This window comes from Janthinobacterium psychrotolerans (assembly GCF_001677885.1).
GTDB classification, from domain to species: Bacteria; Pseudomonadota; Gammaproteobacteria; order Burkholderiales; family Burkholderiaceae_D; genus Janthinobacterium; species Janthinobacterium psychrotolerans.
Genome location: NZ_LOCQ01000061.1, coordinates 398956 through 448312, shown reverse-complemented (window position 1 = coordinate 448312; position 49357 = coordinate 398956). Strand labels below are relative to the sequence as shown.

The window sequence follows — 49357 nt, the reverse complement described above, 5'->3', positions numbered from 1 at the left end:
AAGCCCCCCCGGCCCACCCTGGCACCTCGGAACTGGTGGCGCGCGCCATCGTCAAGGCGGTGGAAATCGCCAAGCTGCCAGCCGGCGTCTTTTCCTTGCTGACCGGTATCGGCAACGATCTCGGCCAGGATCTGGTGGCCCATCCCGCCATCCAGGCCGTCGGCTTTACCGGCTCGCGCGCCGGCGGCCTGGCGCTGATGAAGGTGGCGGCCAACCGTCCGCAACCGATTCCTGTCTACGCCGAAATGAGCAGCATCAACCCGGTGTTCGTGTTGCCGCAGGCGCTGGCCGCCCGTGGCGCCGCCATTGCCGCCGGCTTTGCCGGTTCGCTGACGATGGGCGTGGGCCAGTTCTGCACCAATCCCGGCCTGGTGCTGGGCCTGGAAGGTCCTGCATTCACGGCCTTTGCCGCCGCCGCCGCCGAAGCGCTGGCGCCAGCGCCGGCCGCCACCATGCTGACGGCCGGCATCGCCAGCAGCTACGTCAAGGGTGTGGCCAACCTGGCCCAGCACGCCGACGTGAAACCGCTGCTGCAGAACACGGGTGAAGAAGGCAAGGGCGCCGCCGCCCTGTTCGTCACCTCGGGCGAGGCCTTCCTGGCCAAGCACGACCTGCGCGACGAAGTGTTCGGCCCGGTTTCCTTGCTGGTGGCCTGCCGCGATATCGCGCAACTGGTGGAAATTACCGAAAGCCTGGAAGGCCAGTTGACGGCCACCCTGCAAATGGACCAGGGCGACCTGGAAGACGCCCGCCGTTTGCTGCCGGCGCTGGAACGCCGCGTCGGCCGCATTTTGGCCAACGGTTTCCCGACCGGCGTCGAGGTGTCGACCGCCATGGTCCACGGCGGCCCGTTCCCGGCCACCTCCGATGGCCGCAGCACCTCGGTCGGCACGGCCGCGATCAACCGCTTCCTGCGTCCGGTGTCGTACCAGAACCTGCTGCAGGACCTGCTGCCGGAATCGCTGCGGGACGGCAATCCGCTGGGCATCTGGCGCCGCAAGGATGGCGTCCTCGGTAAAGAGTAACGGTGTTGTCGGCTTGCGCCCTGCGGGCTGACCCGACCTACGCTGTGTAAACACGTAGGTCGGATTAGCCGAAGGCGTAATCCGACACCACCGAAAAAATGCAACACAGCGTAGGTCGGATTAGCGGAACGCGTAATCCGACATTGCCAGCAATATCCAAACAAGCAGCACAGCGGAGAGCAGATGAAGCAGTTGGCAAGGTATGACAGCCTGCGCGGCAAGCGCGTATTCATTACGGGCGGCGGCAGCGGCATCGGCGAATCAATGGTGGAGGAGTTTGCCGCCCAGGGCGCGCAGGTGGCGTTTGTCGATATCGCCCGTGACGCCAGCGAGGCCCTGTGCCGGCGCCTGGCGCAGGCTGGTTTGCCCGCGCCGCTGTTTCGCTATTGCGACATCACCGATATTGCCGCCCTGCAGGCCGTCATGGCCGGCTTCGTGGCCGAGATCGGCGACTTCGACGTGCTGGTCAACAATGCCGCCAACGACCAGCGCCACCAGGCCGAAGATGTCACCGTGGACTACTGGAACGAGCGCATCGCGATCAACCAGCGTCCCATGTTCTTTACCTGCCAGGCCGTGTTCGAGGGCATGAAGCGCAGGGGCGGCGGCGCCATCATCAATGTCAGCTCGATTTCCTGGCACATGAAGTCGGGCGGCTACCCCGTGTATGCCACCACCAAGGCGGCCGTGGTGGGATTGACGCGGGGCCTGGCGCGCGACTATGGCGCGCACAATATCCGCGTCAATACCGTCACGCCGGGCTGGGTCATGACACAGCGCCAGATCGACCTGTGGGTCGACGACGCGGCCGAGCTGGAGATCAAGAAAAACCAGTGCCTGCCCAGCAAGCTGATGCCGCAGGATATCTCGGCCATGGTGCTGTTCCTCGCCTCGGACGATGGCGCCATGTGCTCGTCACAGGAATTCATCGTCGACGCCGGCTGGGTGTAATTCTTTCAAATCCCCCGCAGCAAACCTCGCTCCTGCCGGCATCTTTGCCGCAGGAGTTTTTTTTCGTTTACCTGTGTCAAGACTTTGCATTTTTGATACCGATATATAAATTGATATCACCTGTGAAAAAGAATTGATTGGATGGCTATGTGGCTTTCTCCTACCATGGGTTCATAAAAAAACGCCCGGCCCGGCATCCCGCCTTGCCGGTATTCCCATAAAAATGGAGACTACAATGAAATTGACACGCCGCACTCTGCTCGCCAGCGCCATGCTGCTCGCCCTGTCCGCCACCACCTCGGCTTTTGCCGCCAAGCCATTGGTGATGGGCTTCTCGCAAGTGGGCGCCGAAAGCGAATGGCGCACCGCCAATACCGTGTCGATCAAGGACGCCGCCAAGAAAGATGGCGTGACCCTGAAATTTGCCGATGCCCAGCAAAAACAGGAAAACCAGGTCAAGGCCCTGCGCTCGTTCATCGCCCAGAAGGTCGACGTGATCGCCTTCTCGCCGGTGGTCGAATCGGGCTGGGACACGGTATTGCGTGAAGCCAAGGCCGCCAAAATTCCCGTCATCCTGACCGACCGCGCCGTCAATGTCACCGACAAGTCGCTGTACGTGACCTTCATCGGTTCGGACTTCGTGGAAGAAGGCCGCCGCGCCGGCCAGTGGCTGATGGAATACGCCAAGAAAAACCCGGACACCCCGCTCAATATCGTCGAGCTGCAAGGCACGGTCGGTTCGGCGCCGGCCATCGACCGCAAGGAAGGCTTCCAGGAAGTCATCGGCAAGAATCCGAAGCTGAAAATCATCCGCTCGCAAACCGGCGACTTTACCCGCGCCAAGGGCAAGGAAGTGATGGAAGCGTTCCTGAAGGCCGAAGGCAAGAAGATCAATGTGCTGTACGCGCACAATGACGACATGGCCATCGGCGCCATCCAGGCCATCGAAGAAGCGGGCATGAAACCGGGCAAGGACATCATTATCATCTCGATCGATGGCGTCAAAGGCGCGTTCGAAGCGATGATCGCTGGCAAGCTGAACGTGACCGTCGAGTGCAGCCCGCTGCTGGGCCCGCAACTGATGTCGATCGCGCGCGATGTGGTGGCCGGCAAACCGGTGCCAAAACGCATCACCACGGAAGAAGGCGTGTTCCCTGCCGAAGTGGCGGCCAAGGAATTTCCTAACCGTAAATACTAAGCTTGCCGATGAATACGCAAGTGAATCATGACGCCGCGCCAGTGCCATTGCTGGAACTGCGCGGCATCAGCAAGTCATTTCCCGGCGTCAAAGCCCTCAGCAATGTCGCACTGCGCCTGTATCCGGGCGAAGTGCATACCTTGATGGGGCAGAACGGCGCCGGGAAGTCGACCCTGATCAAGGTGCTGACGGGCGTGTACACGCCCGACAGCGGCGAGATTATGCTCGATGGCAAGCCCATCGCGCCGGCCTCGACCTCGGATGCCCAGGCCTTGGGCATCAGCACCGTGTATCAGGAAGTCAATCTGTGCCCGAATCTGTCGGTGGCGGAAAACATCTTTATCGGCCGCTATCCGCGCCGCTTCGGCGCCATCGACTGGCGTTCCATGCAGCAGCAGGCGCGCGCCTTGCTGCAGCAGTTGCAGATCGATATCGATGTCACGGCGCAGCTGTCGGCTTTTCCGCTGGCGATCCAGCAGATGGTGGCCATTTCGCGCGCCCTGAATATTTCGGCGCGCGTGCTGATCCTTGACGAGCCGACCTCCAGCCTCGACGAGGCGGAAGTCAATCTGCTATTCTCGGTGCTGCGCCGGCTGCGCGAGCAGGGCATGGCGATTCTGTTCGTGACCCATTTCCTGGACCAGACCTATGCCATTTCCGACCGCATCACGGTGATGCGCAATGGCGAGCGCGAAGGCGAATATCCCTGCAGCGAGCTGTCGCGCCTGGCGCTGGTCAACAAGATGATCGGCGTGGCGGCCGACACGCAGGCGCTGGCCGACGAACCGCTGCACGACGGCGCCGCCAGCTTTGGCCCGAATGTGCTCGAAGCCGAGGGTCTCGGCCGCAAGGGCGCGCTGGCGCCGATGGATTTCCATATCCGCCAGGGCGAACTGCTGGGCCTGGCCGGCTTGCTCGGTTCGGGCCGCACGGAACTGGCGCGCCTGCTGTTTGGCGCCGACAAGGCCGATACGGGCAGCATCCGCATCAATGGCAAGGCAAGGAACTTTGCCGTGCCGCGCGACGCGATTGCCGCCGATATCGGTTTCTGTTCGGAAGACCGCAAGCACGAGGGCGCGATTCTGTCGCTGTCGGTGCGCGAAAACATTATCCTGGCCTTGCAGGCACGCACCGGCTTGCTGCGCGCCATACCGTTCAAGCGCCAGCAGGCGCTGGCCGATGAATATGTGCAAGCGCTGGGCATCAAGACGGCCAGCATCGAAACGCCGATCGGCAGTTTGTCGGGCGGCAACCAGCAGAAAGCCTTGCTGGCGCGCTGGCTGGTGACCAACCCCAAAATGCTGATCCTGGACGAGCCGACGCGCGGCATCGACGTGCGCGCCAAGCAGGAAATCATGACGTATGTGACCAAGCTGTGCCGTAAAGGCATGGCCATCCTGTTCATCTCGTCCGAACTGCCCGAGGTATTGCGCTGCAGCGACCGCATTGTGGTCATGCGCGACCGCAAGGCCTGCGGCGAATATGCGCGCGGCGAACTCGACGACACCACGGTGCTGCAAGTGATCGCCGGCGACGCCCATGCCACGGGAGAAGTTGCAGGGGTTGCGACATGACGATATCCACACCGGCCGGCGCTGCGCGTCCGGCCACCACCTCGGATGGTTCCGTTTTGCATACTATATTGACGCATCCGCTAGGCCGCCCGGTGGGCGCGCTGGTGCTGCTGCTGCTGGTGGCCTTTTTCACCATCCCCGGCTTTTTCCACCTCGAAGTGCGCGACGGCCATTTATATGGCAGCGTGATCGACATCATCAACCGCGCCGCTCCGCTGATGCTGGCGGCGCTGGGCATGACCCTGGTGATCGCCACGCGCGGCATCGACATTTCCGTCGGCGCCGTGGTAGCGCTCTCTGGCACCGTGGCCGCCATGCTGATCGGCGGCACCATGGTGATGGACAACGGCGTGCCCACGTACGTGAGCAATATGCCGATGGGCTGGGCGCTGGCCGCGGCCCTGGGCGCAGCCTTGCTGTGCGGCGCCTGGAACGGCGTGCTGGTGGCCGGCCTGGGCCTGCAGCCGATTGTCGCCACGTTGATCCTGATGGTGGCGGGGCGCGGCCTGGCGCAGTTGCTGACGGACGGCCAGATCGTCACGGTCTACTACAAGCCGTTCTTCTTTATCGGCAGCGGCTACCTGTTCGGCTTGCCGTTCTCGCTGTACCTGGTGGCGGCGGTATTCATCGTCACCGCCTTGCTGATGAAAAAGACGGCGCTGGGCCTGTTTATCCAGGCCGTCGGCATCAACCCGGTGGCGGCGCGCCTGGCCGGCATCAAGACGGCGAGCCTGATCTTTTTCGTCTACGTGTTCTGCGCCGCCTGCGCCGGCCTGTCGGGCCTGATGATCAGCTCGAACATCAAGAGCGCCGACGCCAATAACGCGGGGCTGATGCTGGAACTGGACGCCATCCTGGCCGTCACCCTGGGCGGCACCTCGCTCGCTGGTGGCAAGTTCAGCCTGGTGGGCAGCATGATCGGCGCGCTGATCATCCAGACCCTCACTTACACGATCTACTCGCTGGGCGTGCCGCCGGAAGTGAACATGGTGGTCAAATCGGTCGTCGTGTTCCTCGTCTGCATGTCGCAATCGTCGGAATTCAAGCAATTGCTGCAACGGAGGAAAGCATGAAGGGCTTGCTGCATACCCCTTATTTCACCTCGCTCGTCACCGTGCTGTTGCTGGTGGTGATGCTGGGCCTGGGCGGCGCCATGTATCCTGGCCTGCTGTCGACGCAAGTCATTTTCAACCTGCTGATCGATAACGCCTTTTTGCTGGTGATCGCCGTCGGCATGACCTTTGTGATCGTCTCGGGCGGCATCGACCTGTCGGTCGGCTCGGTGCTGGCCTTGTCGACCATGATCGCCGCCTGGCTGCTGCAGGTGGCGCACTGGCCGCCGCTGCTGGTGATCGCCACCGTGCTGGCGCTGGGCTGCGTGTTTGGCGCCAGCATGGGCGCCTTTATCCACTACTTCAAGCTGCAGCCGTTTATCGTCACCCTGGCCGGCATGTTCCTGGCGCGCGGCCTGTGCTACCTGATCAGCATCAACTCGATCACCATCGACGATCCGCTGTACGTGGCCATGTCGCAGACGCAATTGCAGTTTCTCGGCGGCTTTGTCTCGCCCGGCGTGGTGATCGCGGTGATTACCCTGCTGGCGGCGGTGTGGCTGGCGCACGCCACGCCGTTTGGCCGCGCCGTATATGCGATCGGCGGCAATGAGCAGTCGGCGCTGATGATGGGCTTGCCGGTCGGCCGCACCAAGGTGCTGATCTATGCCTTCAGCGGCTTTTGCGCCTCCTTGGGCGGCGTGCTGTTTTCGTTCTACATGCTGTCCGGCTACGGCCTGCATGCGCAGGGCACGGAACTCGATGCGATCGCCGCTGTCGTCATCGGCGGCACCCTGCTCAGCGGCGGCTACGGCTATGTGGCCGGCGCCTTGTCGGGCGTGCTGGTGCTGGGCACCATCCAGACCCTGATCGCGTTTGACGGCACGCTCAGCTCGTGGTGGACCAAGATCGTCATCGGCGGCCTGCTGTTCGTGTTTTGCGTGGTGCAGCGTCTGATGGCGATGGGGCAGAAGAAAACCGTCTGAGCCGGTAGCAAATGCAATACGGCCATCGGCGTTAGCGCCGGTGGCTTTTTTTTGACCGTACAGGAGACACAGCGATATCTATAATATCGATATCGAATAATTTCCGATATCGATCATGATATGATTTATTCATGGATACTCTCAACCCCAACTGGTTCTTGCGAGCCCGCCTGAAGACGCGGCAACTGCTGCTGCTGATTGCTCTTGACGAGCAGCGCAATATCCACCGCGCGGCCGAAGAATTGCACATGACCCAACCGGCCGCGTCCAAGCAGATCAAGGACCTGGAAGAGATGCTCGACGTGCGCCTGTTCGACCGGCTGCCGCGCGGCATGGAGCCGACCATTTTCGGCGAAACCATGATACGCCACGCGCGCATGGCGCTGACCAGCCTGTCGCTGGCGCACGACGATATCGTCGCCCTGAAGTCGGGCCTGACGGGCCAGGTCGAGGTGGGCATCATCATGACGCCGGCCATGGCCCTGCTGCCGCGCGCCATCGCCCGCATCAAGCAGCAGGCGCCGTTGATGCGCATCGGCGTGCATGTGGAACACAGCAATACGCTGATGGACATGCTGCAGCACGGCAAGCTCGATTTCATGATTGGCCGCATCCTGGAAAAAGAGGGCAGCGCCGGCCTGGTGTATGAGGAATTGACGGAAGAGCCCGCCAGCGTGGTGGCGCGCAATGGCCATCCGCTGATGGCGCGCAAGAACCTGCAGTTGAAGGATATCTCGGCCCACCCGTGGATCTTGCCGCCGCAAGGCAGCATCCTGCGCCACCGCTGCGACATGATGTTCCGCCGCGCCGGCCTGGAGCCGCCCGTCAACACGGTCGACACCACCGCCTTGCTGCTCATTACGTCCTTGCTGCAGCAGACCGACTCGCTGCACGTGATGCCGACCGAAGTGGCGCATTACTACCAGTCGCTGAACGTGCTGAGCATTCTGCCGCTCGACCTGCCGTGCAAGATGGACGCCTTCGGCATCATCCGCCAGCGCGACCATCTGCTGTCGCCGGGGGCGGAGATGCTGTTGAAAGCCGTGCTGGCGGCGGCCAAGGACATGTACTAGTCGGGCACTTCAAAAAAGAACAGCTGCACCAGCCGGCCATTGTCGGGCGCATCGCCAAACACGCTGCTGAGCGAATGGAAATAATGGCCCTTGTACATGATCAGCCGGTTGTGGCGCATCGGTACTTCCAGCAGCGCCTGCCAGCTGTCGCGCCGTTCCTGCAGATCGTTGAATTTCTGCACCGTGCTGTTCGGCAGCCAGCGCTTCTGGAAATCCTTGAAGCTGGCGTAGCCGCCCGCTTTCACGTCCGCCTCCGGCAATCGCCGGTACCAGCCGCTGGGCTGGTGGCGCCAGAAGGTGGTGCCACCCTGGCACTGCTCGGGCGGGTTCAGATACAGCACGCCCGCATAAAAATTGAAATTGCCGCCCGTTTCGTTATCGACATGGATGTCGGTGCGCGCCATCGCGTCGGCGTAGCTGAGGCGATACGAGCCGTTGTCCGGTGAAATAAAGCGGATCTCGCGGCCCAGCGCGGTGGCGATGCGCTCCATGATGGCCTGGCAGGGCTGGCCGTCGGTCTGGCTGCCCGGATAGTTTTGCCCCGCATAGCGCTGCTGTTCGAACGGCAGCGCCAACGCCTGGGCGCGCCAGGCGGCGGGGTCAGGCAGGAAGTCGTCGATGATGTGCAGAGCGGTTTCGCGCACAAAGCCGCGCAGATCTTCCGTGACGTCCAGCTCGCTCAAGCGCTCCGGCTGGTGCGGATGCGGACTGGCAAAGCCGACCTTGCAGTCTTGCGCCAAAGCCGGGTGCAGCGCCAGCGCCTGCTCGTAGCGTGCCAGAGCCAGTGCGCGCTGGCCGCTGCGGTAGTAGAGCTCGGCCAGGCCCTGCAGGGTTTGCCAGCGCTCCGGACGCAGGGCGTGCGCCCGTTCCAGTTCCGCTATCGTTTCCGGCAACCGCTGTTTGGCCAACAGCAGCTCGGCGTGGACTATCGCGTAATCGTGTTCCTGCGGCGCCAGCCGGGCCGCCTGGGCGTAGCTGGCCAGCGCCGCGTCGTTGTCATTGCCGCGCATCACATTGCCGAGGTTGTGGTGGAACAGGGGGTTGTCCGGCTGCTGCCCGAGCGACAGTTTCAGCAGCCCCAGCCCCATCGCCGGCTGGCCCAGTTCCAGCATCGCCAGGCCCTGGAAATGCTGGGCTTCGGCCAGCGCCGGCTGCGCCTTATAGGCCGCCTGGTAAGCGTTGATCGCCTCGATCAGCTTGCCCTGCTGATGCAGTTGACGGCCCTTGGCCAGTTGTTGTTGCGCCAGTGTCTGTTCGCCCATGTCTCGCATTTCAGTTCAGTGTGGCGAACAGTGTAACCGAGCGCGCTTTTACATGGCGGCGCTGACGGGAATTTCTTCGCCATTGAGCTTGATTGCCACCTTGACGATCTGCGCCTTGACCTGGCGCGCCGACATGTCCGCTTCCTGGGCGTAGGCATACACGACGATGGCGAAATTCTTGTAGCTGCTGCGCGCCGCCTCGATCTTGCGCGCCGCTTCCTGGTCCACCTTCAGCAGGCTGTAGCCGTCGCCATTCGTAAAGCCCAGCTTGTAGTCGCCATTGTCATACATATAGTAATAGGTGCCGGCCTCGGCGAACTTGGCGGGGAAGGCGCCCTTGTCCATCGCATACGGCGACAGCGCGCCCTGGCCGTTGATCTGGTAGCGCAGGTAGCGGCGGGTCTTCGCCTCGCTGACCCTGGCGTCGATCTGCGGCTTGATGGCGTCAAGCACTTCCTGCTTGCGGAAGGCGTCGTCGGTGCTCGTATATTCGCGTGAAATACGTTGCGCCACTGCCGCGTAGTCGGGCGGCACGCCGGACAGGGCGATATAGCTGTACATCAGCTGGTTGCCGCTGGTGATGTCGACATAGCTGGCGCTTGGCGTGGCCGGGTCCGCTTGCGGCAGGCTGGCGGCGGCCGCCTTGACTTGCGCCTTGGCGGCCAGGTCGGTGGTGCCGGTGGCGACCGGCGCCGGCGCATCAGGCGTGGCCGTTTCCTTTTTACCGCAGGCGGACAGGATCAGGGCGATGGCGAACAGGGCGGGCAGGGTGCGTTTCATGATAGTGGTCCTTGTAAATGTGGCGTAAGAGAAGAGGGGATCAGACGATGCTTTTGCGTTTGAACTCGCCGTAACCGTAGGCAGCGAGCACGATGCTTGAAGCGAGTACCAGGTAAAAACCGAGGCCAAAGGACATGCCCTGCCACACTTGTCCCAGCATTTCGCTGGCCATCTGCTGCGCCATGCTGGCGGCGCGCGCGCCGGCAATGCCGCTCATGGCCGAACCCGCGTCGCTGATGGCGCTTTTGATATTCATGTACAAGATGCCGGTGTGCAGCACGATGAACAGCAGCGGCGCGCACTTGCCCAGCGCCGCTTTCGGCTTGCTGCTGGCCATGGTGGCAAAGCAGGCGGCAATCGCCAGCAAAAAGAAGAACTGGCCTGAGGTAAAACCGCCGCCACCGCCGCGGGCAAAGCCTTCCAGGCTGTCGGCGGACAGGCCCAGCAGTTGCCAGTAGGAGCGCGACACGGCGGCGAACAGGCGGATATGGATGGTGTTGAAGACAAAGGCGCCGGCCACCAGCACGCCGATCACGCCCAGCGCTTTTACGCCCAGGGTGGAAACGGCGCTGCCCCACACCTGCTGGCCTTTTTCACGCGCCAGCCTGGCTGCGCCGGCCATTTCTTCCTGGGTGATCTGCTGCGCCGTGACCATGGTCACACTGTCGACGGCGCCGGCGCTGCTCAGGCGCACATCGACGGCGGCATTGATGGCGGGTGCGGTGTCCGAGCGCCAGTGGCTGGCGACATCAAACGGGTATTGCACGCCAGCGACGCTGACGGTGCCCTGGCCGCTGGGCTGGTAGGCGAGGATGCGGCCGCGTACGGCGGTGATTGAAGTTGCTTGCATGGTGTACTCCCTGGTCACTGTCATGCTCTATTGCATGTACCCTCCCTTAACGAGGGCAGTGCCAGGAAATACAAAAATTATTTGAAGCTATTTTTTGGGCGGCTGCAGCAGGTCCTTGGCGGCGCCCTGGTAATCCTTCATCAGGCCCATGAACGCATCCTGCAGATGGCGCACCGTTTCCTGCGGCGGCGCGCCGGTGCGCCGCGCCAGGTCGAATTTATAAGCATGGGCCGGGCTGTAGCCGGCCTGCGAGGCGGCGTCGAGCAGCACGCCGGCGCGCTTCAACGAGGTCGGATCGCCTTTTACCATCAGCAGTTCGGCCAGGTAGGTCTGCGCCACCGGAAAGTCTTTCGCCGCCGCTTTTTCCAGCCACTGCATGCCGGCCTTGGGCTGCTTGACGCCGGCGTCGCCGCCGCCGATGCCGTAGCCCAGCGCCGTCAGCGCCACCAGGTCACCGGCGCGCGCGCGCTTTTCCAGCTGCTGGCGCGGAAACGGTCGCGCCGCGATCTGCATGCGGATTTCGTAGTTGATGTCCTGCAGCACGTTGCCGGGCCAGACCCTGGCGCCGCCGGCGGGCACTGGCCTGGCCGCCGGGGCTGTCGGTGCAGGCGAGGGCGGCGGCGCGCGCATGCCGCCATTGCCATGGTTGGCCAGCACGCCAGGCAAGGGCTCGGGCGTCAGCTTGCCGCTGCCCATGTTCAGCACCAGCCGCGCCGAGGTTTCGCCAAACGACACGCGCGGCTTTTGCACGTCGTGCGTCATGGCGGCCACGCGCGAGGCGACCTGCGAAAACAGTTCGCCCATCGGCAGGCCGGGCGCGTCGAGCGCGTCGAGCAGGGCGCTGGTATAGGGGCTGTTGCGCGAATCGGGTGACCAGAAGTCGCGTGCCAGCGCGCCCGGACCGGCCGAATAGGCGATCGCCACGCCGCGTGGCGCGGCCGCATCCGAAAAGCCGTGGCTGGCCGCGCCGCTGGCGTTGAGCGGCACCTGGGCGCCGCCGCGCGTGTATTCCTGGCGGCAAGCGTCGAGAATCAGCAGGGCGCCGCGCGCGCCGCTGCGCTGCAAATCGCCGGCCAGGCTGGCCACCGACACGCCCTGCGCCTGGATCGCCGCGCTGCTGAGCGCATTCATGTTGGCGCCGATCGGCAGCACATAATTGGCTTCACCCGCCTGCGCGCCGTGGCCGGCATAGAACACCAGCGCGATATCGGCGCCGCGCGCCTTGGTGGAAAACTCGGCCGAGGCCTGTTGCAGCTGTGCGCTGTTGATATCGGTACGCAGCAGCACCTCGAAGCCGAGCCGGCGCAAGCGTTCGGCCATGGCGCGCGCGTCGTTCACGGGATTGAGCAGGGGCTGCGGATAGGCCGCATTGCCGATCACCAGCGCAATGCGCTTGCCCGGGGTTGCGGTGGAGGTGCCGGTCGCCACGGCCACGGCCGCGTTCGCATGGCCCGCATGCAGGAAAACCAGCGTCAGCAGCAGCAGGATCAGACGGCGCATCGCTCTCTCGGAGGTTGTTGTGTGTGTAACAAAAAGTTCGCGATTTTCACATTGATATGAGAAAATTACTCCTATGCATTTTACCTTACAGACAAGTTTTGCTTGTTTATAAGCGTATTCTTCCCGGCCGCAGGTACGACCAGCGCATACCGCGCGCGCCCCACACACGATCGGACCGGCTTTGCAATCGGAACAATTTGAACGCATCCAGGATTTCTGGAGCCGCCGCCAGCAGCTGACCCAGCACGAACTGGCGGAATTTTATCAACGCACCATCGCCGCCCTGGCGCCTTGCCGTCCGCGCGAAGCGGCGTCGCTGGGCGACACCCTGGCCGACCTGCGCCACCATTTCTTTATTGAAAAAGTGCTGGGCAGCGACAGCACCTCGGTGCCCCTCCACATCGGCGCGCTGTTTTTGTATTTCAAGCGCTTTATCATCGACCAGCTGCGCAAGCTGCCCGATGGCGGTGGCGAGGACGAGACCGCTTGCGAGCTGCACGCGCTCGACGATTATGCGCAGCCGCTGCGCGACTATCAGCTCACGCCGCAACAGGTGCGCGCCGCCGCCGAGGTGTTTATCACCACCTTGTCCGGCGATTTGATCCTGCTGCTGCGCCATTGCGGCTGCGGCGGCATGCCGGTCAGGGAGCTGGCCGAGCAGATCGCGTCGGCCCATTACCACGGCGGCAAGCTGGGCCTGGTGCACAAGCAACAGGGCGACGCCGACAGCGCCGGCCGCCAGGTCGTCCAGCCTGCCCATCGCACCACCTTGCTGGGCGCCTGGGTCTTGAACCTGCTGAAACTGCGCGTCGGCGACAGCTTGAGCGCGCAAGACATCGATGCGGCGCAAATAGTTTTGGATATCTTGTGCCTGGCTGCGTTAGACCAGCATGTGGATCCCGCGTCCACCCAACCGAACCCGAATGAAAGGCCACCGGCATGACCGCGCTGACGCCCTCGCTGGCCATTATTGCCGCCCGTCTGGAAACGGCCCCCGCCAGCAGCGAGTTGCTGGCCGACGAGCTGGTCCAGGGCGACACCCCCGACTGGCGCGGCATTGCCGTGCCACCCCATCTGCTGGAACGCTTTGCGCGCCGCAGCGATGCGGCGCCACTGGCGAACCGCCCCATCGGCGGTGGCCAGATCCATTTATTGGCGCGCCGCCCCGGCTTTGGCGCGCTGCTGCTCGATGCGTGGCAGCCGGCGCTGGGCCAGTGGCGCGGCTGGCTGGTGACGCCCGACGCGGCCTATGCCGACGCCTGCGGCCTGGTGCTCGAAGAGCGCGACGCGCCGGCCGATCCGCGCGCCAGCCTGGTGCTGTGCGACCTGGCCGTCACCGTCGGCGTGGCCGAACTGGGCGCCTGCCTGGGCGTATTGAGCCAGGACCGCCTGCAGGCGGCGCGCTGGCTGGAACTGCACGGCCGCGACAATGCGGCCGCGCCCGCACCCGGCGTGATCGCCCGCGTGGCCGCGCCTGGCGGCTATGCCCTGACCGGTACGCCGCTTGGCGCAGCAGGCCAGGACGCCAGGCAGGCCTACCGCCAGTTGCTGGAGCAGGGCTTGCAGCAATTGCGGATCGCGCCGGCGCCAGCCACATCGGTCACGCCGATAGCGCCGATAGCACCGATCAAAGCCGCCAACGCCTCGCGCTGGCTGAAAATGATCACCGCCGTGGCCGCCACCGTGATGGTGGCGCAATCGGTGTGGATCTTCCTGCCGGCCGAATTCACCCAGGTCGGCAACGCCGAATACCGTGGCGGCGGCAGCGGCGTCGAGACCGGCAAGCGCATCCGCGTGCTGTTCCGCGCCGACGCCACCGAAGCGGAAATCCGGATCTGGCTGCAGCGCCAGCAGCTGGAGATCGTCAGCGGCCCGGACACCATGGGCGCATTTACCCTGCTCACGCGCGACCAGCAGAAAGTATTGCCGCCGCCAGGCCCGGGCAATCCGCTGGCCGTGATCAACCCCTGATATTGCACAAGACAACAGAAAGCCATTTCGCATGATGAACACGACTGAAAAATTTGCCTGCGCGCACTGGCGCAAACTGGCCGCCGGTGTCGCCGCCGGCCTGCTGCTGACGGGCTGCGCCATGCAGCCCAATGGCCGCGGCGGCGTCCTGATGGGTCTCGATACGGCCGAGCTGTTCGGTACGCCCCTGTCCACCTTCCGCCTGCGCGACGGCACCGAAGGTACTTTGCGCAAGGATACGCAGGGCAAGTTCTCGATCAAGCTGTCGCAGGCGTTTCGTGTGGTGCCGCTGGCCAATGCGATTACGGCCCGCGTGGCGCGCGTGGAAAACGTGGGCGAGCGCACGGTGGTGATCGTCGAAACCCAGGAGCGCGGCTGCGCCTACCGCTACGAGGTGCTGGCCTTCCAGGGCACCGACGTGCTGCAGTGGACCATCGGCAATTGCAAGGACCGCCCGCGCGTGGAACTGGCGCCCGACGCCAAATCGCTCAATATCGATTTTCCGAACTATAACCGCCTGTCGCGCCAGATCTATACCGATAATCGCCTGCTCAATACCAGCGTGCCGGTGCCGCCCGGCGTCGATACGCGCCTGGTGCCGTTCGCCGACGACGCCTTGCGCGGCACGGCGCCGGCGATCGTCAACACGCCGCCCGGCGATGCCGCCGGACGCGTGATCCCGGCGCCGCCGGCGCCTGCCGCCGCCCCGGCCGCGGCGCCAAAAACATCCCCCCGCGGCACGGCAAAAACGCGGCGCCAGGATGCGCCGGCCAAGACCGCCGTTCCCGCCATCAGCCTGCCGGCGCCGCGCGCGTCGTCCTCCGCACCGGCGGCGGCACCGATGATCTTCCAGGCCGAAGAGATCAAGCCGGTCGTGATCGACCTGAGGAAATAAGATGGTGGCGAGCTTGCGCAGTCTGCAGATCCGGCAGACCTTGATCCTGATCGTCCTGACCATCGTCTACCTGTGCTTCGAGCTGGGCTTCAACGCCCGTTTGCTCGACGTGGTGGGCGGCGACGTCAATCACCAGGCGGTGGAGGACGTGGAGTTTTACGGCCGCAGCCTGTCGGGCATCGCCGCCGCGCTGGTGGTGCTGCAACTGATGTGGCGCCGCCGCCTGCGCCGCGACACCACGGGGCCCAGCTGGAAGAAGATCGTGCTGTGCTCGGTGGCGACGGCCCTGATCGTGTTCATGGTGCTGAAAACCTTTGTGACCGTGCTGGTCAACACGCGCGACGCCGAATTTCGCCGCCTGGCCTTCAACACCACCCTGATGCAGCGCTCGCTGGTCGGCGGTAGCCTGCAGCTGCAGGGCCTGGTCGACGATCCGACCCTGTTTGCCCAGCCCGAAGGCAAGGCCTTCCTGGCGCTGTTTCCCTTCCTGGCCGTATCGGTGGGCCATCTCGACGAGCGCATGGAGCCGGCCAAGGAGCAACTGATCAATTTCAACGTGCGCAAGGTCGCCGGTGGCGCTGCCGGCTACTATGAAAAGTACCAGGAAGCGATCAAGGAGGTGCACGAGCGCTGGAAGCTGTATTCGGGCATCATTCCCGACAGCGATCCGGGCCTGCAGGCCAAGCAGCAGTCGTCGTGGAGTGACTACCAGCAAAGCCTGTCGCGCCACGGCTGGCGGCCCGAATCGGTGCCGGCGCGCCGGCGCGCGGCGGTGGTCAACAATGTGCGCAAAAAAGTGCCGGTGCCGGCCAACTGGCATCCGGCCGACCAGCTCTCGTTCCGCCTGGCCGTCAAGCGCCGCTATGCTTCGGAAGCGGCCAGCAAAGGCGTGACCGTCAAGGGCGACCGGATTGCGCCCGGCCTGTCCTTCCCGGCCTTCGTGGCGCGCCCCGGCATCCAGGCCGTGCTGCGCGACGGGCCCGACGGTGGCGATGGCGGCGAAGCGAGCCGTGGCCTGCGTTTGCCGAAGAGCGCCGTGGTGCAGGATGCCTACGCCAGCCCGGCCGAATTTGGCCGCCTGTTCGACCAGTTCGCCGCGCGCCAGACGCAGGAAAAACTGCTGGAGTACCGCGCCAGCCCGGTCGACTTCGCAGGTGGCGGCAAGTATTTCGCCGAAGGCAAGGAAGCTTCGCGCGCCGCCATCGTGCCGCCGGTGGCGCTGTTTTTCTCCTTGCTCGGCGCGATCGGCCACTTCTCGAAGCTGCTGTACCTGATCGCCACCGTGGGCCTCCTGGTGCTGGCCGCGCGCCGTGGCGAAGAGGCGGGCAAGGATGGCCAGCTGAGCCGCCGCTCGGCCTGGATCGCCACCGGGGTACTGGCAACCGCTTTCCTGGGAACATGGGGCATCTTTACCCTGTCGGACAATAACGTCACGCGCAGCGAGCTGTTTCGCCAGATGCTGGACTGGAATCGCCAGGCCGAGGACGGCAGCACGCGCTGGACGATCGCCGGCAAGGCCTTGCTGGCCAATTTCACGCATGTGGTGGCGGTGGGGCAGGGCTACAGCTACCCCGTCAACGAAGCGATCCGACTCAATATTTTGCAGGGAATGGAATATGGTTATCACCCGAAAGAAAAATAAGGCCGTCGCGCTGGCGCTGCTGCTGTCGCTGTGCGCCAGCCTGGCGCAGGCCGAGTGCCTGGGCATGAAGGTGCAGGCCCACCGCGGCGCCGGCGATGCCCCCGAGAATTCATTGAGCGCCTTGCGCAATGCCTATTTCGGCAACTGGGACGGCGTCGAGACGGACCTGCAATTGCTCGGTGACGGCAACTGGGTGGTGCACCACGATGTGATGACGGGGCGGGTGGTCGATACGGGCCAGCCCGTGTCCGTGCGGCAGATGAACGCCGAGCAGTGGCGCGCGGCCAGCATGAAAAACCGTGGCGCCACCACCGCCGAAACGCCGCCCTTCGTGGCCGACCTGGCCGACCTGGCCACGCCGTTCCCGGCGAAAACCCTGAACGCGGAAATCAAGGACCTGGCGCCGTCGTGCGCGCCGGTCGAGGCGCTGGTGCGGCAGCTGCGCGGCGGCATCGCGCACGGCAACTGGTTTTTGACCTCGGGCGTGCCGAACAACCTGGTGTGCGCGCGCCGCGCCGACCCGCAGGGTTATCTGGGTCTGATCGTGTTCGACGCGCGCAACGCGCAGGCGTTTGGTGCCAACCGCGTCAGCCGCTTTATCGCCAGGAATGCGCGCGCGCCCAAGCTCGACAAGCCCTGGCTGCAGCGGGTACAGCAGCAGATCGGCATGCCGGTCGGCGTGCATGTGGACGCGCGCAGCCTGGACGCCAATCCGAACCTGCTGGCGGACGCCGCCGGCCTGAACATGCCGGTATTCGTGTACGCGGTCGATGGCGATTCGGCCCTGGCGGCATCCTTGCTGCGCGCGCAAAAGCGCAGCCACCGCTGGCCCAGCGGAGTGATCCTCGACGGCAGCGGCGAGGCGTTTTGCGGCATGCTCGATTAGCTTGCCCGCCGGGCGTCCTGATACAAAATAAAGTCACACCGGCGGCGCTTATTGTCGTGATGTTCATGGCATCATGACGGGATTGCGGCGCCCCTGCCGTGCCTCCTTTGCCCGCCACCTTCGCCATGACCATCGCAGCTCCAGCCAACTGCGCCGCGCTTGCCGGCAGCGCCATCGGCGCCATGTTCTTTTCCCTGTTCGGCGGCGCCTGGGTGGCCGCCTGGTGCGTGCAGCGCTATGGCGCACAGCCGCTGCGGCTGCTGCCGATCGCCGCCATCGCCGCCTTTTTGTGCATGCTGGCCTGGCGCCAGTTTCGCCGCCATCGCGCGGCCCATGCGGCGCAGGCGGGCACGCGCGAGGACAAGCGCAACAGCCGCTGGTTCAACCTGATCAATGCAGGCCAGTGGGTCGGCATTTTTATCGCTGGCAATGTGCTGAAGAACCTCGGCCTGCAGGCGTGGTTTATTCCGGCCATTATCCTCATTGTCGGCCTGCATTTCTTTCCGCTGGCCTGGGTGTTCAAGGCACGCCGCCATGTGGCGATCGGCATGGCGCTGACGGTGTGGGCCATCGGCTACCCGCTCAGCGTGCCGTTGGGACCGCTCGACCCCGTCGGTTGCCTCGGCGCTGGCCTGATCCTGTGGGTGGCGGCGCTGTCGGCCGTGCGCAGCGGTTTTGCCGTGCAGCAGAGCCCTTTGCAGTCCTAGCAAACGGGGCCTGTCACGGTAATGCCGTTCAGTTAAGCTGTCTGATGCATTGAATGCGTAAGGCCTGAAAACGTAGAAACGGCGGGCCGGAGACGCGAGTCCGAGAAAATGCCGATGGCGGCGTTGCAGCTCCTGGCCGACCATGCGTACTGTCTTCGTCGCTGCGCCTTGCCCTCGACATTTTTCGGACCCGCTTGGCCCGGTGGGCCTGTGCTGGAGACCGAGGCCTCAATCCGTTTTGCGAGTTTCCTGACAGCGTAGGCGAGCTAACTGAACGGCATTCGGCCTGTCACGGCCCTTTCTGCGGCGCCGCAACATCGAAATTGTTTGCATCCTGACCTTTGCTGGCATATAAATGTAATCGATTACATTTTTTGAAGAACGCCATGCCGCCAGTTGTTCCCGCCATCGTGCCTGCCGAATCCGCCGTGTCGATCAGCGCCGTCGCCGCCCATGCGGGGGTGTCGGTGGCCACCGTCTCGCGCGTGATGAACGAGCAAAGCGGGGTGCGCGCGCCGACCCGCGACAAGGTGCTCGCCTCCGTCGCCGCCCTGGGCTACCGCATGAACCACCTGGCGCGCAGCCTGCGCACGGCCGAAAGCCGCATGCTCTTGACCATGGTGCCCGACGTTGGCAACCCCTTCTATGCGCAGATCGTGCGCGGCATCGATACGGTGGCGCGCGAGCATGGCTATTTCGTGCTGCTGTGCGACACGGGCGCCGACGAAGGGCGCGAGCGTTCGTATTTCGACTTGCTGCGCATGCACCGCGCCGACGGCGCCATCTGCCTCGATCCCGACACCGTCCAGCATGCGCTGTCGCATGAATCGATCAGCCTGCCATGGGTGGCCTGCTGCGAATTCGATCCCGGCGTGGCCGTGCCCTATGTCGGCATCGACAACCACCGCGCCGCCTCCGACGCCGTGGCGCACCTGCTGGCGCAGGGGCACCGGCGTATCGCCCTGATCAATTCCGACGAGCGCTATCTGTATGCGCGGCAGCGCCGGCAGGGCTACCTGGACACCCTGGCCGCCGCCGGGGTGCAGGTGCGGCCGCAATGGATGGTCACCGTGCAAAGCCTGGACTACGAAGCCGGCACGCAGGCGGCGCTGGAGCTGATGGCGCAGGCCGATGCGCCAACGGCCATCTTCGCCGTCTCCGATACGCTGGCCATTGGCGTCTTGAGCGCGCTGCGCCAGCTGCAAAAACGGGTGCCGCAGGACGTGGCCGTGATCGGCTTTGACGATATCGCGATTGCCGCGCAGATCGACCCGGGTCTCACCACCATCGCGCAGCCGATGCGCGAACTGGGCGAGACGGCCGCGCGCCTGCTGCTGCAGCGCCTGGCGGATCCGGCAGCGCAAGTGCCGGGCGTGTTGCTGCAACATCAACTGGTATTACGGGGGAGTGCATAGTGAGCGTTGCCGTCCGATTTGAAGCGATCTGCAAGGACTACGGTCCGGTACGGGTCTTGCATGGCGTCAGTTTCGACTTGTCGCCGGGGAGGGTGTATGGTTTGCTGGGCGAAAACGGCGCCGGCAAGTCGACCCTGATGAAAATCCTGGCCGGCTACGAAGCCATCAGCGAAGGCCGCCTGCTGATCGATGGCCAGCCGCAGCGTTTCACCAGTTCGCGCGCGGCGGAGGCCGCCGGCATCGTGCTGATCCACCAGGAATTCAACCTGGCCGAACACCTGACCGTGGCGCAGAACATGTTCCTGGGCCACGAGAAAACCCGTGGCTGGCTGCTCGACGAAAAAGCCATGAACGCGGAAGCGGCGCGCTACCTGAAACAGGTGGGGCTGGACGTGCCGCCGGCCACCAGGGTCCGCGACCTGATCGTGGCCGAGAAACAACTGGTGGAAATCGCCAAGGCACTGTCGCGCCGCGCCCGCTTCCTGATCATGGACGAGCCGACCGCCACCCTGACCTCGTCGGAAACCCGGCGACTGTTCGCCGTGATGGCGCAGCTGAAAGCCGACGGCGTCACCATCCTGTATATCTCGCACAAGCTCGATGAAGTCGAGCGCAATACGGACGAAGTCATTGTCATGCGCGACGGCCTGTTCGTCACGCGCGAACTGACGGCCAGCCTGACGCGCCAGCAGATGGCCAACCTGATGGTGGGGCGCGAATTGTCGGACATGTTCCCGGCCAAGGTGCCGCTGGCGCCCGACGCCCCGGTACTGCTGAAAGTGGAAGGCTTGAGCGTGGCCGGCTGGTCGACCGACCTGTCGTTCGAGGTGCGCGCCGGCGAAGTGCTGGGCTTTGCCGGCCTGGTCGGCGCCGGGCGCACGGAGTCGTTCGAAGCCTTGCTGGGACTGCGCGCACGCAGCGCCGGCAGCCTCCACCTGAACGGCAAGCGGGTCGATATCCGCACGCCGCGCGAGGCGATGATCAACGGCATGACTTACCTCAGCGAAGACCGCAAGGGCAAGGGCCTGCATGTGAACCTGGGCCTGCGCGAAAACCTGACCATGATGACGATGGAGCGCTATGCGCGGCCCTGGCTCGATGTGAAACAGGAAAAGGCGGCGCTGGCGAGCGCCGTGGAAGACTTCAATATCCGCACCGGCGACCTGGACAGCCGCGCGCGCATGCTGTCGGGCGGCAACCAGCAAAAGCTGGCGTTGGCCAAATACCTGCATTCCGATCCGCGCGTGATCGTGCTCGACGAACCGAGCCGTGGCGTCGACGTGGGCGCCAAGCGCGACATTTACTTTCTGATCCATCGCCTGGCCGCCGAAGGGCGCGCCGTGATCGTGATCTCGTCCGAATTGATCGAACTGATCGGCTTGTGCCACCGCGTGGCGGTGATGCGTGCCGGTACTTTGCAAACCACGCTCGGCGCCGAGCACCTGACCGAAGAGGAGTTGATTGCTCATGCAACCGGCACGCACTGACACCACCAGCAGTTCATTGACGCAACTGGGCGCGCGCATCAAGGGCTACGGCCCCGTGCTGGGCCTGATCGCCCTGTGCATCGCGGGCACCTTGCTCAATGGCGACTTTGCCACCTTGGATAACCTGATGAACGTGCTTACGCGCACGGCGTTTATCGGCATTATCGCCGTCGGCATGACTTTCGTGATTATCTCCGGCGGCATCGATCTGTCGGTCGGCTCGATGGCGGCCCTGATCGCCGGCTGCATGATTTATTTCATGAACCAGTTGGCCATGGGCGTGGGCGGCGACCTGGCGCCGCTCACCATGCTGGTGCTCGGCATCGCCATGGCGCTGATCCTCGGCGCCGGTTTTGGCCTGATGCATGGCTTGTTGATCAGCAAGGGCAATATCGAACCATTCATCGTGACCCTGGGCACGCTCGGCATCTTCCGTGCTGTATTGACTTACCTGGCCGACGGCGGCGCGCTGACGCTCGATTCCACCCTGGCCGACCTGTACAGCCCGGTGTATTACACCAGTGTGCTGGGCGCGCCGATACCGATCTGGATCTTCCTGATCGTGGCGGCGGCCGGCGCCATTATCCTCAACCGCACCACCTTTGGCCGCCATGTGCAGGCGATCGGTTCGAACGAACAGGTGGCGCGCTATGCGGCCATCCATGTCGACCGCGTGAAAATCGCCACCTACATGTTGCTGGGCGTGTGCGTCGGCATCGCCACCGTGCTGTATGTGCCGCGCCTGGGTTCGGCCACGCCGACCACTGGCCTCTTGTGGGAGCTCGAAGCGATCGCCGCCGTCGTGGTCGGCGGCACGGCCCTGAAGGGTGGCGAGGGCCGCATCGTCGGCACCGTGATCGGCGCCATCTTGTTGTCGGTGATCAGCAATATCCTGAATTTGACCAGCATTATCAGTGTCTACCTGAATGCCGCAGTGCAAGGCGTGGTGATTATCGCCGTCGCCTTCCTGCAGCGAGGCCGCAAATAAAAACACCGCGGCGTTCTGAAAGGGCGGCCCGCAGGCCGTCCATAACCTTGGAGGAGAGCAGCATGAAAAGCTTTATTCGTGTAGCAGGGATGGCGGTACTGGTGATGCAGGCATGGGCCGTGCCGATGGCCGTGCAGGCCGCCGACAAGCTGGTGGTGGGCGTGGCGATTCCGACCGCCACCCACAGCTTTACGTCGGGCATCGTGTGGTGGGCCAACCAGGCCAAGATGGAATTGGAAAAAGCCCATCCCGGCGTCAAAATCATCGTCAAGACGGCCGCCACCGCACCGGAGCAGGCAAACCAGTTGCAGGACATGTTGACGGTCAACAAGATCAACACCCTGGTGATCTTCCCGATCGAATCGGCGTCGCTGACGCAGCCGGTGGCGCAGGTGAAAAACAAGGGCGTCTACGTGACCGTGGTCGACCGTGGCCTGACCAATACCGAGGCGCAGGACGCGTACATCGCCGGCGACAATACGGCGTTCGGCAAGCTGCCGGCCGAATACCTGGCGAAAAGCCTGAACGGCAAGGGCAATATCGTGGTGCTGCGCGGCATGCCGACCACGCTCGACAACGAGCGCTTCGACGCCTTCAACGCGGTCATGAAGGGCCACCCCGAGATCAAGATTCTCGACGCCAAATATGGCAACTGGAACCGCGACGACGCCTTCAAGGTCATGCAGGATTACCTGACCCGCTTCAAGCAGATCGACGCCGTCTGGGCGGCCGACGATGACATGGCCATCGGCGTGCAGAAAGCCATCGCCCAGGCCAGGCGCACCGACATCAAGCAGGTGTTCGGCGGCGCCGGCGCCAAGGGGGCGGTGAAGAAGATCATGGACGGCTCCGACCCGCAAATCGTCGCCAATGTATCGTACTCGCCGAAGTTCATGTACGACGCCATCAAGCTGACCACGGAAGCGCGGTTGAAAGGCGAAAAACTGCCGGCCAACACGATCATCCCGTCGGTCTTGATTACGCGCGACAATGCCAAGCAGTTTTACTTTCCAAAGTCGCCGTTTTAATTTTTACGCCCCGGAAGTCGCATTCCGGGGCTAAAGGATACCCATGAAAACCATCCACGGCCCGGCCATTTTCCTGGCCCAGTTTCTCGGCGACGAGCCGCCGTTCGATACGCTCGAACACCTGGCGCAGTGGGCGGCCGGCCTTGGCTACAAGGGCTTGCAGCTGCCGACGGCGCCGCGTCTGTTCGACCTGGAGCAGGCGGCCGCCAGCGACCAGTATTGCGACGACGTCATCGCGCTGCTGGCGCGTTACGGCTTGCAGGTAACGGAACTGTCGACCCATCTGCAGGGCCAGCTGATCGCCGTCCATCCTGCCTACGACGCGCTGTTCGATGGCTTTGCGCCCGAACATGTGAAGGGCGACCCGGCCGCGCGCACGGCCTGGGCCACGCAGCAGCTGCTGTGGGCCGCCACCGCCTCGCAGCGCCTGGGCCTGAAGGCCCATGTGACGTTTTCCGGCGCGCTGGCCTGGCCCTATCTGTACCCGTGGCCGCAGCGCCCCGCCGGCCTGGTGGAAACGGCGTTTGCCGAGCTGGCCAGGCGCTGGCTGCCCATCCTCGATGCGTTCGACGCGGCCGGCGTGGACGTTTGCTATGAACTGCATCCGGGCGAAGACCTGCACGACGGCGTGACGTTCGAGCGCTTTCTCGATGCCGTGAACCAGCATCCGCGCGCGGCTATCCTGTACGACCCCAGCCACTTCGTGCTGCAGCAGCTCGATTACCTGGCCTTTATCGATATCTATCACGAGCGCATCAAGGCGTTTCATGTAAAAGATGCCGAGTTCCGTCCCAACGGACGCCAGGGCGTGTATGGCGGCTACAGCGACTGGCAGGACCGGGCCGGGCGCTTCCGCTCGCTGGGCGACGGCCAGATCGATTTCAAGGCGATTTTTTCGAAGATGGCGCAGTACGATTTTCCGGGCTGGGCCGTGCTGGAATGGGAGTGCTGTCTGAAGCACCCGGAAGACGGCGCGGCCGAAGGCGCACGGTTTATCCGCGAGCACATCATCCGCGTGGCGGAGCACGCGTTCGATGACTTTGCCGGCAGCGCCGTCAACCCGCGACAGATCAAGCAGTTGCTGGGACTGAAGCAAGGAGACTGAGATGCAGCGCAGAATACGGCTGGGCATGGTAGGGGGCGGGCAGGGCGCGTTTATTGGCGCCGTGCACCGCATCGCGGCGCGCATCGACGACCAGTATGAACTGGTGGCGGGCGCCCTGTCGTCCGACGCCGCGCGCGCCCTGGACAGCGGCCAGGCGCTGCATCTGGCGCCCGAGCGCTGCTATAGCGACTACCGCGCGATGGCACAGGCGGAGGCCGCGCGCGCCGACGGCATCGAGGCGGTGGCCATCGTCACGCCCAACCATCTGCATGCGCCGGTGGCCACCGCCTTCCTGGAAGCGGGCATCCACGTGATCTGCGACAAGCCGCTGGCCATTTCGCTGGACGAAGGCAAGGCGCTGGCGGCGCTGGCGCAGCGGAAAAACCTGCTGTTTGCCCTGACCCATACCTACAGCGGCTATCCGCTGCTGCGCCACGCGAAAGCCATGGTCGAGGCCGGTGAAATCGGCGAGCTGCGCCTGGTGCAGGTGGAATATTCGCAGGACTGGCTGGCCGGGGCGATTGCCGCCGGCGGCATGGCAGAGGGCAACTGGCATAACGACCCGGCCAAAGCCGGTCCGGGCGGCACCCTGCTCGACGTCGGCGTGCATGCCTATCACCTGGCGCAGTTTGTCAGCGGACAAACGCCCGAGCAGCTGCTGGCCGAACTGTCGACCTTTGTGCCGAACCGCACCTTGGACGACCATGTGCAGGTGATGCTGCGCTACGCCAATGGCGCCAAAGGAACCTTGTGGGCCAGCCAGGTGGCGACCGGCTGCGAAAACACGGTGCGCTTGCGCCTGTTCGGCAGCAAGGCCCAGCTCGATTTCGACCAGGAACAGCCCAATGCGCTGTGGTTTACGCCGCAGGGCGGCAACCGCCAGCTGCTGCGCCCCGGCCGGGTCGACAGCGCCGCCGCGCGGCACGCCACGCGCGTGCCGGCCGGCCATCCGGAAGGGTATCTGGAAGCGTTTGCCCAGCTGTACCTGGATGCGGCGCTCAGCATCCGCGCGCTGCAAGCGGGCGAGGCGATTCCCGACGCGGCGCGGTCGCTGCCGACCGTGACCGATGGCGTGGCCGGGCTGGCGTTTGCCGAGGCCGTGCTGCGCAGCCACGCGGCGGGCGCGCAGTGGACCACCCTGGACGTCCGAGGCTGCTAGACTGGGCACATGCCTACTGTCACCATCCTGCCGCAGGGCTGGCAATTTTCCGCCAGCCCTGACACCACCTTGCTGGCCGCCGCCGAACTGGCCGGCATCCGCCTGCTCAGTTCCTGCCGCAACGGCACTTGCCGTACCTGCCTCTGTCATATGCCCCAGGGCAAGGTGCGCTATACGGTGGACTGGCCCGGCGTCAGCCTCGACGAGCGACTGGACGGCTATATCCTGCCGTGCGTGGCGGTGGCGGAAACGGACCTTGCCCTGCAGGCGCGGGCGGTGCGGACAGCTTAGGCCTGGCCACCCTTGAGTCGCTGCAGCAGCGCCTCCACGCTGTCGCCCACCGGCAGGCCGTGGCGGCGCAGCAGCTGCACATGCAGCACCAGGTTTTCCAGCACCAGCTTGGCCGCCACGGCCAGCAGCGCCAGGTTGCGGTCTTCCGGCGTGAAGCTTTCCATGGCGTCGGCCATCTCGCACAGGTGGTTGGCGATCAGGCCGCGCAACTCCTGCTCGTTGAAGGGCAGGTCGGCAAAGTCGATCGGGTCGGCCACTTCCACTTCCTGCATCAGCAGCGCTAATTGTTCCGGGGTAATTGTCATGCCTGCCTCCTGATGTGCTTGCGGGTATTTTAGGCCATGGCCATTGTATCGGCCGCAAAGCGCACTAGAATGGATGCAGGTCATCTTCGGCGGACACGGCATGGCGCAACTGCATTTCACGCGGCAACTGGCGCGCTTCCTGGCGGCGCCGTCGATGACGGTGGACGCCGCCGACTTGCGCAGTGCGCTGGAAGCCGCCTTTGCGCAGCAGCCACAGCTGCGCGGCTATGTGCTCGACTAGCAGGGCCGGCTGCGCCAGCATGTGGCGGTGTTTATCGACGGCCTGCGCTGCCGCGACCGGCTGCTGCTCGGCGACGCCTTGCGCCCGGACAGCGAAGTCCATGTATTGCAGGCACTCTCGGGAGGTTGACATGGGGCAGCGCGCTTATCTGGGCACCCGCAAGGGACTGTTCCAGTGCGATCTTGACGAGCACGGTGGCAATACCCTGGCGCTGGTGCGGTTTGCCGGCGACCCCGTCTCGATGCTGCTGCACGACAGCCGCGACGGCGCCCTGTATGCGGCCCTGCACCTGGGGCATTTCGGCGCCAAATTGCACCGGCGCGAGGTCGATGGCGAGCTCTGGCAGGAGATCGCCATGCCGGCCTTTCCCGCCAGGCCGCCGGACAGCAGCGATACGTTCGACTGGACCGTGCAGCAGATCTGGTCGCTGGCCGCCGGCGGCGCGGACCAGCCCGGCATGCTGTGGGCCGGCACCTTGCCCGGCGGCCTGTTCCGTTCGAATGACCGTGGCGACAGCTGGCAACTGGTCGAGTCCTTGTGGAACGTGCCGCAGCGGGCGCAGTGGTTTGGCGGCGGCTACGATGTGCCCGGCATTCACAGTATCTGCGTCGATCCGCGCGACAGCGACAAGGTGCTGGTCGGTGTATCGTGCGGCGGCGTGTGGCAAACCGCCGACGGCGGCGCCAGCTGGGTATTGAGTTCAACCGGCATGCGCGCCGACTATATGCCGCCCGAGCTCGATGAAAACGAAGCGGTGCAGGACCCGCACCGCATCGTGCGCAGCCAGGCCATGCCCGATATGTTGTGGTGCCAGCATCACAACGGCATCTGGCGCTCGCAAGATGGCGGCCACCACTGGCAGGAAATTGGCGGCGCGCCGCTGTCGCATTTTGGTTTTGCCGTCGCCGTGCACCCGCGCGATGGTGGCACGGCCTGGTTCGTGCCGGCGCAGGCCGATGTGCTGCGCATCGCGCACGACGGCGCGCTGGCCGTCACCCGCACGCGTGACGGCGGACAAACGTTCGAGGTGTTGCGCAATGGCTTGCCGCAGCGGCATTGCTACGACCTGGTGTACCGCCATGGGCTGGCGCTGGCTGACGACGGGCGCAGCCTGCTGATGGCGTCGACCACCGGTGGCGCCTGGTACTCGATCGATGGCGGCGAGCAATGGCAGACCTTGTCCGCCCACTTGCCGCCGGTTTATGCCGTGTGTTTTGCCACGCTGTAGTAGCACAGGAAAATATCGACGGCCAGTTGCGTCACTTCGCGCCGGCGCGCCGGGCTCAATAGCGGTTCACCAAGCGTGATCTGTGGCCAGAAGGCAAAAGTTTTTAGTGGCGACATCAGCAGGTGCGCCACATCCAGCGTTTCGCCGGCCTTGATGCGGCCGTCCTGCTGGGCCGCGCGGATCCAGATATTGAGGCCGGTTTCCTTTTCGTTCAGGCGCGCCACCATGGCCTGGGCGCGCTCGGGCGAATGGATGGTTTCGCCAAACACCACGCGCGCCAGGTCGATAAAAGCTGGGTCGCACAGCAACATCATTTTCTGCTCGACCAGGGCCAGCACTTGCGGACGCAGCGGCTGCCCGGCCACATAGGGCACGGCCGGCTGGGCCACGCTGCTTTCCCACATGCGCTGCAGGATTTCCGCAAACAGTTCGTCCTTGCTGGGGAAATGGTTGTACACGGTGCGCTTGGATACGGCGGCCGTGGCGGCAATCTTGTCCATGCTGGTCGCATCGAAACCGTGCTCGCGAAACTCGGCGATGGCGGCATCGACGATGGCGACGCGCTTGCGGTCGGTCAGGCGTTGCGGTGAGGCCATGACATCAAATCTCCTTTGAAAACAATATTTTACACCTCCTGGTTTACTTTGCTTGCAATCAGAACTACACTGTGTAGTGTAAATTTTCCTTGTGTTTTATTCGATCGGCCGCACATGTCCTTGCATCACCTTATCTTTCTGGGAGTCTTGATGAGCATCAGTTCCTGCACCCTGCGCGCGCAGCCTGCCAACACCGCCGCACCTGCTGCGGCGACCGTTTTGCAACGGGTCGACGGCAAGTTCCGCAATCCGGTCGCCATGCACAAGCTGGGCGGCGTTGAGACCATGAAGCTGATGTGGGCCTTTGCCGTCGGTAAGCCGCCGGGCACGGTGCCGACCAAAGCGGTGCCGGTGCAAGCCCTGAGCCAGGCACAACTGCTGGCCGCACCGGACAATACCCTGTTTCGCCTCGGCCACTCGACCTTGCTGCTGAAACTGAACGGGCATTTTTTCCTGACCGATCCGGTGTTTTCCGAGCGGGCCTCGCCGGTGCAATGGGCCGGGCCGAAGCGCTTTCACCAGCCGCCGATCAGCATTGAAGAATTGCCGCCGATCAAGGCCGTGATCCTGTCGCACGATCATTACGATCACCTCGACCATGCGGCCGTGCTGGCGCTGGCGGCCAAGACCGAGCATTTCGTCACGCCCCTGGGCGTCGGTGACACCCTGGTGGCGTGGGGCATCCCCAAGGCCAAGGTGCGGCAGTTCGACTGGTGGCAGGGCGTGACGTTCGAGGGCGTGCGCCTGGTGGCGACGCCGTCGCAGCATTTCTCGGGGCGCGGCCTGTTCGATGGCAACAAGACCCTGTGGGCCTCGTGGGTGATCGAGGCGCCGGAACTGCGCGTGTTTTTCAGCGGCGACACTGGCTATTTCGACGGCTTCAAGCAGATCGGCGAGCAATACGGGCCGTTCGACGTGACCATGATCGAGACCGGCGCCTATGACAAGCTGTGGCCGGACGTGCACATGCAGCCCGAACAGACCTTGCAGGCGCACCTGGATTTGAAGGGAAAATGGCTGATGCCGGTGCACAACGGCACCTTTGACCTGGGGCTGCACGCCTGGCATGAGCCGTTCGACCGCATCGCGGCGCTGGCCGCCAAACGTGGCGTCAAGCTGGCCACGCCGCAGATGGGCGAGGCCGTCGACTTGCGCCAGCCCAAGACGGGCGAAAAATGGTGGCTGACGGTGGTGGCGCAGGAAATGGCCGAGTAATCAGCCCAGGACCTCCCGCCGTGGTGTTGATCAGGCGGCGCCAGGCTGTTCGCCAGCTGCTTACTGTCGCGCTCTGATCAAGGCTTGAGGTGAGTGCCTGCTATCGATACGTATCTTGGCTGGCATGGCGATAGTGATCTGGCGCCGCCACGCAGCGCGGGCCGGCGCCCGCGTTGCGGGATATCTTTTTGATATTGATGGCGATGTTGTTCTTGTACCATTTCTGCTTGTGCATGACAGCGGCATGCAAGCTTGTCTCGGCTATAATCGATGGCTACGACAGCTAGCCCTTGCCCTGCAGACAGGTAGTCAACATGAATCTCAAGAGCCTCGCCATCGCCCTGGGCATGTCGAAAACGACAGTCAGCAGGGCCTTGAATGGCTATCCGGAAGTCAATTCCCGCACCCGTGAAATCGTCCTGGCGGCCGCCAAGAAAGTCGGCTACAAGCCCAATCCGCTGGCGCGCAGCCTGGCGGTCGGCCGCAGCAATGTGCTGGGCATGATCTTTCCGCTGCTGCCCAACGACCTGGGCGACAGCGTGTTCCTGTCGGTGGTCAACGGCATGTCCGATGCCGTGGAAGCGGCGAAAATGAGCCTGATCATCTCGCCCGTCTCGCCGCAAAACGAACTGCCCTCGTACGACACCATGATGCGCAGCCATCAGGTCGACGGCCTGGTGGTCGGGCGCACCAAGGTAAAGGACGAGCGCATCGCCTGCCTGATGCAGGCCGGCTTCCCGTTTGTCGCCCATGGCCGCACCTGCATCGACGCACCCTACGCGTATTTTGACTATGACCACGACACCGGCATCGATCTTGCCGTCTCTTTCCTGCTGGCCCATGGCCACCAGCGCATTGCCCTGCTGAGCGCCCCGCTGGACCTGCATTTCGCCTACGAGCGCAAGCAGAGCTTTTTGCGCTGCATGGCACAAGCGGGCTTGCAGGCCGACCCGCGCCATCAGCTGGACCAGGCGCTGGACCGCCGCAGCGGCTACCAGGCCATGCAGCAACTGCTGGCCTGCTCGCCACGCCCCACCGCCGTCATCGTCGACAACCATCTGTCCGGCGTCGGCGTGGTGCGCGCGCTGATGGACGCCGGCATTGGCATCGGCAAGGAGATCTCGGTGATCGTCTGGGGCAGTGTCGAAGACAGCCTGATCGGCCTCGACGTCACCACCATCGACCAGCCGGACCTGCGCCGCGCCGGCGCCAGGATGGTCGAAATGCTGCAAGCCTTGTTGGCCGGCACGCCGCCGGAAAAACTGCAGGAAATCTGGCAACCGGTGCTGCTGCCGGGAGCGACGGTGGGGCGTTGCATGGAGTAAAAAAAACGCAGCGCCGTAGCGCTGCGTTGTCACTGGCCGCGCCGCTGCGTTGGTTTATGCCGCGTGCTTGTTGCCTGTCGCCAGTACCGCCAGCAGCCGTGCCTGCTCCTGGCGATATGTCACCACCGCCTGTTCCTTCACATGGCCAAAGCCGCGGATATTGTCGGGCAGGGCCGCCAGTGCCACGCAGGTGGAATAGTTGTCCGCCGTCAGGTTGACCAGCAGATTGGCCAGCAGCTCGCGGTATTCGACGATCAGGGCGCGTTCCATCTTGCGCTCGGCCGTATAGCCGAACACATCAAAAGTGCCGCCGCGCAAGCCCCTGGCCTTGGCCAGCCATCTGAAGGCATGCCACATCCAGGAGCCGAACTCGGCTTTGACCAGGTGCCCTTTGGCGTCTTTCCTGGAAAACAGCGGTGGCGCCAGGTTGAACTTGACCGAGAAATTGCCGTCGAATTGCTGCTGCAGTTGCTCCACGAAACGGCCATCGGTGTACAGGCGCGCCACCTCATATTCATCCTTGTAGGCCAGCAGCTTGAAGTAGCTTTTGGCGACCGCCAGCGCCAGTTTCTGGCCCAGGCCCAGCACGTTTTCACGGTCGCGCACCTGGTTGACCAGGGTCAGGTAGCCTTGCGCATAGGCCGCGTCCTGGTAGGCCGTGAGAAACTCCACGCGCTGCTTGAGCACCGCGTCCGGGCTTTGCGGCATCTGCATGACGATGGCCTGCGATGGCGTGGCGATCTGCGTGACCTTGCGCACGTCGACGGCGGCGCGCCGGCCCCACAGGAAACTTTTCTTGTTCGACTCGATGCCCACGCCATTCAATTCAATCGCACGCAGCAGCGCCGCTTCGGTCAGCGGAATGCGGCCCTTCTGCCAGGCGTAGCCGAGCATGAACAGGTTGGCGGCGATCGAGTCGCCCATCAGCGCGGTGGCCAGTTTGGTCGCGTCGATAAAGTCGGCCGCATCCGCGCCGCCCACCGATTCCTCGATCAGCTGGCGCACCTGCGCCGCCGGATATTGCCAGTCGGCGTTTTGCGCGAAGGTGCCCGGCGGCTGTTCGTGCAGGTTGATCACGGCCAGGCTGCGGCCCGGGCGCATTTTCGAGATCGCGTCCTGGGCGCCGGCCGTCAGCATGTCGCAGCCCAATATCAGGTCGGCTTCGCCGGTGGCGATGCGCTGGGCGCGGATCTGCGCGGGCGTGGCGGCGATTTTTACGTGCGAGGTGACGGAGCCGTTCTTTTGCGACATGCCCGTCATGTCCAGCACCGACGCGCCCTTGCCTTCGAGGTGGGCGGCCATGCCCATCAGCGCGCCGACGGTGATCACGCCGGTGCCGCCGATGCCGTTGATCAGGATGTTGTACGGTGCGTCGCAGGCCGGCAGCACGGGTTCCGGCAGGGGGCCGAAATTGTCCTCTTTATTCGTGCCGGTTTTGGTTTTTTTCAGGCTGCCGCCCTCGACCGTGACAAAGCTGGGGCAGAAGCCCTTGGCGCACGAGTAATCCTTGTTGCACGACGATTGATCGATGGTGCGCTTGCGGCCAAACGGCGTTTCCTTCGGCAAGATGGACACACAGTTCGACTGCACGCCGCAGTCGCCGCAGCCTTCGCAGACGGCGTCGTTGATGACCATGCGCTTGGCCACGTCCGGGTATTCGCCTTTTTTGCGGCGCCGGCGTTTTTCGGCGGCGCAGGTCTGGTCGTAGATCAAGACTGACACGCCCGGGATTTCCCGCAGTTCGCGCTGCACCGCATCCATGTCCTTGCGGTCATGCAAGGTCAGGTGGGCCGGCAGATTGGAACGGTCGGCATAGCGCGACAGGTCTTCGGTCACCAGCGCGATGCGCGCCACGCCTTCGGCCGCCACCTGCTGCGCCATCATCGGCACGGTGATCAGGCCGTCCACCGGCTGGCCGCCGGTCATCGCCACCGCATCGTTGTAGAGAATCTTGTAGGTGATGTTGACCTTGGCCGCCTGCGCGGCGCGGATGGCCAGGTAGCCGGAGTGAAAGTAGGTGCCGTCGCCGAGGTTCTGGAACACATGGGGCAGGGTGGAAAACGCCGCCTGGCCGATCCATGGCGCGCCTTCGCCGCCCATGTGGGTGGTCAGCTTGTTCATCTCCGGATAGATCGAGGTGGCCATCACATGGCAGCCGATGCCGGCCAGCGCCAGGCTGCCCTCGGGCACCTTGGTCGAGGTGTTGTGCGGACAGCCGGAGCAATAGAAGGCGGGGCGGAACGGGGTGTTGACGGCCTTCTTCAGCACCGCATCCTTGGCGTCCAGAAAGCTCAGTCTGGCCTTGATCAGGTCGCAGGTGACGGGGTCGGAGATCAGCCGCGCGATGCGGCTGGCAATCACCCTGGCCACTTGCGAGACGGAAAAATCCGCCTTCGAGGTCAGCAGCCATTCGCCGCGCGGCGCCACCCATTCGCCTTTTTCGTCGAACTTGCCGATCACGCGCGGGCGCACGTCGTCGCGCCAGTTATAGAGCTGCTCTTTCAGCTGGTATTCGACGATCTGGCGCTTTTCTTCGACCACCAGGATTTCATCGAGCCCTTGCGCGAACTCGCGCACGCTGTCCGGTTCCAGCGGCCACGGCATGGCCACCTTGAACAGGCGCAGGCCGACCTCGGCCGCCATCGCTTCGTCGATGCCCAGTTCTTCCAGCGCTTCGAGCACGTCGAGATAGGACTTGCCGGAAGCAATGATGCCCAGCCGCGCGTTGGGGCTATCGATGGTGGTGTGGTTGAGTTTGTTTTCGCGTGCATAGGCCAGCGCCGCATAGATTTTATAGTCCTGCATCAGCGCTTCCTGGTTGCGCGCCTGCTGGCCCAGCGGAATATTCGACAGGCGCGCGTTCAGGCCGCCTTCGGGCATCTGGAAATCCTGTGGAATTTTCACGGTAACGCGGAACGGATCGGCATCGACCGACGCCGAGGACTCGACGGTGTCGGCCAGCGCCTTGAATGCCACGGTACAGCCGGAAAAGCGCGACATGGCCCAGCCATGGATGCCCAGGTCCAGGTATTCCTGCACATTGCACGGATACAGCAGCGGTATCATCGAGGCCGAGAACAGGTGGTCCGACTGGTGCGGCAGGGTCGAGGAATAGGCGCCATGGTCGTCGCCGGCCACCAGCAGCACGCCGCCATGCCTGGCCGTGCCCGCATGGTTCATGTGCTTGAAGACATCGCCGCAGCGGTCCACGCCAGGACCCTTGCCGTACCACATGGCGAACACGCCATCGTACTTGGCCGGGCCGATCAGGTCGACCTGCTGCGAGCCCCAGACGGCCGTGGCGGCCAGGTCTTCGTTGACGCCGGGCACGAACTGCACGTGATGCGCTTCCAGTTGCGGCTTGGCTTTCCACAGGTTTTCATCGAGGCCGCCCAGGGGCGAACCGCGGTAGCCGGAAATAAAGCCGGCCGTGTTCAGGCCTGCGGCCTGGTCGCGCAGGCGCTGCATCATCGGCAGGCGCACCAGCGCCTGGATGCCGGACAAGAAGATGGCGCCGGAGGTGGCCGTGTATTTGTCGTCGAGGCTGACGCTGGTCAAGCGGGAAGGCGCAAGCGGCGCAGATGGCGCGGCACCGGCGTTTCTGACGAACGCTGCGGCGCCGTTTTCCGTGGTCACGGACATGGCTGTCTCCAAAAGGGTGGCTCAGATGACGTGTGCAAAGCGGCGGCGCCCGGTAAGGCGCGCGCTGGGCAGACGGGATGGCCGCGTGTACGCGGCTGCCTCAGTGTAGGGCGGGGAAGAGGGCGCGGCAAATACGCCTTGGCGATGGGGCTATAAGAAAATCTTATGTGGCGTCCAATATGTGCGCGCCTTGCCAGCGGCCGCTGTCGCACAGCTGCGCCGCCACTTGCCGCACCAGTTGTTGCACGGCCGCGCCGGCATTGGTGAGCGGAATGTTTTTCGAGGCGCACAGCGCCACCGTGCGCGTCAGGACCGGGCTGTGGATGGCGTAGCTGTGCATGGCGCCGCTGTCGAGCTCGGCCAGCATGGGCGCGGCCGGCAGGATGGTCGCGCCCATGCCGGCCAGGATGGCCGACTTCAGGATGGCGATCGAGTTGATTTCGATCACGTGCGCCGCTGTCAGGCCGGCGGCGCGCGCGCGGCTGTCGATGCGCGGGCGCACGCCATGCTGCAGGCCGGGCAGGATCAGGGTGGTGGCCAAGGCTTGCTGGAACGACATGGCCGGCCCTTCGGGCGCGAACGGTGCATCGCTGCGGCAGATGAAACGCATCTCTTCTTCCACCAGCGCGCTGCTGGCAAACGGCGACAGTTGCCCGTCGTCAAACAGCACGGCCAGGTTGATGCGGCCCGATTTCAGCTGCTCGGTCAGGTTGCCGGTAATTTCTTCGGTCAGCTGCAAGGTAATTTCAGGATACTGCTCGCGCGCGGCCAGCAGCAGCGGCAGCGCCAGGGCGCCGGAAATACTGTGCGGCAGCCCGAGGGTTACATTGCCGGACGGACGCGTGGCGCTTTGCGTGACGGCCGAGCGGGCGTCGGCCACCTGTTTCAAAATGGCCTGGGCGTGTTCATAAAAGATCTTGCCGGCATCGGTGCTGAGCACGCCTTGCGCCGAGCGGTGCAGCAGTTGCACGCCCAGTTCCTCTTCCAGCTGGCGCAGCTGCTGCGTCAGGGCCGGCTGCGCCACATGCAGGGTCAGGGCCGCGCGCGACAGCGAACCGTGGTCGACGATGGCAACAAAGTAGCGAAGTTGGCGCAATTCCATGGACGGGCAATCTGGTGAGGGAAACGGATGTTTGTGGCATAAAAACCATGCGCTGGCGGGGGCGTTGCCGGGCCTTGCAATTTTGCTATACTCATTCTAGCGCGTCTGATGCGCCCCGGCGCGCACGCCGACGGCCTTGTGGGATGAAAGCATGTTCAAAAAAGTCGATGCCTCGCAATTAAAAGTGGGGATGTATGTCCATGACCTCAGCTGCGACTGGATGACGCACCCGTTTGTGCGCAACCGTTTCCTGCTGCGCAGCGAGGACGAAATCCGCAAGATCATCGCCGCCGGCATCCGCGACGTGGTGATCGACAATACCAAAGGCCTGGACGTGCAGAATGCGCCCAGCGTGGCGCAGGTAGCCGCCGCCATCGAGAGCGAGCTGGTGCAAATTGCCAGCGCGCCGCAGCCCGTCGCGCGCATTTCGCTGAGCATGGAACTGGCGCGCGCCACCCAGTTGCGCCGCCAGGCGGCCGGCATGGTGCGCGCGGTGATGGCCGACGCACGCCTGGGCAAAGCGGTGGAAATCGACCGGCTCCAGCCGATGGTGCACGATATTACCGAATCGATCCTGCGCAATCCGGGCGCGCTGGTGGGACTGCTGCGCATCAAGACCAAGGATGACTACACCTTTTTGCATTCGGTCAGCGTCTGCGCGCTGATGGTGGCGTTCTGCCGCTCGCGCGGGCTGGACGCGGCCACCACCCACCAGGCGGGCCTGGGCGGCCTGCTGCACGATACGGGCAAGGCGCTGGTGCCTGACGCCATCCTCAACAAGCCCGGGCCCTTGAGCCCGGAAGAATTCGACATCGTCAAGCGCCATCCGCGCGACGGCCACGCCATCCTGCTGCAAACCCCGGACCTGGGACCGATTCCACTCGATATCACCCTGCACCACCATGAACGGCGCGACGGCAGCGGCTATCCCGATGGCCTGGCCGGCGACGCCATCGGCGAACTGGCGCAGATGGCCGCCATCGTCGACGTGTATGACGCGCTGACGTCCGAGCGCAGCTACCACAAGGCGATTCCGGCGGCCGAGGCGCTGCGCAAGATCTATGAATGGAGCAAATTCCACTTCAATCCCGTGTTCGTGCAGGACTTCATGCGCTGCGTGGGGATCTATCCGGTAGGCACCATGGTCAGGCTCGAGTCGGGCCGCCTGGCGGTGGTGATCGAAGCACACGAAAGCAATTTGCTGGCGCCCAAGGTCAATGTGTTCTTCAGCACCAGGAGCAACGCCTATATCAAGCCGGAAACCATCGACCTGTCGCGCGGGCTCGGCTTTGGCGGCGGCGACAAGATCGTCGGCCACGAATCGGCCGCCAAGTGGCAGGTCGATCCGATGCGCTTTTTGTCGCTGGCGTACGATTAGTACGGCGAGTCCAGGCAACGCCGCCATGGACGTTTTCTCAGGCGTTCAGAAGAACTCGGCCGTATCGTTGGAGGCTATCGCTGTCAGCATGCCTTTGTCTACCAGTTCGTCGTAATGGCAGGCCAGGTTGCGGCCGTGGCTCTTGGCGTAGTACAGCGCCTGGTCGGCGCGGCCCAGAATGATGACGGGCGCTTCGAAGGCGCTGATGCTGACGAAGCCGACGCTGACGGTGACCTTGCCCACTTGCGGAAAATCGTGGCTGGCCACGTTGAGGCGGAAACGGTCGATGATCTTCTGCGCGTTTTCCAGGGTGATCGAGCGCAGCAGCACCACGAATTCCTCGCCGCCGAAGCGGAAGATGCGGTCTTGCGAGCGGAAGGACGACTGCAGCAGGTTGGCGATCAGGATCAGCACTTCATCGCCGTACAGGTGGCCGAACTTGTCGTTGACCAGCTTGAAATGATCGACATCGACCACCGCCAGCCATTGCTGTTCGGTATTGCTGTGATGGCGGCGCTCTTCATCGGCCGGGCGTCCCGCTTCGCTGTCGAGCTCACCGCGCGATTGCAGGATCTTGGCCAGCTGGTCGTCGAAGGTCTTGCGGTTCAATAAACCGGTCAGCGAATCGCGTTCGCTGTAGTCAAGCAGGTTCTGGAAGTTGCGGTAGACGCTGACGATGCCGCCGATCACCTGGATGGTGGCGCCCGTGTAAGGCGTGGGATTGGTGATTTCCAGGCAGGTGGTGACCTGGTCGCCGATCCAGATGGGCAGCCACAGCAGGTGGCGGCCATCGGCGCACAGCGTGTCGCAGCTCGTTTCATGGCGCGCGATGCAGGCCGCCAGCGCGGGATAGTCCGACAGCGGATCGCCGGGCTGGGCCGGATCGGGATTGTCTTCCATGCGCGCAGGGCTGCCAGCCACGATGATGGCGCGCGCGCGCACGAACACCTGGCCACGCACGCTGGTCAGCGCCAGCACGCGGGTCTGCGACGCGCAAGCGAGTTCCTGGACCGCCGAAATCACCGACACGTCGAGCATGGTGTGATCGCGGTGGCCGGTCATGTCCACCATGTGTTTCAGTAGGGAATCCATCGTCGTTCTCTGGAAAGTGGTCACACAAGATTCTTCATACCAACATCGTGTCTAGCGACACGTCGTCTACAAGCAGCCAAGGATTATTTGGTGGCACCAGCCAGCGGCGAGAGGCCTTTCCAAAGAAGAGCTAAGCAGGATAATGTTTTTTTGCTTCATAGGCAATTACGTATGCAAGATTTCATGTAAATACATGCGATTCCCGCATCGCGTCACACCAGGTGGCTGCTGTCGTTATCGTTGCCCGGTCATCCGCTATCTTCCCTTATTTTGCCCAAGTTTGACAATTTCCACATAGAAATTTGTGGTGCGTCAACTTCGCGTATTGCCTGCGTTTTATAGTGATTGCAATGGCGCAGAAATTTACGGCAAGAAACATAGTAGCAGGAATGGACAATGTTTCACACTCGATTGCGCCAGGGACTTGTGTTTCACTTTTGGGAGCCTGTCATGAATACCTTCCTGTCGGCAGTACAGCAATTTGTCAAGGATGAGGATGGCATTACGGCAATCGAGTACGGCCTGATTGCGGCCCTGATGGCCACCGCCATCACGGCCGGTTTCTTGCTGATCAAGACCAACTTGCTGTCTGTCCTCACCGAAATTTCGAGCAACCTGGTGTTGACGCCTTAAGGCGGTGCCCGCCGCCGGGCAACCGGTGGCGGGATTTTTTGACGGGAGTTACCCATGTCTGCAAGCGTGCTGCGCGAGCTGCTGCTGCTGGTCTTCGTGACCGCGGCCGCCGTCAGCGATCTGATGCATCGCAAGATTCCCAACCGGCTGCTCCTGGCGGGCCTGCTTGCCGCGTTCTGCCTGCAAGGCTGGCTGGCGGCGCCAGCGTGGCTGCTGCACAGCCTGGGCGGCATGGCCACCGGTTTTTTCCTGTTCCTGCCACTGTATTTGCTGCGCGGTATGGCCGCCGGCGACGTCAAGCTGATCGCCATGGTGGGCGCTTTTGCCGGCCCCTGGCCGACCCTGCTGATCTGCTTTGCCACCTTTGTGCTCGGCGGCCTGATGGCCTTGCTGATCGTGACCTGGCAAGGCAGCTGGCGCGCCTGCTGGCGCAATCTGCGCCAGTTGCTGTGGCCGCTCATGGTGCGTACCGCCGGCATGCCGCCGGCGCCGCCATCCGGTCAGCAGGCGAGCGTCGGCAATATGCCCTACGGCCTGGCGATTGCCCTGGGCTCGCTGCTGATACAGGGACGAAACTACTGCTGAAACGGATTATTGCTTCGAATCAATGTGTACCTGTAGTTGCTCTATAGAATGAAATTCTGTCTTTCGCAGGTCAGCAAAACAGGGGAGAGATCGCATGACCGAAGTCGATTATTTCACTGCGGAGACCAGCCGTCCCGCCGATGCGACGCTGATGCCGCCCTTGCCGCCGCAGCCAAAAAGCCTGCGCGAGACGGGCCTGGAGCGCCAGCTGGTGGTGGAGCTGATCGCCAAGGCCCTGCTGGTGGGCGGCAAGAGCCATCTGTCGGTGCTGACCACGCGCTTGCGCCTGTCGGTCAATGTGCTGCGCGAGGTGCTCGACTTCATGGTGGCCGAGCAACTGGCCGAAGTGGCGTGGCGTGGCCACTCCGAGATCGATGTGCAATATCAGCTGACCGGCGCCGGCAAGCAGCATGCGGCCGTCTTCATGGCGCGCTGCGCCTACCTGGGGGCGGCGCCCGTCACCCTGGCATCGTACCGCGCGATGGTGGCGCGCCAGTCCTGGCGGGCGCAGGAGCAGCGCGTGGCCAGCGACGACCTGGCGGCCGTGCTGGGCGCGGCCCACACCGGGCCGGGCCTGTTCGACACGGTCGGCGCGGCGTTGCATTCGGGGCGCTCGCTGCTGTTGTACGGGCCGGCGGGCAGCGGTAAATCCTTGCTGGCGCTGCAACTGGGCCAGCTGCTGCATGGCCTGGTGGCGGTGCCGCATGCGGTGGTGGCGGGACGCGACATCATCTGCCTGTACGACCCGGCCGTGCACCTGCCGCCGGCGCCCCGGCATGGCGGCCATGCGCGCCAGCCGCTCGAGCGCCGCAGCACCGATATCCGCTGGGTGCTGTGCCAGCGTCCGGTGATCCAGGTGGGCGCCGGACTGGACGCCGGCATGCTGGAACTGCGCCATGACGAAGGCAGCGGCTGCTACCAGGCGCCGCCCCATGTGCGCGCCAACAATGGCATGCTGATCGTCGACGACCTGGGCCGCCAGCGCCTGCCGGCGCCACAATTGCTGGCGCGGCTGCTGCAGCCGGCGGCCTCGGGCAGCGACCAGCTGGCCCTGCGCGGCGGCGCCAGCATCGGCATGCCGTTCGACACGGCCCTGCTGCTGGCCACCAATCTGGCGCCGGCCAGCCTGTTCGACGCCGCGCTGCTGCGCCGCATCGGCTACAAGGTGCGGCTCGGGCCGCTGGCCGAGAACGCTTACCGCGTGCTGTTCCGCCAGCAATGCCGCGCCACCGGCATTGCGTTCGACGAGCAGGTGCTGCACCACCTGCTGCGCCAGCTGCATGGCGCCAGCGGCCGCGCGCTGCTGGCCAGCACGCCGCGCGAGTTGCTCGGCCGCATAGCCGACTTTGCCGGCTTTGCCGGCAGTGAGGCGCAATTGACGGTGGCGAGCCTGGAGCAGGCCTGGGACAGCCTGTTTGCCGGCTGCGACGCGCATGACGGCGTGTTTGAGGAGAGCATCGCATGAAAAACCGGCGCGCACTGATGATGATGGCGCTGGCCATCGTGCTGGGCCTGCTGGCGGTGCTGCTGGCCTCGCATTGGCTGCTGCGCCAGAGCCCTGCCGGCAAGGGCAGGATCGTGGTGGCGGCAGCCGACGTCAACCTGGGCCAGCGCCTCAATCCTGAGCTGCTGCGGCTGGCGGAATGGCCGGCCGAAAGCCTGCCGGAAGGCGCGCTGCAAGACCCGCTGAAGCTGTCGGGACGGGTGCTGAAAAGCAGCGTGCTGCGCGGCGAGCCGCTGAGCGAGGCGAAGCTGGCGCCGGCCGGCACCCTGGGCGGCCTGTCGGCGCTGATCACGGAAGGGCGGCGCGCCATTACCGTGCGCGTCAATGATGTGATCGGCGTGGCCGGCTTTGCCTTGCCGGGCAACTATGTCGACATCATCGTCAGCACCCAGCAGGACGCCGGCGAGCGCAGCTATCCGCAAAGCCGCAATATTTCCAAGATCGTGCTCGAACGGATACTGGTGCTGGCCGTGGCGCAGGAAGTGGGCCGCGATGAAACCAGGCCGCGCGTGGTCAATGCCGTGACCCTGGAAGTGACGCCGGCGCAAGCGGAAAACCTGGATCTGGCGCGCAGCGTGGGCAGCCTGTCGCTGGTGTTGCGCAACCAGGTCGACCCGCAGCCGGGCGTGACCGACGGCGCCACCAAACTGACCCTGCTGGGCGCGCCGGCGCCCGACGCGGCAAGCGCGCCAGCGGCCACGCCGGCGCCCGTCAAGCCGGCCGCGCCACGCCGCGTGGCGGCGGTGGCGCCACCACGTCATTGCAGCGGCCTGATCGACGGCACGCGCACCTCGCGCGAATGCTTCTAGCGGCCGCCCCCACCATGGACATCTTGCTATGAACCGCACCCTGCCGATCTTGTGCACGATTTTGCTGCTGCCGCCGCTGGCCGCCGCCGACACCGGTCCGCGCTGTGGCGGCGCCGCCGCCACGCCCGGCCAGTTGCAGCTCGAGCTGGGCAAGTCGAGCATGCTGCGCCTGCCCGAGCCGGTGCTGCAGCGCAGCGTCGGCAATCCGGCCGTGGCGCAAGCCATGCTGGTGGCGCCCGATACCCTGTACGTGGTGGGCGCCGATATCGGCAGCACCAACATGATTATCCAGGGCAAGAGCGGCGTGTGCAGCGTGGTCAACGTCACCGTCAGCATGGACCCGGCCGGCCTGCGCGCCACCCTGGCCGAACTGATGCCGGAAGAAAAAGCCATCCGCGTGACGGCCGCCGCCGACACCCTGGTGCTGTCGGGCACGGTACAGGATGCGGACGCCGTGCTGCGCGCCGTCGAGCTGGCGCAAGCCTATGTGCGGCGCGCCACCACGCCGCTGGCGCTGCCCAAGCCGGCCGACGGCGCCGCACCGGCCGCGGCCACCGCCGTTGCCGGCGGCGCCGCCAGCCGCATCATCAACCTGCTCAACGTCAGCGCGCCGCAGCAGGTGATGCTGGCGGTGCAGATCGCCGAAGTATCGAAGTCGCTGCTCGAACGGCTGGAAGTGGGCGCCACCTTGCGCTTTGCCTCGGGCAGCTGGGCTACTACCTTGCTGTCGAATTTCCTCACCGGCGCGGCCAATGGCCTGCTGGACCTGCGCAAGTCGAACGGCCAGCAGCTGACCATCGAAGCGCAGAAACAGGATGGGCTGGTACGCATCCTGGCCGAGCCGACCGTGATGGCGATCAGCGGCCAGGAAGGCAGCTTTCTGGCCGGCGGCAAGATTTTCATTCCGGTGGGCCAGGACAACAACAAGATCACCCTGGAAGAGCGCGAGTACGGCGTCGGCCTGCGCTTCACGCCGACCGTGCTGTCGGGTGGACGCATCAACCTGAAGGTGGCGCCGGAAGTGTCGGAGCTGTCGCGCGAAGGGGTGGGCATTTCCGGCGCCGGCGTCAGCGGCCGCGCTATCCTGCCGGTGATTACCACCCGGCGCGCCTCGACCACGGTGCAGCTGTACGACGGCCAGAGCTATGCGATTGGCGGCCTGATCAAGAACAACCAGGTCAGCAACGTCACCGGCCTGCCCTGGCTCAGCGAGCTGCCGGTGCTGGGCGCGCTGTTTCGCAGCACCGACTTCCAGCATGACCGCAGCGAGCTGCTGTTCGTCATCACGGCCCACCTGGTCAAGCCGCTGCCGCCCGCAGGCGCCGCCTTGCCGACAGCGCAGCTGGCGCCGCCATCGCGGGTGGAGCTGATGTTGAACGGCAAGTTGGAAGGCGCAGCGCCGCCGCTGTCCATGCCTGCCGCCGCGCCGCGCACGGCCGGCGGCTTCGAGTTGCAATAAGCCAGGGAGCCATGCCATGCGATCGATTTTACTCATCCTGATGCGGCGCCTGGCGTTGCTGCCGTTGCTGCCGCTGGCCGGCTGCGTACAGGGCAGCACGCCGCATTTCGACGCGCGCTTTGGCGCGGCCACGCGCCTGGCCATGGCGCAGCAGGTGCTCGATCCTGGCGCCGCCGGCAATAGCGCGCCGGCGCATGGCCTGGACGGCGCCAGCGCGCGCGCCGTGCTCGAACGCTACCGCGCCTCGTTTGCCGAACCGAACCGGCAAGTACCGCCGCCGGTGACCTTCATGCTGGGAGGCGGCGGTGGAAAATAGGCGCCAGCTTCGGCACCAGCAGGGGGCGATGCTGATCATGTTTTCCATCCTGCTGATCGTGGTGCTGGGCTTTATCGGCCTGGCGCTCGATGTCGGCCAGGTCATCGGCCGCAAGACCGAACTGCAGAACCTGGCCGACAACGCGGCGCTGGCGGCCGCGCCCGAGCTGGTGGGCACCGCCGCCGGCCTGGCCAACGCGGTGGCCAAGGCAAAAAGCAGCGCCGCCGGCCAGAGCCTGTACCGGCGCCGCATGCAGGGCGCGCTGCTTTCCGACGACAGCATCCGCTTTGCCAGCGCGCCCGATGCGCCGGCCGGCGCATGGCAGGCCGCCGGCGCCGTGTCCGACCCGGCCAGGGCCTTGTTCGTGCGCGTCGATACGCGCAACAATACACCTGCGCTGGGGCAGGTGGCGACCGCCTTCCTGGGCGCCTGGTCGCCGGCGCTGCGCACGCTCGACACCAGCGGGCGCGCGGTGGCCGGCCGCAGCAGCATGCGCATCACGCCGCTGGCGATCTGTGCGCTGTCTGCGGCGCCGGCGTCCTTGCGCACCAATCCCGGGCCGCCCGAACGCAAGGAGGCGCTGGAATTCGGCTTCCGGCGCGGCGTGGCCTACAACCTGCTCAACCTCAATCCGCATGGCGCGGCGCCCGAGACGTTCCTGCTCAATCCGGTCGGCCCGCTGGGCGCCATCGGCCCGTCCGCGCAGCTCGGCGACGCCAGCGTCGAGCCCTTCATCTGCGGCGGCAGCATGCTGCACACGGCAATCATCGGCAAGGCCATCCATGCGCACCGGCCGTTTCCCGCCGCGCTGTGGCCGGCCTTCAATGCGCGCTTCAATCAATACGGCGCCAATCGCTGCAACCCGGTATCGGCGCCGCCCGACACCAATATCCGCGCGTTTCCGTTTGCCCAGCCAAGCGGCTGGTGGATGAATGTGCCGTCCGGCTCGAACGCGCTGGCCACCACCGGCGCGCCGCTGCTGACGGTGGCCGACCTGCCGCCGGTCGCCGCCGGCCAGCCTGCCAGCATTGCGCCGGCCAGCTATGGGCCGCTGTGGTCGTTCGCCAAGGCGGTGCAGTATGCCAACCCCAAGCCGGCCGGCGATTACACGGCCTTTCCCAACAACGCCTGGGCCAGCCTGTATCCCGGCTTGCCCACCGCGCCGGCCAGCAACAGCGCTTATCCGGTTGTCGGCACGCCGTATGGGTCGGCCGCTTTCCTGACGGCGCCCGCCGGCAACGCGGGCGTGGCGCAGCGGCGCGTGCTGCATATCGCCTTGCTGGCCTGTCCCGCGCCGGCCGGCGGCGACGTGCTGGCCAGCGTGCTGGGCATCGCCCGCTTTTTCATGACGGCGCCGGCCGCCAGCGGTGTGCTGAGCGGCGAATTTGCCGGCATGGCCGATGAACTGGCCCTGGGTGGCCCGGCCGAGCTGCTGCAATGAGGCGCCCATGCCATCGCCACGCGACAACCGGCCAGCAGGGCGTGGCGGCGATCGAACTGGCGCTGATCATGCTGTTCTTCATGGGCCTGCTGCCGGTGGTGCTGCTGTTCGGCCGCGCGCTGTTCATGTACACGGTGGTGCAGAAAAGCGCGCAGGACGCGGCGCGCTACATGGCCACCTTGCCGCTGCAGCAAATGACGAATGATGACACCGCCAACCAGGCGGCCACGTTTGCCGTGCAACTGGTGCGGCAGGCGCTGGCCGAGACCGGACCGGTGCTCAATGCCAACCGTATCAGCGTCCAATGCATTTACAGCGATGGCGACTATCCCTGCGGCTCGTATCCGACCCGGCCGCTGCAGGTGCGCGTGAAATTTGTCGCGCAGTTGCCCATCGATTTCCTGCCCCGCCTGACCTTGCACTGGCTGCCGCAGCTGGCGCCGATTTCATTGAATGCCAACGCGGTGCTGCGCTATGCGAACTGAGGCCACGCATGCACGGCGGTGGCGCGAAGGCGGCGTGTTCGCCGTCGAATTCGCCATGCTGGCGGCGCTGTTTTTCATTTTCCTGTTTGCCCTGCTGGAAGTGGCGCGCGCCGTCTATCTGTGGAATCTGGTGCCTGAAATTACGCGGCGCGCCGCGCGCGGTGCCGCCGTCACCGACTTCAGCAATGCCAGCGCGCTGCAAGCGGTGCGCGCGCAGGCAATCCTGCGCGCCGGACCCGGCCGGTTGCCGCTCGGTGGCGCCATCGGCGACGCCTATGTGCGCATCGATTACCTGTCGCTGTCGTCCGGCGGTGGCGGCGTGCCGGCGGCGCTGCCGGTCGGCGTGCTGCCGGGCTGCCCGCAGCGCAACCGCATCAACTGCCTCGACGATCCGCACGGCGCCAGCTGCATCCGCTTCGTGCGGGCGCAACTGTGCGTACCCGGCGGTGGCGGCGCGGGTGGCGCTTGCGAGCCGGTGCCGTACCGGCCGCTGCTGCCGCTGCTGGGCATGCTGTTTCCCTCCGGCGCGCAGGCGGTGCGCCTGCCCACTGGCGTCACCGTGGCGGTGGCCGAGTCGCTCGGCTACCAGGACAACCCCGCCTTTTGCAACTGAGCGCCGGCCCGCCGGACCGCCATATCGCCATATCGTTCGCGAAGGAAGTGCCATGAGAGCCTTGATGATCAGCCGTGATGTCCAGCTGCACGATGAAATTGCCGCCCAGGGCGCCGCGCGCATGCCGGTGCTGCGCTTGCCGGAGCGCCGCAGCGGCTTGCGCGACGCCGTCGAACGCATGCTGCCCGACGCCCCCGAACTGGTGATCGTCGACGCCAGCGGCATCGACGCCGACGAGGCCGGCCTGCTCGAACGCCTGGCGCGCCAGTATCCGGCGGCCGTGCTGATGCTGCTCACGCGCGGCCAGCAGCAGGATGTGCTGATCCGCGCCATGCGTGCCGGCATGCGCGAAGTGCTGCAGCTGCCGCTGGTGCACAAGGCCTTCCATGAAGCGATGGACAGGGTCGATATCCATGCCGGCGTGACGCAAATGCGCGACGGCAAGGTACTGGCCTTTATCTCCTGCAAGGGCGGCAGCGGCGCGACCTTTTTATCGACCAATTTTGCCTATGCGCTGGCGGCGCTGGCTGGCCGCAAGGTGCTGCTGATCGACCTGCACGGCCAGTTCGGCGACGCCACCCTGTATGTGTCGGACCAGAAGCCGGCGATGACCTTGTCCGATATTTGCGCGCAGATCTCGCGCATGGACGGCGCCTTTCTCGCCTCCTGCCTGGTGCATGTGACGCCGAATTTCGGCGTGCTGGCGGCGGCCGACGATCCGGGCCACAAGGTCGACATGCAGCCCGGGCACATGGACCGCATCCTGGCCGTGGCGCGCCAGCACTATGACTACATCGTGCTCGACGTCGGGCGCCAGATCGATGCGCTGTCGCTGCGCGCGCTCGATAGCGCCGACACGATCTACCCGGTGCTGCAGCTGGCGCTGCCGGACATCCGCGACGGGCGCCGCCTGCTCGATATCTTCCGTTCGCTCGGCTACCCCGGCGAGCGGCTGCGCCTGATCGTCAACCGCTACGAAAAGGGCGGCCGCCTGCGCCTGGCCGACCTCGAGCAGGCGCTGGGCGCGTCGGTGGTGCACACGGTGCCGAACGATTACCTGGCCGCCACCGACTCGGTCAACCAGGGCGTCCCGCTGCTGCAGCTGTCGCGCACCAGCGCCGTGGCGCGCAGCCTGGCCGACCTGGTCGGGCAGGTGACGGCGCGCCGCGTGACGGAAAGCCGCGGCCTGTTCGACCGCCTGTTCGGCCGCAGCGACACCTGACACTGACAGAAGGAGACGAGATGACATTACGCGAACGCCTGGCGGCCAACGAGCCGCCGCGCCCGGCCAGCCTCGGCCATGGCGCGCTGGCGCTGCACGCCTACCAGGCACTGAAGAAAACCATGCACCAGACGATACTCGACCGTATCGACCTGGAACGCCTGAAACGCCTGACGGCCGAACAGTTCAAGCACGAGCTGGCGCTGCTGGTGCAGCGCGTGATCGAGGAGGAGCGCATCGTGCTGAACCAGCACGAGCGGCACAGCCTGGTGCTCGACATCCAGCACGAGATGCTGGGCTTCGGCCCGCTCGAGCCCTTGCTGGCCGACCCCGGCGTGTCCGATATCCTGGTCAATACCTGCGACAAGGTGTATGTCGAGCGCGGCGGACGGCTGGAGCTGACCGAGGTGACGTTTCACGACAACGCGCACCTGATGAAGATCATCGAAAAGATCGTCTCGCGGGTCGGCCGCCGGGTCGACGAATCGAGTCCGATGGTCGACGCGCGCCTGCCCGACGGCTCCAGGGTCAACGCCATCATTCCGCCGCTGGCGGTCGACGGCCCCATTTTGTCGATCCGCCGCTTTGCGGTGCAGCCTTTGACGATTGCCAACATGCTCGACTTCAAGAGCCTGACGCCGCCGATGGTGCAGGTGCTGCAGGCGCTGGGCCAGGCCAAGATCAATATCCTGATCTCGGGCGGCACCGGCAGCGGCAAGACCACCCTGCTCAATGTGCTGTCGGGCTTTATTCCCGGCAGCGAGCGCATCGTCACCATCGAGGACGCGGCCGAACTGGCGCTGCGCCAGCCGCATGTGGTGCGTCTGGAAACGCGCCCGCCCAATATCGAGGGCAAGGGCGAAGTGAGCCAGCGCGCGCTGGTGCGCAATGCGCTGCGCATGCGGCCTGACCGCATCATCCTGGGCGAGGTGCGCGGCGCCGAGGCGCTCGACATGCTGCAGGCGATGAATACCGGCCATGAAGGCTCGCTGGCGACGATCCACTCGAACACCGCGCGCGACGCGCTGGCGCGGCTGGAAAACATGGTCGGCATGGCCAATGTGAACCTGACGCCGCGCGCCACGCGCCAGCAGATCTGTTCGGCCGTGACGGTGGTGATGCAGGTGTCGCGCCTGACCGACGGCGCGCGCAAGCTGGTCAGCCTGCAGGAAGTGACGGGCATGGAAGGCGAGATCATCGTCATGCATGAAATTTTCCGCTTCGAGCAGACCGGCGTGGGCGCCGATGGCCGCGTGCAGGGCCACTTCCGCGCCACCGGCGTGCGGCCGCGTTTTACCGAGCGCCTGCGCATGTTCGGCGCGCCGGTGGCCGACAGCGTGTTCGATCCCGACCGCATCTACGAATAAAGGAAGCGCCATGGACCTGGTGTTCTACGGTTTTGCCATCGTCTTGTTCGCCGCCTGCATCCTGATGGTGGAAGGCGCCTGGCTGTGGTGGTCGGGCACGCACGGCGGCGCGGCGCGGCGCATCAGCCGGCGCCTGCGCCTGATGGCCGCGCGCGGCGAGGCCGGTGGCGAGCGGGTCTCCATCCTCAAGCAGCGCCGCTATGCGCGCGCGCCTGGGCTGGAGCGCGCGCTGCGCAGGATACCGCAATGCGAGGCGCTCGACCGCCTGCTGCTGCAGGCCGGCCTGGCGTGGTCGGTGGCGCAATTTTTGGCCGTCGCCGGCGGCGTGCTGCTGGCCGCGCTGCTGGTGCTGGCGGCCTGGCCGATGCCCTTGCCGGGCGTGTTGCTGCTGCTGGTCATGGCCGCCGGCGGGCCGGTGCTGTTCCTGCTGCGCGCACGCGCGGGCCGCCTGCAAAAGATCGCGGCGCAGTTGCCGGAGGCGGCCGATTTTCTGGCCCGTGCGCTGCGCGCCGGCCACTCGTTTTCGAATGTGCTGCAGATGGTCGGCGACGAAATGAATGAGCCGCTCAGCGGCGAATTCAAGCTGGCCCATGAAGAGATCAATTACGGCGTGCCGATGAACGAGGCGCTGCAGAACCTGGCCGTGCGCATACCGCTGACGGACTTGCGCTACCTGGTGATCGCCGTGCTGGTACAGCGCGAATCGGGCGGCAACCTGGCCGAGGTGCTGGTCAGCATCGCCCGCATCATCCGCGCGCGCCTGAAGCTGCTGGGCCAGGTGCGCGTGCTGTCGGCCGAAGGGCGCATGTCGGCCTGGGTGCTGGGCCTGATGCCGGTGGTGATGATAGGCGTGATGTCGCTGGTCAATCCACAGTACATCAGCCTGCTGTGGACCGACCCGGCCGGCATCCGCCTGCTGTGGTATGCGGCCGGCATGGTGACGCTGGGGGTGGTGTGGATGCGTAAAGTCATCA

46 protein-coding genes and 1 pseudogene (1 of these 47 cut by a window edge) are annotated in these 49357 nt (G+C 65.0%); 37 read left to right on the top strand and 10 right to left on the bottom strand.

What is annotated here, in order from left to right:
• The 7 genes from ASR47_RS24080 to ASR47_RS24050 all read left to right on the top strand — a co-directional run.
• On the top strand, positions 1-1025 hold a 1025-nt coding region (locus tag ASR47_RS24080; protein WP_150127951.1), incomplete at its 5' end, for an aldehyde dehydrogenase family protein.
• Positions 1026-1208: 183 nt separating this feature from the next.
• A complete protein-coding gene (locus ASR47_RS24075; protein ID WP_065310295.1) occupies positions 1209-1976 on the top strand; it encodes an SDR family NAD(P)-dependent oxidoreductase in 768 nt (255 codons plus the stop codon).
• 235 nt (positions 1977-2211) lie between these two features.
• Complete coding sequence (locus ASR47_RS24070) at positions 2212-3174, top strand: ABC transporter substrate-binding protein (RefSeq protein ID WP_065310294.1); 963 nt, start codon at positions 2212-2214, stop codon at positions 3172-3174.
• Positions 3175-3194: 20 nt separating this feature from the next.
• Entirely contained in the window at positions 3195-4748 is a 1554-nt protein-coding gene (locus ASR47_RS24065) for a sugar ABC transporter ATP-binding protein (protein WP_245714454.1), read from the top strand.
• Positions 4745-5821, top strand: a complete 1077-nt coding sequence (locus ASR47_RS24060) for an ABC transporter permease (RefSeq protein WP_065310293.1) — start codon at positions 4745-4747, stop codon at positions 5819-5821. Before ASR47_RS24065 ends, ASR47_RS24060 begins: the two co-directional genes overlap by 4 nt.
• The gene (gene yjfF / locus ASR47_RS24055; RefSeq protein WP_065310292.1) at positions 5818-6786 is read left to right on the top strand and encodes a galactofuranose ABC transporter, permease protein YjfF; all 969 of its coding nucleotides are present in this window, start codon (positions 5818-5820) and stop codon (positions 6784-6786) included. The genes ASR47_RS24060 and yjfF overlap by 4 nt, the downstream gene beginning before the upstream one ends.
• Before the next feature lie 131 nt (positions 6787-6917).
• Complete coding sequence (locus tag ASR47_RS24050; protein WP_065310291.1) at positions 6918-7859, top strand: LysR family transcriptional regulator; 942 nt, start codon at positions 6918-6920, stop codon at positions 7857-7859.
• On the opposite strand, the gene ASR47_RS24045 is transcribed toward ASR47_RS24050, so the two are convergent.
• The 4 genes from ASR47_RS24045 to ASR47_RS24030 form a co-directional block, all read right to left on the bottom strand.
• Positions 7856-9121 carry a DUF6445 family protein gene (locus ASR47_RS24045; RefSeq protein WP_065310290.1) on the bottom strand — a complete coding sequence of 422 codons (1266 nt, stop codon included), beginning with the start codon at positions 9119-9121 and terminating at the stop codon, positions 7856-7858. The genes ASR47_RS24050 and ASR47_RS24045 overlap by 4 nt on opposite strands.
• A 48-nt stretch (positions 9122-9169) precedes the next feature.
• Complete coding sequence (locus tag ASR47_RS24040; RefSeq protein ID WP_065310289.1) at positions 9170-9901, bottom strand: hypothetical protein; 732 nt, start codon at positions 9899-9901, stop codon at positions 9170-9172.
• Between the two features lie 40 nt (positions 9902-9941).
• Complete coding sequence (locus ASR47_RS24035; RefSeq protein WP_065310288.1) at positions 9942-10751, bottom strand: hypothetical protein; 810 nt, start codon at positions 10749-10751, stop codon at positions 9942-9944.
• Between the two features lie 87 nt (positions 10752-10838).
• Positions 10839-12251, bottom strand: coding sequence for a caspase family protein (locus ASR47_RS24030; protein ID WP_065310287.1), 1413 nt, complete (start codon positions 12249-12251; stop codon positions 10839-10841).
• A gap of 181 nt (positions 12252-12432) precedes the next feature.
• Here ASR47_RS24030 and ASR47_RS24025 point away from each other — a divergent pair, with 181 nt between their 5' ends.
• The 13 genes from ASR47_RS24025 (at position 12433) to ASR47_RS23965 (ending at position 25825) form a co-directional block, all read left to right on the top strand.
• A complete protein-coding gene (locus ASR47_RS24025; RefSeq protein WP_065310286.1) occupies positions 12433-13194 on the top strand; it encodes a hypothetical protein in 762 nt (253 codons plus the stop codon).
• Positions 13191-14222 carry a hypothetical protein gene (locus ASR47_RS24020; protein ID WP_065310285.1) on the top strand — a complete coding sequence of 344 codons (1032 nt, stop codon included), beginning with the start codon at positions 13191-13193 and terminating at the stop codon, positions 14220-14222. The genes ASR47_RS24025 and ASR47_RS24020 overlap by 4 nt, the downstream gene beginning before the upstream one ends.
• Positions 14223-14253: 31 nt before the next feature.
• Positions 14254-15117, top strand: a complete 864-nt coding sequence (locus tag ASR47_RS24015) for a hypothetical protein (protein WP_065310284.1) — start codon at positions 14254-14256, stop codon at positions 15115-15117.
• 1 nt (position 15118) lies between these two features.
• Positions 15119-16759 (top strand): hypothetical protein, encoded by a 1641-nt coding sequence (locus tag ASR47_RS24010; RefSeq protein WP_082989132.1) that lies wholly within the window; start codon positions 15119-15121, stop codon positions 16757-16759.
• On the top strand, positions 16734-17645 hold the full coding sequence (locus tag ASR47_RS24005) for a glycerophosphodiester phosphodiesterase (RefSeq protein ID WP_082989131.1): 912 nt from the start codon (positions 16734-16736) through the stop codon (positions 17643-17645). The genes ASR47_RS24010 and ASR47_RS24005 overlap by 26 nt, the downstream gene beginning before the upstream one ends.
• Positions 17646-17743: 98 nt before the next feature.
• A complete protein-coding gene (locus ASR47_RS24000) occupies positions 17744-18352 on the top strand; it encodes a hypothetical protein (protein ID WP_150127949.1) in 609 nt (202 codons plus the stop codon).
• A gap of 386 nt (positions 18353-18738) precedes the next feature.
• Positions 18739-19767, top strand: coding sequence for a LacI family DNA-binding transcriptional regulator (locus ASR47_RS23995; protein ID WP_065310337.1), 1029 nt, complete (start codon positions 18739-18741; stop codon positions 19765-19767).
• The gene (locus tag ASR47_RS23990) at positions 19767-21254 is read left to right on the top strand and encodes a sugar ABC transporter ATP-binding protein (protein ID WP_065310282.1); all 1488 of its coding nucleotides are present in this window, start codon (positions 19767-19769) and stop codon (positions 21252-21254) included. Before ASR47_RS23995 ends, ASR47_RS23990 begins: the two co-directional genes overlap by 1 nt.
• Positions 21235-22242 (top strand): ABC transporter permease, encoded by a 1008-nt coding sequence (locus ASR47_RS23985; protein WP_065310281.1) that lies wholly within the window; start codon positions 21235-21237, stop codon positions 22240-22242. Before ASR47_RS23990 ends, ASR47_RS23985 begins: the two co-directional genes overlap by 20 nt.
• Positions 22243-22304: 62 nt before the next feature.
• A complete protein-coding gene (locus tag ASR47_RS23980; protein WP_065310280.1) occupies positions 22305-23270 on the top strand; it encodes a substrate-binding domain-containing protein in 966 nt (321 codons plus the stop codon).
• 43 nt (positions 23271-23313) lie between these two features.
• Positions 23314-24375 carry a sugar phosphate isomerase/epimerase family protein gene (locus ASR47_RS23975; protein WP_065310279.1) on the top strand — a complete coding sequence of 354 codons (1062 nt, stop codon included), beginning with the start codon at positions 23314-23316 and terminating at the stop codon, positions 24373-24375.
• Position 24376: 1 nt separating this feature from the next.
• Positions 24377-25534: a Gfo/Idh/MocA family protein gene (locus ASR47_RS23970; RefSeq protein WP_065310278.1), complete on the top strand. Its 1158-nt coding sequence runs from the start codon at positions 24377-24379 to the stop codon at positions 25532-25534.
• 9 nt (positions 25535-25543) lie between these two features.
• The gene (locus tag ASR47_RS23965) at positions 25544-25825 is read left to right on the top strand and encodes a 2Fe-2S iron-sulfur cluster-binding protein (protein ID WP_065310277.1); all 282 of its coding nucleotides are present in this window, start codon (positions 25544-25546) and stop codon (positions 25823-25825) included.
• On the opposite strand, the gene ASR47_RS23960 is transcribed toward ASR47_RS23965, so the two are convergent.
• On the bottom strand, positions 25822-26130 hold the full coding sequence (locus ASR47_RS23960; RefSeq protein ID WP_065310276.1) for a hypothetical protein: 309 nt from the start codon (positions 26128-26130) through the stop codon (positions 25822-25824). The genes ASR47_RS23965 and ASR47_RS23960 overlap by 4 nt on opposite strands.
• A gap of 100 nt (positions 26131-26230) precedes the next feature.
• Here ASR47_RS23960 and ASR47_RS23955 point away from each other — a divergent pair.
• Positions 26231-26500, top strand: a pseudogene (locus ASR47_RS23955) (ubiquitin family protein).
• 1 nt (position 26501) lies between these two features.
• A complete protein-coding gene (locus tag ASR47_RS23950) occupies positions 26502-27599 on the top strand; it encodes a WD40/YVTN/BNR-like repeat-containing protein (RefSeq protein WP_065310275.1) in 1098 nt (365 codons plus the stop codon).
• On the opposite strand, the gene ASR47_RS23945 is transcribed toward ASR47_RS23950, so the two are convergent.
• A complete protein-coding gene (locus tag ASR47_RS23945) occupies positions 27572-28195 on the bottom strand; it encodes a TetR/AcrR family transcriptional regulator (protein WP_065310274.1) in 624 nt (207 codons plus the stop codon). The genes ASR47_RS23950 and ASR47_RS23945 overlap by 28 nt on opposite strands.
• Positions 28196-28345: 150 nt before the next feature.
• On the opposite strand from ASR47_RS23945, the gene ASR47_RS23940 reads away from it, so the two are divergent.
• A complete protein-coding gene (locus tag ASR47_RS23940; protein ID WP_082989130.1) occupies positions 28346-29410 on the top strand; it encodes an MBL fold metallo-hydrolase in 1065 nt (354 codons plus the stop codon).
• 100 nt (positions 29411-29510) lie between these two features.
• Here the strand turns inward: ASR47_RS23940 and ASR47_RS28255 are convergent, their stop codons facing one another.
• Entirely contained in the window at positions 29511-29645 is a 135-nt protein-coding gene (locus ASR47_RS28255) for a hypothetical protein (protein WP_281218463.1), read from the bottom strand.
• A 79-nt stretch (positions 29646-29724) separates the two neighbouring features.
• On the opposite strand from ASR47_RS28255, the gene ASR47_RS23935 reads away from it, so the two are divergent.
• On the top strand, positions 29725-30735 hold the full coding sequence (locus tag ASR47_RS23935) for a substrate-binding domain-containing protein (protein ID WP_065310273.1): 1011 nt from the start codon (positions 29725-29727) through the stop codon (positions 30733-30735).
• A 54-nt stretch (positions 30736-30789) separates the two neighbouring features.
• On the opposite strand, the gene ASR47_RS23930 is transcribed toward ASR47_RS23935, so the two are convergent.
• Positions 30790-34377, bottom strand: coding sequence for an indolepyruvate ferredoxin oxidoreductase family protein (locus ASR47_RS23930; RefSeq protein WP_082989129.1), 3588 nt, complete (start codon positions 34375-34377; stop codon positions 30790-30792).
• 163 nt (positions 34378-34540) lie between these two features.
• On the bottom strand, positions 34541-35479 hold the full coding sequence (locus ASR47_RS23925; protein ID WP_065310271.1) for a LysR substrate-binding domain-containing protein: 939 nt from the start codon (positions 35477-35479) through the stop codon (positions 34541-34543).
• A gap of 151 nt (positions 35480-35630) precedes the next feature.
• Between ASR47_RS23925 and ASR47_RS23920 the strand changes: the two genes are divergently transcribed.
• Positions 35631-36857 carry an HD-GYP domain-containing protein gene (locus tag ASR47_RS23920; RefSeq protein ID WP_065310270.1) on the top strand — a complete coding sequence of 409 codons (1227 nt, stop codon included), beginning with the start codon at positions 35631-35633 and terminating at the stop codon, positions 36855-36857.
• 45 nt (positions 36858-36902) lie between these two features.
• Here the strand turns inward: ASR47_RS23920 and ASR47_RS23915 are convergent, their stop codons facing one another.
• Positions 36903-37949 carry a GGDEF domain-containing protein gene (locus tag ASR47_RS23915; RefSeq protein ID WP_065310269.1) on the bottom strand — a complete coding sequence of 349 codons (1047 nt, stop codon included), beginning with the start codon at positions 37947-37949 and terminating at the stop codon, positions 36903-36905.
• A gap of 450 nt (positions 37950-38399) precedes the next feature.
• Here ASR47_RS23915 and ASR47_RS23910 point away from each other — a divergent pair, with 450 nt between their 5' ends.
• The 12 genes from ASR47_RS23910 to ASR47_RS23855 form a co-directional block, all read left to right on the top strand.
• Positions 38400-38582 (top strand): Flp family type IVb pilin, encoded by a 183-nt coding sequence (locus ASR47_RS23910; RefSeq protein WP_065310268.1) that lies wholly within the window; start codon positions 38400-38402, stop codon positions 38580-38582.
• A 54-nt stretch (positions 38583-38636) separates the two neighbouring features.
• Positions 38637-39167, top strand: a complete 531-nt coding sequence (locus ASR47_RS23905) for an A24 family peptidase (protein WP_065310267.1) — start codon at positions 38637-38639, stop codon at positions 39165-39167.
• Between the two features lie 94 nt (positions 39168-39261).
• Positions 39262-40632: an ATPase gene (locus ASR47_RS23900; protein ID WP_065310266.1), complete on the top strand. Its 1371-nt coding sequence runs from the start codon at positions 39262-39264 to the stop codon at positions 40630-40632.
• Positions 40629-41480, top strand: coding sequence for a Flp pilus assembly protein CpaB (cpaB, locus tag ASR47_RS23895; RefSeq protein ID WP_065310265.1), 852 nt, complete (start codon positions 40629-40631; stop codon positions 41478-41480). Before ASR47_RS23900 ends, cpaB begins: the two co-directional genes overlap by 4 nt.
• Positions 41481-41508: 28 nt before the next feature.
• Positions 41509-42939: a type II and III secretion system protein family protein gene (locus ASR47_RS23890; protein ID WP_065310264.1), complete on the top strand. Its 1431-nt coding sequence runs from the start codon at positions 41509-41511 to the stop codon at positions 42937-42939.
• 16 nt (positions 42940-42955) lie between these two features.
• Positions 42956-43255 carry a hypothetical protein gene (locus ASR47_RS23885; protein ID WP_065310263.1) on the top strand — a complete coding sequence of 100 codons (300 nt, stop codon included), beginning with the start codon at positions 42956-42958 and terminating at the stop codon, positions 43253-43255.
• A gap of 28 nt (positions 43256-43283) precedes the next feature.
• Positions 43284-44696 (top strand): pilus assembly protein TadG-related protein, encoded by a 1413-nt coding sequence (locus tag ASR47_RS23880; protein ID WP_065310262.1) that lies wholly within the window; start codon positions 43284-43286, stop codon positions 44694-44696.
• Positions 44693-45181, top strand: a complete 489-nt coding sequence (locus ASR47_RS23875; protein WP_065310261.1) for a TadE/TadG family type IV pilus assembly protein — start codon at positions 44693-44695, stop codon at positions 45179-45181. The genes ASR47_RS23880 and ASR47_RS23875 overlap by 4 nt, the downstream gene beginning before the upstream one ends.
• The gene (locus ASR47_RS23870) at positions 45171-45794 is read left to right on the top strand and encodes a TadE/TadG family type IV pilus assembly protein (RefSeq protein WP_065310260.1); all 624 of its coding nucleotides are present in this window, start codon (positions 45171-45173) and stop codon (positions 45792-45794) included. Before ASR47_RS23875 ends, ASR47_RS23870 begins: the two co-directional genes overlap by 11 nt.
• A gap of 52 nt (positions 45795-45846) precedes the next feature.
• Positions 45847-47016, top strand: a complete 1170-nt coding sequence (locus ASR47_RS23865; RefSeq protein WP_065310259.1) for a CpaE/TadZ family protein — start codon at positions 45847-45849, stop codon at positions 47014-47016.
• A 20-nt stretch (positions 47017-47036) separates the two neighbouring features.
• Positions 47037-48383, top strand: a complete 1347-nt coding sequence (locus ASR47_RS23860; RefSeq protein WP_065310258.1) for a TadA family conjugal transfer-associated ATPase — start codon at positions 47037-47039, stop codon at positions 48381-48383.
• Between the two features lie 10 nt (positions 48384-48393).
• Positions 48394-49357, top strand: the 5' portion of a protein-coding gene (locus ASR47_RS23855; protein ID WP_065310257.1) for a type II secretion system F family protein. The gene runs 14 nt beyond the window's last position; only the first 964 of its 978 coding nucleotides appear in the window; the start codon lies at positions 48394-48396; its stop codon lies off the right edge, out of view.

What these genes read in the sequence shown, in the direction of transcription:
- ASR47_RS23930 (WP_082989129.1), bottom strand. Translation starts at nt 34,377, where the DNA reads ATGTCCGTGACCACGGAAAACGGCGCCGCAGCGTTCGTCAGAAACGCC.
- ASR47_RS24015 (WP_065310284.1), top strand. Translation starts at nt 14,254, where the DNA reads ATGATGAACACGACTGAAAAATTTGCCTGCGCGCACTGGCGCAAACTG.
- ASR47_RS23950 (WP_065310275.1), top strand. Translation starts at nt 26,502, where the DNA reads ATGGGGCAGCGCGCTTATCTGGGCACCCGCAAGGGACTGTTCCAGTGC.
- ASR47_RS23945 (WP_065310274.1), bottom strand. Translation starts at nt 28,195, where the DNA reads ATGGCCTCACCGCAACGCCTGACCGACCGCAAGCGCGTCGCCATCGTC.
- ASR47_RS23910 (WP_065310268.1), top strand. Translation starts at nt 38,400, where the DNA reads ATGAATACCTTCCTGTCGGCAGTACAGCAATTTGTCAAGGATGAGGAT.
- ASR47_RS23875 (WP_065310261.1), top strand. Translation starts at nt 44,693, where the DNA reads ATGAGGCGCCCATGCCATCGCCACGCGACAACCGGCCAGCAGGGCGTG.
- ASR47_RS24075 (WP_065310295.1), top strand. Translation starts at nt 1,209, where the DNA reads ATGAAGCAGTTGGCAAGGTATGACAGCCTGCGCGGCAAGCGCGTATTC.
- ASR47_RS24060 (WP_065310293.1), top strand. Translation starts at nt 4,745, where the DNA reads ATGACGATATCCACACCGGCCGGCGCTGCGCGTCCGGCCACCACCTCG.
- ASR47_RS23900 (WP_065310266.1), top strand. Translation starts at nt 39,262, where the DNA reads ATGACCGAAGTCGATTATTTCACTGCGGAGACCAGCCGTCCCGCCGAT.
- yjfF (WP_065310292.1), top strand. Translation starts at nt 5,818, where the DNA reads ATGAAGGGCTTGCTGCATACCCCTTATTTCACCTCGCTCGTCACCGTG.
- ASR47_RS23980 (WP_065310280.1), top strand. Translation starts at nt 22,305, where the DNA reads ATGAAAAGCTTTATTCGTGTAGCAGGGATGGCGGTACTGGTGATGCAG.
- ASR47_RS23890 (WP_065310264.1), top strand. Translation starts at nt 41,509, where the DNA reads ATGAACCGCACCCTGCCGATCTTGTGCACGATTTTGCTGCTGCCGCCG.
- ASR47_RS24005 (WP_082989131.1), top strand. Translation starts at nt 16,734, where the DNA reads ATGGTTATCACCCGAAAGAAAAATAAGGCCGTCGCGCTGGCGCTGCTG.
- ASR47_RS24070 (WP_065310294.1), top strand. Translation starts at nt 2,212, where the DNA reads ATGAAATTGACACGCCGCACTCTGCTCGCCAGCGCCATGCTGCTCGCC.
- ASR47_RS23925 (WP_065310271.1), bottom strand. Translation starts at nt 35,479, where the DNA reads ATGGAATTGCGCCAACTTCGCTACTTTGTTGCCATCGTCGACCACGGT.
- ASR47_RS23920 (WP_065310270.1), top strand. Translation starts at nt 35,631, where the DNA reads ATGTTCAAAAAAGTCGATGCCTCGCAATTAAAAGTGGGGATGTATGTC.
- ASR47_RS23970 (WP_065310278.1), top strand. Translation starts at nt 24,377, where the DNA reads ATGCAGCGCAGAATACGGCTGGGCATGGTAGGGGGCGGGCAGGGCGCG.
- ASR47_RS23880 (WP_065310262.1), top strand. Translation starts at nt 43,284, where the DNA reads ATGCTGATCATGTTTTCCATCCTGCTGATCGTGGTGCTGGGCTTTATC.
- ASR47_RS23905 (WP_065310267.1), top strand. Translation starts at nt 38,637, where the DNA reads ATGTCTGCAAGCGTGCTGCGCGAGCTGCTGCTGCTGGTCTTCGTGACC.
- ASR47_RS24010 (WP_082989132.1), top strand. Translation starts at nt 15,119, where the DNA reads ATGGTGGCGAGCTTGCGCAGTCTGCAGATCCGGCAGACCTTGATCCTG.
- ASR47_RS23885 (WP_065310263.1), top strand. Translation starts at nt 42,956, where the DNA reads ATGCGATCGATTTTACTCATCCTGATGCGGCGCCTGGCGTTGCTGCCG.
- ASR47_RS24020 (WP_065310285.1), top strand. Translation starts at nt 13,191, where the DNA reads ATGACCGCGCTGACGCCCTCGCTGGCCATTATTGCCGCCCGTCTGGAA.
- ASR47_RS24050 (WP_065310291.1), top strand. Translation starts at nt 6,918, where the DNA reads ATGGATACTCTCAACCCCAACTGGTTCTTGCGAGCCCGCCTGAAGACG.
- ASR47_RS23960 (WP_065310276.1), bottom strand. Translation starts at nt 26,130, where the DNA reads ATGACAATTACCCCGGAACAATTAGCGCTGCTGATGCAGGAAGTGGAA.
- ASR47_RS24045 (WP_065310290.1), bottom strand. Translation starts at nt 9,121, where the DNA reads ATGGGCGAACAGACACTGGCGCAACAACAACTGGCCAAGGGCCGTCAA.
- ASR47_RS23940 (WP_082989130.1), top strand. Translation starts at nt 28,346, where the DNA reads ATGAGCATCAGTTCCTGCACCCTGCGCGCGCAGCCTGCCAACACCGCC.
- ASR47_RS23870 (WP_065310260.1), top strand. Translation starts at nt 45,171, where the DNA reads ATGCGAACTGAGGCCACGCATGCACGGCGGTGGCGCGAAGGCGGCGTG.
- ASR47_RS24035 (WP_065310288.1), bottom strand. Translation starts at nt 10,751, where the DNA reads ATGCAAGCAACTTCAATCACCGCCGTACGCGGCCGCATCCTCGCCTAC.
- ASR47_RS24030 (WP_065310287.1), bottom strand. Translation starts at nt 12,251, where the DNA reads ATGCGCCGTCTGATCCTGCTGCTGCTGACGCTGGTTTTCCTGCATGCG.
- ASR47_RS23985 (WP_065310281.1), top strand. Translation starts at nt 21,235, where the DNA reads ATGCAACCGGCACGCACTGACACCACCAGCAGTTCATTGACGCAACTG.
- ASR47_RS23995 (WP_065310337.1), top strand. Translation starts at nt 18,739, where the DNA reads ATGCCGCCAGTTGTTCCCGCCATCGTGCCTGCCGAATCCGCCGTGTCG.
- ASR47_RS28255 (WP_281218463.1), bottom strand. Translation starts at nt 29,645, where the DNA reads ATGCACAAGCAGAAATGGTACAAGAACAACATCGCCATCAATATCAAA.
- ASR47_RS24040 (WP_065310289.1), bottom strand. Translation starts at nt 9,901, where the DNA reads ATGAAACGCACCCTGCCCGCCCTGTTCGCCATCGCCCTGATCCTGTCC.
- ASR47_RS23965 (WP_065310277.1), top strand. Translation starts at nt 25,544, where the DNA reads ATGCCTACTGTCACCATCCTGCCGCAGGGCTGGCAATTTTCCGCCAGC.
- ASR47_RS23935 (WP_065310273.1), top strand. Translation starts at nt 29,725, where the DNA reads ATGAATCTCAAGAGCCTCGCCATCGCCCTGGGCATGTCGAAAACGACA.
- ASR47_RS23975 (WP_065310279.1), top strand. Translation starts at nt 23,314, where the DNA reads ATGAAAACCATCCACGGCCCGGCCATTTTCCTGGCCCAGTTTCTCGGC.
- ASR47_RS23915 (WP_065310269.1), bottom strand. Translation starts at nt 37,949, where the DNA reads ATGGATTCCCTACTGAAACACATGGTGGACATGACCGGCCACCGCGAT.
- ASR47_RS23865 (WP_065310259.1), top strand. Translation starts at nt 45,847, where the DNA reads ATGAGAGCCTTGATGATCAGCCGTGATGTCCAGCTGCACGATGAAATT.
- cpaB (WP_065310265.1), top strand. Translation starts at nt 40,629, where the DNA reads ATGAAAAACCGGCGCGCACTGATGATGATGGCGCTGGCCATCGTGCTG.
- ASR47_RS23860 (WP_065310258.1), top strand. Translation starts at nt 47,037, where the DNA reads ATGACATTACGCGAACGCCTGGCGGCCAACGAGCCGCCGCGCCCGGCC.